The following is a 56,427-nucleotide window of genomic DNA, read 5'->3' as shown; positions in this document are numbered from 1 at the left end:
CAACCAGTCCTTCCCGGAGTTCGATACCGGTCGCCTCGTAGTCGAGCAGGGCGGCCATGCCGGTTGCGATGCCGAATCCGCTGCCCCATTCGATGAATTTTTCACCGGGAGTCAGCCCGCGCTCGGAGACCCACCGCAGCGCTGCATATACCTGCGCCGGCTCACTGGCGATGTAGCGTGGGTAGCGTTTGTTGAGCTTTTGCGCATAGAAGGCTTCAAAGCGTTTTTCCGCCGCATCAACCAGCGCCCGAACCTTTCCGGTCAGCGGCAATTCGGACGGCTCGTAGTCAATCTCCTCGTAAGCCATTTTCAGTAGTCCGGTCCGATTAATTTCTCGATGTCCCGCCGGTCCTTCTTAGTCGGGCGTCCTTGTCCCTTGTGAGAGAATAAGCGCGCATTATCTCGTTTTTCCCGGGCTGCTTCATATTCACTTTCGGGCGTCCGGTCCTCGAGGTATTCAGATACCAGCGCCGCACCGATCCGCTTTTCCGTGAGATCCAGCACATGCAGTGTGCGGGTGAGGGCTTTGGTCCGGGCCACGACCGTATCGCCGGCACGAAGTTTGGCCGAGGGCTTGGCGATGTTTCCATTCACGCGCACGGCCGAGCCCCGGCAGGCATCGGCGGCATCCGTTCGTGTTTTGTAAACACGAACGGCCCAGAGCCACTTGTCCAAACGAACTGCGTCCATGGCCAAACTAGAGCGTATCAACGGCTGATTTCATGCGTTGCAGTCCTTCCTCCAGTCTTGCGCGCGGGCAGCCGAAGTTCAGGCGCAAGTGTTCTTTGCCGTCGAAAGGCACACCATCCGAAAGGCCAACCCCATGCTGCTCGAAAAATTGCGTCGGCTTATCCAGTTTGAGTCCACTCACGTCAAACCAGGCGAGGTAGGTCGACTCCATCGGTCGAAAGGTAATCTGGGGCAGCTCTCGCTTAATGAAATCGTAAACCAGTTCGTAGTTGCCACGAAGATAGCGAAGCAATTCCTGCCTCCAGGGCTCACCATGATTGTATGCAGCCTGACAGGCCGCGTAGCCGAAGCAATTCACTTCGGTGATGATCCCCCGAGTAGTATTGCGGAACTGGGTGCGCAGCTGCGGGTCCTCGATCACGGAAAAAGCACAGGCCAGACCCGGCAGGTTGTAGGTCTTGCTGGGAGCCATCAAAGTAACCGTGCGTTTGGCAATGGATTCATTGAGCGTCGCTGTCACGGTGTGTTTGACGCTCTGGTCGAACACGAGATCACAGTGAATTTCGTCGGAGATCAGGATTAAGTCGTGCCGCTCACAGAAGTCGGCCAGTTCAATGAGTTCCTCTTTGTTGAAGACCCGCCCGACTGGATTGTGCGGGCTGCATAGAACCAAAAGGCGGGTATGCGGTTTTACGGCCGCTTCCATGGCCTCGATATCGAGCGTCCAGCGATCCTGCTTGTCGAGGCAGAGGGGGACTTTTATCAATTCACGTCCGGCATAGTCGGGCGCACTGAGGAAAGGCGGATAGACCGGAGTCGCGGTCATGACCGACTCCTCCGGTTTGGTGAATGCGTGGACGCAGAGGTTGATCGCAGGCACCAGCCCCGGAAGAAAATTCAGCCAGGAGGCTTTTGCACTGTAGTTATGCTGGCGGTCCAGATAGTTGATGACCGCCTCAATGGGTCCTTCGTGGGGGATGGTGTAGCCAAAAACACCGTGGTCCAGGCGCTCCTGAAGCGCCGACACGATCTCCGGTGCCGCCACAAAATCCATATCCGCCACCCAGAGGGGGAGGATATCGCTGCCCTTGTATTTGTCCCATTTCAGGCTCCCGAGGCCGTTCCGGTCCGGGCAGTGGTCAAAATCATAGTTGAACTTGGTCATATCCCGTGACGATCAACGGCAGACTAGATGCGTGCAATCCAATTTCTCGCTTGAACTCGCCGCCCCGCTCGGCATGTTACGTCCCTTTTTCAAATTCCCCGTCTTAATTATGGGCACTCTCTTAATCAGTCTTCTCACTCTTGTTCTTCTGCTGATCTCGGCATTTGTCATTTTGGTCGTGCTTATGCAGCGCACCAGCCAAAGCGGTGGCATGGGCGCAGCCCTTGGTGGTGGCGCAGCCGAGTCCGCTTTCGGTTCCGAGACCAACAGCATCCTGATGAAAGGTACGATCTACGGTATCGTCGCTTTCTTTGTCGTGGCGCTTGGCTTGTATCTGCTCTATCAGGCCGAAGCGGCTGATAAAATTCAGGAAGTCGATGCCGAAACTCTGATCACTGCTGGCGAGACCGAAACGGACGAAGGTGCAGAGACTGTCACCGGAGTAATGAATAATGCTGCTGAAGATGGAACCGAGGCGGGTGTTATCGAGTCAGTTACGGAAGAAGTTGAAGCCGCAGCGGCTGAAGTGACCGAAGCCGTTGATGCCGAAGCAGCCGAGGCTTCGCCCGAAAAGAATTAATGTATCTCAAAAATCTTTATCCGAAATCTTCTTCCTTAAGGCCAACGCACTGCGTTTTCGCAGTGGTTGGCCTTTTCTTTGCCCTCTTGCCGTCGAATGCTCAGCGCCCGTCGAGCAATGTGGTGAAACCGGGAATGGAGCGAATCGACCAGGAAGAAGGGGGGCGGCGCCTTGAAGCCTTTCGTCAGCAGCGACTGCAGGGCGATTATGTTTTTGAATTTCAGCTCGAGCATAAACCGCGTCGGGCGCGTACGGTTCGATACGACGGAATTATGTGGGGCTCCTGGAATGAGCAGGGTGCGGTGACGCGCTTTAAGATTCTACCCGGAGATGCCGAAGAGGGAGCCGCCACCGCGCCGGTAGAAATAATTGTCCAGAACGGCCCGAAACCCAGCGCCTGGATGCGGAACGATGATTCAGAAGAGTTTTCACCCGTTGAGGGGGAGGCACTCTTTGAACCGCTCTTACCCGGTCTGGTCTATTCGGTTTTCGATCTGCAAATGCCTTTCATCTATTGGGAGGAATTCATCTATCAGGGACCTTCGCTGGTCGGGGCCAGCCGGGTTGCCCAGGAATTTCTAATGATTCCTCCGGAAGGGTCCGAAAGTGAACGGCAGGGTATCAAAGGTGTGCGTGTTTCGCTGGACGATACATATAATGCGCTTTGGCGAGTTGAAGTGATTGATGAAGACGAAACGGTGCGCTCCAAGTTTGCGGTCGAAAGCATCAAGAAGGTCCAAGAACAATACATCGTAAAACGGATCACGTTGATCGATTACCCGAGCGAAGACAGAACAACCTTCAACGTTGTGGATGCCAGTGTCGGGCTTCGTTTGGATGAAAAACTTTTTGATTTTCCGGAAGAAGATGTCGAAGCGCCTGCATCCAGTGTCTGTTGCGATAGAAAGTAAGTGAAAACATATCTTATGTTATGCGACATCTACGATATGTTGATGATAATATGTCAGCGACATCGTAGCTGAGTTTTTATGGTCGGCGTTTTCATAAAAAGAACACACGCGTTTGAAGCTTTTGTAAGTTATGATTTTGTATTGACTTAATCATTACCCAATTCAGCTTTGTGACCATCGCGAAGCGACTACTTATGAGTAGTGGAAAAACGAGCCCCTTAACATTTGATCTTCAACAAGACCTCCTCGAGAAGTTGAAGAAGCTTCAGCGCCGAACCGGTGCACGATCATTAAGTGAGGTTATTCGGTATGCGGTTAGCACTTTGAAAGTGTCTGAATTGAACCTTGGCTCGCAGGGACATCAACAGGTGTCGGTTCGATTGTCAGACAAGTCACGTCAGCATCTTGTACGCTTGAGTAAGCAAAAGAAAGTCAGCCTGGGGGAGTTACTCCGGGCTGCATTGGATTCTCTACCGTCCGAACTTCCGGACTTTAACCCTGAAACCACTATGCCTAAGAAAAAAGCAACCAAGAAAAAGGCGGCTCCTAAAAAGGTAGTTCGCAAAGCACCAGCCAAGAAAAAGGCTGTTAAAAAGAAGGTGGCTAAAAAGCCAGTAAAGAAAGTAGCCAATAAACCGGCCAAGAAGAAAGTCGCCAAAAAAGCTGCTAAGAAAAAAGCCGCCAAGAAGAAGGTAGCTAAAAAGCCAGCCAAGAAAAAGGCAGCTAAGAAGGCGGTCAAAAAGAAGGCAGCCAAGAAAACGGCCAAGAAAAAGGTCGCTAAAAAAGCTGCTAAGAAAAAGGTAGCCAAGAAGGCGGCCAAAAAGAAGGTCGCTAAGAAAGCTGCTAAGAAAAAAGCCGTCAAAAAGAAGGTAGCGAAGAAGCCAGCCAAGAAAAAAGCCGCCAAGAAAAAGGTAGCTAAGAAAAAGGCGGCCAAAAAAGCTCCTAAAAAGAAGGCAGCCAAAAAGAAAGTAGCTAAAAAGGCTAAGAAGAAATAGCCCGCCTTTCGAGATTATTAGGCTAGGCTTGCTTTTGCCTAGGCAGAAGTCTTAATTCCTGCGCTCTTGTGGTTCCATCTTCCTAAGGTGGACGCTACAAGAGCGTTTTTTATTACTTATGTCAAAAGAAGCCAAATTATCCACCTGGGCCAGAAACATCACACCTTCACCGACTCTGGCCGTCGATGCGAAAGCCAAAGAACTCAAAGCCGCCGGCGAAGACGTCTGTGGGTTCGGAGCCGGGGAACCGGACTTTGATACGCCTGAGTTCATCAAGGAGGCCTGCGCCAAGGCGCTGGCTGAGGGTAAGACCAAGTATGCGCCGGCGCCCGGCATACCTGATCTACGGGCGGCGATCGCTGAAAAATATGTGAGAGACAATAAAGTCGAGGGTGTTGAGCCGTCTCAGGTGGTTGTCAGCCCCGGAGGCAAGTATTCCTGTAGTCTCGCTATCATGGCAGTGGTCAGCCCCGGTGACGAGGTCATCATTCCCGCACCATTCTGGGTAAGCTATCCTGAAATGGTGAAGCTTGCCGGGGGCACTCCCAAGACGATCTTCGCAGGCAAGGAAAGCGAATTCAAAATCACGCCTGAACAGCTTCGCGAGGCGATTACGCCCAAGACCCGCTTGGTTGTGCTCAACAGCCCGTCCAATCCGACCGGCACGGTTTACACCCGTGACGAACTCGAGGCGCTCACGCAGGTTGCGATCGAAGCTGGAATCTACATCATGTCCGATGAGATTTATGAGTATCTCCTTTATGACGGTGTGGAGCATGTGAGTCCTGCGTCTTTCTCCAAGGAAGCAGCCGATTCGGTGATCACCGTGGCTGGCTTCAGCAAGACATTCTCCATGACCGGCTGGCGTCTGGGCACGCTGATGGCTCCGGCACCGATTGCCAAGGCCGTAGCCAGTATTCAGAGTCAGACCAGCTCGAATGCGACCACCTTTGCCCAATACGGAGCACTGGCGGCGATGCAGCAGTGGGATAAGTCCATGGAAGCGGTCAAGGGCATGCTCGAAGTATTCGATCGTCGTCGCCTCTTCCTGCTCGAGGGTCTGAATGCGATCGACGGCATCGAGTGTGCGCGTGCCCAGGGTGCCTTCTACCTCTTCCCGAAAATGGATGCCTTCGGACTTTCGGCTCACGATTTTGCCAGCAAGATTCTTGAAGAAGAGAAGGTGGCTGTGGTCCCGGGGGAGGGCTTTGGTGCGCCCGGCTACATGCGGCTGAGTTATGCCACTTCGGATGAAGTCATCGAAAAGGGCTTGGAGCGTCTGACACGCTTTTGTTCCAAGCTCGGATAATACACACACATAAATAATTCCAATGAGCGATAAAGAGAAGATTCTCTACACAATTACTGACGAGGCACCGGCGCTGGCGACACACTCCCTGTTGCCGATAATCAGCGCCTACACGGCAGCTGCCGGAGTTTCCGTTGAAACGCGTGATATTTCCCTGGCTGGGCGTATTCTTGCCAACTTTCCGGACTATCTGACGGAAGAGCAGAAGATATCCGATGCCCTTGCCGAACTGGGTGAGCTGGCGAAGACACCGGAAGCCAATATCATCAAACTTCCCAATATTTCCGCCTCCATTCCGCAGATGCGGGCCTGCATCAAGGAGCTTCAGGTGCAGGGCTACAAACTGCCCGACTACCCCGGGGACCCGAAGAATGAAGAGGAGAAAGAAATCAAATTGCGCTATGACAAGGTCAAGGGAAGTGCGGTCAATCCGGTGCTGCGTGAGGGGAACTCCGACCGCCGCGCCGCTTCTGCGGTCAAGCAATACGCCAAGAAGCACCCACACCGCATGGGGGAGTGGTCTGCTGATTCCAAGTCGGTCGTCTCCAGTATGCCGGGCAATGATTTCTTCGGGAATGAAAAGTCGGTCACGATCCCCGAAGCCACCACGGCGAAGATCGAGCTCGTTTCCGAAGCGGGCACGACTGTCCTCAAGGATGGTCTGACTTTGCAGGCGGATGAAGTGCTCGACGGCACTTTCATGAGTGCCAAGGCACTTCGCAAGTTCCTTGCCGAGCAGGTAGGGGCCACCAAGGACGCTGGCACGCTCTTCTCGCTCCATATGAAGGCCACGATGATGAAAGTCTCCGACCCCATCATATTCGGGCACTGCGTCTCGGTATTTTTCAAGGATGTCTTTGAAAAGCATGCGGACCTGATCAAAGAGCTGGATGTTGATGTACAGAACGGGCTCGGTGACCTTTACGCCAAGATTGAGACGCTGCCCGCGGAGAAGAAGGCGGAAATTGAAGCTGATATCGATGCAGTTTACGAAAATGCACCCGATATCGCGATGGTCGACTCGGACCGGGGGATTACCAACCTGCACGTGCCGAGTGATGTGATCATCGACGCTTCCATGCCAGCGGCGATTCGCAGCTCCGGCCAAATGTGGAATAAGGAAGGCAAACAGCAGGACACCAACTTCATCATTCCGGACCGTTGTTATTCCGGCGTTTATGCCGCCACTGTCGATTTCTGTAAGAAAAACGGCGCATTTGATCCCGCAACGATGGGTACGGTGCCGAATGTCGGTCTTATGGCGCAAAAGGCCGAGGAATACGGCTCACACGACAAGACCTTTGAGATACCGAGCGCTGGCACTATCCGTGTCACCGATGCCAATGGTAATGTTCTCCTGGAGCACGAGGTTGAAGAGGGCGATATCTGGCGCGCCTGCCAGGTGAAGGACGCACCGATCCGTGATTGGGTGAAACTCGCGGTCTCTCGTGCCCGTGCCACAGGTGCACCGGCCATCTTTTGGCTCAACAAGGACCGGGCTCACGACGCCCAGCTTATCGCCAAGGTGGAAACTTACCTCAAGGACCACGACACGGAGGGGCTCGATATCCGTATTCTGCCTCCGGTCGAAGCGACTCAGGTCACCCTGCAGCGTGCCAAGGGCGGGGAGGATACGATTTCCGTGACCGGGAACGTGCTTCGTGACTACCTGACCGACCTTTTTCCGATTCTGGAACTCGGGACCAGTGCCAAGATGCTCTCAATCGTTCCGTTGATGAACGGAGGGGGACTGTTCGAAACCGGTGCCGGCGGATCTGCGCCCAAGCACGTGCAGCAGTTTGAGAAAGAAAACCACCTGCGCTGGGATTCCCTGGGCGAGTTTTTGGCTCTCGGGGTTTCTTTGGAGCACCTCTCGACAGTTTTCGGCAACCAGAAGGCAAAAGTTCTCGCTGAGACACTTGATGTCGCGAACAGCAAGTTCCTGGAAGAGAATAAATCGCCTTCGCGCAAGTGTGGTGAACTCGACAACCGTGGGAGCCATTTCTATCTGGCGCTCTACTGGGCTCAGGCGATCGCCGCTCAGGACAAGGATGCCGAGTTGAAAGCACGCTTCGCACCGCTGGCCGAGGTGCTGACCGCCAATGAAGCCAAGATTGTGGAAGAGCTGAACTCCGCGCAAGGTGTAGCTATGGATATCGGCGGTTACTATCGACCGGATTCAGAGCTTGCGACCAAGGCCATGCGTCCGAGCGAAACCTTCAATCAGGCGCTCGCCGCTTTATAATATCAATTTGTGAGAGGTATGGCCCGATTTACAAGCTTGTAGCAAAGTCACGCGAGTGCCGTCGATTGGTCAGCGCGGGAGGAATTTCGACCTTGCTGCCGCAAAATCGCGACGAGGATAGATCATCAGGGCAAACCTTCTACAAAGCGTAGACAGTCTGCTTTAGCTGGCTGCTTGCAAGTGCAGATGGTATCGCTTGCCCGATGCGGGTCGCACGGCTGAAGCGGTGCGACTACGTTAAACGCGCTCAAATTAGCGCCAATCAGGTATTACTTCTTCTTCGGGAGGATGACGCGACGACGTGGCACTACCTTGCGGCTACTGCTGTTGTTACTTGATTTTTTAACGTTTAGTTCGGGAGGAAGATTGCGCGTCGTTTGCGCCTGCGGCGTCGTCTGTGCCACCGGCATCGGCTTTTCGTTGGCAGTCATTAAGGTGAGCCGCTCCGAACGGCCATTCATGAGCACAACAATGGTGGACGAATCGGCTTCATAATTACTCACGGAAATACCGTCTTCCCGCTCGTTTGCCTTAAGCCAGTAGCCCTTTTGGTCTTTCTTATTGTAAAGGCTGAATTGGTAAACGCCATCGATCTGGACAATGCCGCGAAACTCAAGTTCCCGGCTGATCGGCCCCTGGGGTTGCACCACGGGTTCGGCCTCTTCGGGCTTTTCGGTGCCGTAGCCCGGAGGGAGAAAGGGAGATTTCTCCGACAGGCTGGTTTTTGAAAACATCGCGGTCTGCGAGCAAAACAAAAGAGCCAAAGATAACACAGCCAGGAAAGGGACGCTGGTTCCCTGGCCGCCAGTTCTCTTCGGCATGGCTGTCTTCACTATAGGTTTGAGAAGCATCTTAAAAGTTCGGCCATCTCAGGCGGAAGGCTGGTTTATCCTTTTCGAATTTGGTCCCTTCAAGGTAAGAGTCGTCGGTGGTATTGTTCTCAAGGTATTTTTTCAGAACCTCTGTCTCTTCTACGCTCTCTATGTACTCATTCGCGAGTCGTCCAGCTTCGGACGGGTTGGTCAGGATTGTCGGGCGAATAAATATGATGATTTCGGAGCGGTCGTAATCGTTGTTTTTGCCTCCAAGGATTTCTTTAATTACCGGCAGGCGACCGACCAGAGGGAAGTAGCTGTTTCCTTCGGTCTCGCTGTTCTCTTGCAGGCCGCCGAGTACGATGATTTCACCATTTTTCACGCTAATGGTCGAAGTGGCCTCACGCTTGCCGATGACAGGTTGTTGATTATTGTCGATAGTGACCGTTTCGACAACATTCTCCACTGTCTGTTCAATGACCATTTGTACGGTTCCGTCGGCTCCAATCAGGGGTGTTACGGTTAGCTGGATACCGATGTCCCGGAACTCAATACTGCTGCGGGTGTTAAGGCTGTCGCTGATGCCCGAACTGAGTGAAGAGGTGATAATAGGCTGGGAACGGCTGACATTGATAATGCCTTCTTCGTTGTGGCTGACGACGATACGCGGTGCCGATAATACCCGGCTGTCACTGTCGGAATTCGTCGGTGTGATGGCCCCGCTGAGGATGAAATCGCTCGGGTTATCCAGTGGGATTCCTGCCCCTTCTGGACTGGTAAGCGAGATGCCGCCTGCCGTGCCCATAAGGATTTCTTCAAAAGTTCTGGTGCTGCCGTTGTAAGTCAGACTAAGGCTACTGAGCCCGCTGGCCTGCGTTTCATTCAGCGTGACCTGGGTGATCACCGCCTCAATCAGTACCTGCGGCAGCGGAATATCGATCTTTTCGATCAGTTCTTTCAGCGTTTTGAGGTCCTGTTGGGTGCCGTAGGCGACGATGGAATTGGTGCGTTCGTCTGCGGAGAGCCCCACAAAATTTGAGAATTGCAGCGAAGCATTGGTTTCCGAGGCAGCGGAGGCAGCTGAATTCGGGGTTGTCTGTGGTTGTTTTGGGGCATTGCCGGCGTTGTTATTGTTGCCCGTATTGTTCTGGTTGTTCTGAAGTTCATTATTTCGGGCGACTTCGGCGTCTTTTTCTCGGCCTTCACGTTGTCCACTGATGATGCCCTCAATGATCGGTACCACTTCTTCGGCTTTGGCCTGGCGCAGCTGAAAGACTTCGCTGCCGGTTAGCGGAGCCGCATCGACATCCACGTTGGCGATCACGTCCATAATGATCGAGACGTTCCCGGGGTGGGTGATTAAAATGAGCTGGTTGGTCCGCTCGTCCGAACTGACGGAAGTGTTGCCTTCGAGATAGCTCTTGAGCGGCCCCTGGATAAGGTTCTCGATTTGGTTCTGTGCCTCGGCAGCCTGGATGTAGTCGAGCTTGATGAACTTGACGGTCTCACGAAGCGTTTCCGGTTGGTCGGCTTCGGCCAGGATCCCTTCGATACGCTGAAGGTTGATCAGTGCATCCGTAACCAATAATGCGTTGGATTTAGGAAAGGGCACAAAGCTGGAGTTTTGCGAAAGCAGAGGTTGAATCAGGGTGCCGCTGGCTTGCTCGGCATTAAGATAATCGAGTTTAAAAAGCTTGGCGTAGATTTTTTGACTGGAACTCAGGCCGAGGGTACTTCCGACCAGCATCTCGGGCACGTGGCGGTTTACATCGGTGGCGGGTACAGCCTTCATGAAGCGCCCCCCCATATCCGTCAGCATGATGCCGTTGAGTGTGAGCAGGCTTTCCAAGGCTAGGACTGCCTCTCGCTTGGTGATTTCTCCCCGTGAGTTGAAGTTGATCTTCGCAGGAGAGATGTCCTGCCGGCGGAGGATGATCTTGTCGGTAAGTTGTTCAAGCAGATCAAGTACCTGCAGTGCCGATTCATCGCTGAGAATAAGAGTGCCGATGATTTCATCAGGTTGCTCGAGATCAGGTTCAATCGGCGAAGTTTCGGACTCCTGTGCTTGTAGACCGCTTACGGCCGCAAATAAGAGGCTGATCAGAAGAAGGTGAAAGCTGGATTTCATGTAATTTGGCAGAAAATTTAAAGGCTCGGTTCTTTGAGGTCGAAAGAGTTGATTTCGAATCGCACGTCGAGTTCTTCAGGGCTTCTCCTATTTGCGGAGATTCGAACGCTTTGAATGTTGATGTAGGGGGTGTCCTCTTTCAAGAGGGCATTGAAGTTGATAAGTTGGTCGATGGAAATCCGGTCGAGTTGCACGCGGAGGTTGTGGTCGTTGAAGATTTCACCTTCCCGGGTGCGGACGGAGTCGATATCGGCCTGTCCAGAAAGGCCGGCATTACGCAGGAGGCTGTCGATACGGCCAGAAAGTTGGGTGGCCGCATAGGTTTTGGAAGGGTCAACACGCGCAAGGGCGCGTTTGAGGCCCTCGTCGAACTCCGGGCCGCGTTCCAGAGTTTTTTGCTGGAATTCCAATTCGCTGGCGGTGAATTTTCGATTGTCATTCCACTCAGACAGTCGGCTGAGCCAATTATTGCCCCAAAGGAATAGCACCACCAGTATAAAGGCGAGGGTGAGAAGCTTTTCCCTCAGGCTGGTGCGCTTGTATAGCGTCTTCAGGCGTTTCTTCGCTGCGCTCATCCCTCTGCCTCCTGGTTCGTTTCCGCTTCATCCTTCTCCTGGGGTTCCGAAGCTTCCGTATGGATGTAATCGAGCGTTGCAGTAAAGGTTGTCTTGCCGCCGCGTGTTAGGATCTGGGGATCTTCCCGTAATATAAAATTACCAGATGTTTCCAGCGATTCGGTGTAGGCGTTCAACTCGTTAATCGTATTGGCGATACCGTCGACCGTAATGCGGTTTTGGTCCTCGGTGACGGTGTTCGTGAAGTAAATGCCTTCCGGGCGTACCTTGTTCAGTGCATCGAGTATCGCGATCGGGCGCAGTTCGTTTTGAGCAACTTGATCGAGTTTATTCATCAAACTCTGTTTGTCTTCGATACGCCTGACTTTAGGGGCTTGTTCGGCAATTTCGGTGCTTCGTGTTTCCAGCCAAAGGCCACCGGCAAAGAGAATGCCCTCGAGCAGTAGCATGAAGACCGCGAACAGGACGGCATAGCCGGTCGCACGGGTGATCCAGGCAGTTAATTTTCGAGTACTGCGCTCGCTCTTCTTGAAATCCGCATCCCGAACATCAGCCCGCCAGAGCTCATCTTCGGCGGGAGCCAGTTTTGCCAGATGTCCGGGGAGTTCCCCTTCGCCGGAGTCAACCGCTTGAAAATGAAAGGCAGGTAAGCCTTTTTCGCTGACTTTGATGGACTCGAGTTGGAGGTGATAGTCTGGCGTCAGTTCGGGCGCTTTTGCATCCGGGCCGTGCGAGAGAACCCCCTCAGGCAATGTATCTCCCCCTGGGAAAATGATCTCACTGCCTTCATCCCCGCTCTCCAGAAGCACCACAGTACGATCGGTAAAGTGAGCGCCCCAGAGTGTGGCAAAATCGGGGAGAACCCAGAGATATTCTTCCAGCTTGTCGTAACCGAGAGCTTTGATGCGCTCTTTATACGCGGCATAGAGCAGGATACTTCCGGCGGATTCACTGTAGAGAAAGCCCCAGTACAGCTGTTCAATGGGGAAGGGGGCGAGGCCCTCAAGGCTGAGTTCGGCAAAATCGTCGATCTCGGAGGGTTCCAGTGCCGTGGGCAGGTCGATTCGATCGACGAAAAAGAGATACCCCGGCAGGGCTAGAACGGGCGTTGGCGCGCTAACTTCCGGCTCTGGTTCGGTTGTACTTTCTTCGTTCAAGGGCGTTTAAATTTTCAGAATGAAGGTATTTCATCTTCCATGTCTAGTGCAGAGTAACGACCAGACGGTGCCGAAGTTAAATCCCCTGCATCGTATTCACTCAACTGTAATATTTTGAAAGGGTAGCGGATGGCATCCTGTTCCTCTGGCGTTCCGGTGCGCGGGGCGTCGTCATCGCTTCGACGGCCCGGATTATTCCCGCCCGGGCCTCCCGAACCAGTACTGAAATTAGGCTCGACCAGTGCGCTGATCGTGTAGGGCACGTTGCCTCGATACAAGCTGACCGTGACCCGGAGCAGCGAGATTTCGACCCCGCTGGTTGCTGTGTTTGCCGTGCCGGGCGTCTGTGTGAGATAAGGCTGTTCAAGACCGTCAAAAAGATATTCCTCGTCGTAGCCGTCCTGCAAAGCCAGTAGCTCAAGCACTTCGGCAGGTGCTTTATTCAAATTCACTTTACCGGAATGATAAACGGAGACCATGTCGGAAAGTTTGGTGAAAAGCTCATTCGGCTCACCCGTTTCATGGAAAAATTCGTCTTCCCAGACTTCGATCATACGCAACTCCTCAAGGGTCTGAAGCGGGCCGTTGGCTGCGCGGTAGGGCGGATTGCGGCGAAGATAATCTTCCGACTCCGCTCCGTTTAGTCGCTTGGAGTTGTCCTCGTCGATCCAGTCCAGAAGCATACTGCTCAGTTCCCGTGCCGTGCCAAAGTCGAATTCGAAGCTTTCTTCGAGCATTCTATTGAGCAACTCTTCATCCATCGTGTTTATGGCGAGCTTGCCGCCCATGTCGGTAATCTCGACGGAGACCTCCCATCCATTGGGTACCTCGACATTGGCATACTCAAGCGGTTGTCCCCATCCCTGTTCCGGAGCGTAAAGTTTGCCTTCGTCGATCAGTGCCACTTCGTGGATCGTTGCGAGACTCACCTCAAGGACGCTATAGGCATAACTTCTGACGTCTACGGGCTCGTTGAAGATGGATCGGTATTCCAGGTCTTCCAGGGCTTCTTCCATGAAGCGGGTAATGAGAAACGAAAGCAGAAGAATAATCGCCAGGACGGCAATCAGGACCGAGCCTTTACGGCTCTCGCGACAAGAACGGCACCGGCCTGTCTGCTTTAAGGCCGGTTCGTGTCGCCGTCGGTCTGTGTTGAGCGCAAACATTAGAAGATCAAAGCGGTTCGTGAGGGGACGGGGACCGAGACGGTGCGTTCTTTAGTCACGCCCTCATGCTCGAAGATCAGCTTGATGAATCGCGGAAGCAGGAATTCATCCTCTTCACCTTCCTGCGGCTCGTCTTCTTCCTCCCAGCGTTCAAAGCGCTCGTCCCAGTAAACGTAACGAATCGATGTGACATAGGGACTGACGGCCGTGCGCCGGAGATCGTTCTCATCCTCGACCTCTTCCTGGAGGACTGAGTACCAGAGTAGACTGAGCCCCTCATCCCGGTCAAAGTACAGGAAAGCATCGATGCCCATGACGGGTGCATTATCCGTGTTAACGAAGAGCGGGGGATTATCCCTGAGCCTGAAATTGATCAGCGGGTCACGATAGCTGGCAAACCCGGGCGGTTTGGCCCAATCGATGGGGTTCTCCGATTGCCGGAGCAGGCTGCTGCCGGATTTCTCCCCGCTGGAAGGATTCGTCCTTTTTTCATTTTCTGAGTCGATACTGACCGATACCTCAGGCGCTTCTCCCGCACGATCCGGTTCGCCCTCCCGGTTTTCCCCGGACTCGGAGGGGGTATCGGGGGCGGAAAGTGCAATTTCAGTGCCGGCACGGGTGAAACAGGATTGAACGAATTCCGCGACCCCATCGACATGGTTCTCGAAAAAGTTACTCTCCTGTCGGTTCGACCAGATGTTGCTGACGGAGACCAGCATCGCACTGGCTGAAGCCAGAACAAAACCGGTAATGGTGATAGCCAGCAGAACTTCCAGCAGGGTAAAGCCGGAGCGGTTGGAACGTCGAACATCGAACATCGGACATTGAACGTCGAATGTTCTGGAGGTGGGAAGGACCTTTTTGAACCTACACATCATTAAAACCGGTCGAAGTCACGACTGCGCTCAAGCTCCTGGCGCTTGTCTTCAAGAAGGTCGGATCTCTCATCCCCTTCCGACCATGTGGGGCGTAAAAGATACAGCTTTTCCGTGTGCCCCCTCGGCCCGTCTTCGGGCGGTTCGGAAAATTCGATGGAGAGTTCGACCGTAAATAAGTCGATAATTTCGGTCGGTTCGATTTTTGCCCGCCAGGAGGCTTCACCATGATTAAGGGTGGGGTATTCGCCGCCATCCTCCGCATCCTCCAGATTAGGCTCAAGTAGAAGCTGCATGCGTACCGCTCGTATATCCTCGTGAAGCAGGTCGTCACTGACACTGCGTTCTCTCGCGGTCAGTGAGCTGGCAAATGTCGACATCAAATAAGTGCCGGCCATGGCAAAAATCGTCAGTGCGATCAGCACCTCGACCAGCGTGAAGGCGGAGTCAATGCGACTGTGTCCTGGTGTGTTTTTTTTCATTCTTCCGTGCGAATGACACTGGAGAAAGGATCGAATCGGAGCCGGGCGGGCGAGCCGCGCCCGCTGTCGATCTCGGCGAGAAACGGGCTTGAGCTACGATCCGGTGCGAAAGCCACCGCAGCTGTCTCCAGAGTGGAACGATCGGGGTCCGGAAACGGGCTCAAGCCCTGGGCGGAGGGAATCAGAAAAAAGCGAATTTCACCGCGACCGTCCGGCCCGAAATCCGAATTGATCGGGAACTGTTCCGCACCCGGGTCGATACGGAGGCTTCCATTCTCACTGTCGTAGCTCAGCTTGGTGGTGATTCGTTCGGCTGCCGCGATAAAGCGTGCCTTGCGAATCGCTGCGGTCAGTACCTCCTCGGGCGATGTACTCTCGCCACGGTCGGCGAAGGCGGTAAAATTCACCAAAACAACACTGACTGCGACTGCAATCAGAGCTATGACCAGCAGGATTTCGATCAGGGTAAAACCGCTGCGGGCCGTGCCGGGGCGGCTATTTCCAGTTGCCAATGTCATCGGCGCTTTCCACGCCATCCGGCCCAAGTGACCAGATGTCATAACCTCTGGCGCCGTTTATGTTTTTGGAACCGGGGAAGCGGTATTGGTAGGCGTTACCCCAGGGGTCCAGGGGCACTTCTTCAAGGTAGGGGCCTTTCCAGCGGCTGTCTTTTCCGGCAGGCGCTTTGACGAGTGCGGAAATTCCCTCTTCCGTGCTGGGATAATTTCCGACATCCAGTTTGTAAGCTTGAAATCCGATTTTGGCTGTCTGGCTAACAAAGATGCCAGCCACTTTTTCCTGCTGGCCACCGAAAATATTATCCAGATTGCCAATGGTCACCGTCACCAGAATGGCGATGAGCGCGATGACGATAAGGATTTCAATCAAACTGAAACCAGCTTGTTGTTTACGATTTCGTTGAAGTCTTGTCTGCATGATTATGTGCGAAATTTAATATGGATCTGCTGTAAAGACAGATAATTTCCTGAATAGTGCCGTTGACGCCGGCGAATCAAAAAGGCGGGCGTGAACGTTTGGGCCCCTCTTTACGAATACGAACCACCTCGTCGTAAATCTCGGGGCTGAAAAACTGTTCGTCCTTCTCGACGGCGCGGATCGCCTTTTCCAGTTCTTCCAGACCGGAAATCTTGTTGATAAAACCGTCGGCATTTCCATTGACCGCGATCTTAACAGTTTGATGCGAGGTTTTACCGGTGAAAATAAGAATTTTGATCTTGGGATACTTGCGTTTGAGCAGGTGGAGAATCTCCAGGCCATTGACTTCGGGGAGTTGAATATCGACGATGACTAGGTCCGGAGCCAGTTCCAGGCACTGCTCGATACCTTCGCCTCCGTCGCCGGTCATGCCGAGCAGTTCAATATCAGGAAAAGTCGTGGCAAAAAAAGTAGAGAGTAGATTCCGCAGGATTTCCTCGTCTTCGATTATGTAAGCGGTCTTCATGGCAGTGTTTTTACATCCTTGGGGACTGGGGTATTAAGTTTTTGCTCAACTATTCTGTCGAGGGTTTTCCGCAGTAATGTTCAAACACGATTGGACCTGTGAAGCCCTTGTTAAAACTTTGCAAAGCACTGCTTCTGGTTGCGCTTTTAAGCATTACGATTCATTTTTTAAACCATGTCTAATACCAACGTCATTCCCGCCCCCCGGGCGCTTGAGACCGTCGACCGCCTGCGTCAAAACATCGAACGCACGATTCGGGGGAAAACCGATGCGGTGGATAAGACGATTATTTGCCTGCTGGCGGGGGGGCACGTCCTGGTGGAGGATCTGCCGGGTCTGGGCAAAACCACGCTCGCATACTGTCTCGCGAAGTCGATCGACTGCAGCTTTTCGCGGATTCAGTTTACCAGCGATATGCTGCCTTCCGATATAATCGGGGTCTCGATCTACGATGAACGCACGAAGGAGTTCAGCTTCAAAAAGGGGCCGATTTTTGCCAACATCGTACTGGCGGACGAGATCAACCGGACGACGCCGAAGACCCAGTCCAGCTTGTTGGAAGTTATGGGCCGCGCGAAGATTTCGGTGGACGGCCAGACCTACACCATGCCGCCTCCCTTTCTCGTGATAGCCACGCAGAATCCCGTTGATTATGAGGGGACTTTCCCCCTGCCTGAAAGCCAGATGGACCGTTTCCTGATGCGAATGGAAATGGGATATCCTGAGTTTGAATATGAAATGCAGATTCTCAAGGGAGGCCATCTGCACTACGATCAGCAGGAGGCCGAACCGGTTGTCTCGCGCCAGGAGGTGGTTGAGCTTCAGGGTTTTGTACGAGATGTTTACGTGGAAGACACGGTTTATGAGTATATTGTCCGTCTGGCCTCTGCCACCCGTGCCGAAGAAAGCTTCCGCTCGGGGGTGAGCCCCCGGGGCACGCTCTCATTAAAAGCCGCCGCTCAGGCGCGCGCCCTGGCCAACGGGCGTGCTTTTGTGCTGCCGGAAGATGTCAGTGAAATGTTGCTTCCGGTTTTCGGGCACCGCCTTGCGCTGCGTAAGCCCATGTCGGACCCGTTGGAGGAGCGGCGCTCAATTGAAGGGTTGCTGACTCAGTTGCTGGAAAAGACGCCGGACCCCGTTTGAGATTTTGACGACGAGCAAACAAGCCGAATTCCGTAGTTGGAACGATTGGACGGATCCGGATTTTTTTGAGGAGGGGCGTCAAACGGAGCGGCGCTTCATCCCGCTGTTTATTCGTCAGATCATCCCGCTCAGATTTCAGAGGACCAAGCTCACGCTGACCGGGTGGATGCTGATCTTTGTCGCGATGGGGATCGGTTCGGCCGCTTACAACACCGCAAGTAATATTCTTTTCATGACATTATCGCTCATGTTGAGCAGTCTTGTCCTGAGCGGTATACTTTCTCTGATAAATTTCAAAAAACTGAAATGGAACCTGAAGGCACCGGCGCATCTTCAGGTGGGCGAAGTCGGCGCGGCCGAAATCGAATTGGAAAACCTGAAGAGCGTTTTTCCCTCAATGAGTATCTGCTTTCGCGTTGGGAGTTCGGAAAATACCAAAGATACCAGCCTGTACATGCCGAGCGCCTTGCCAGCTGGCGCTACGACCCGTCTGGAATGGACCTTCAAGCCGCTTCGGCGCGGCCCCTGTCAGATTAATCTCCACGGAGTGGGTTCAAAGTTCCCCTTCGGTTTTCTCGATAAATCCTTTGGCGAAACCCAGGAACACAGCGTGCTGGTATGGCCTGCCAGGGTGGATTATCATTTTAGTCCCGAGGCCAAGGGACGAAGGTATCTTTCCGGTGTTTCACGTCGGGCCTCCGGCCTGGGCAGTGACCTCTTAAATATACGGGAATATGTGCCCGGAGATCCGCCGCGGCTGATTCACTGGAAAGCGACGGCGCGGGTCAATAAACTGATGGTCCGGCAAGTTGCCCAGGAAGGTGAGGGCGGCTTTCACCTGGTAGTTGATCCCGATGGCAATTTGTGGTCGGGCGAGCAATTCGAGCGGCTCTGCTCAGTGGTCTGTTCGCTGTCCGACGATCTCTTTCATGCCGGCCGCCTCGACTCGGTTTGTGTGGCCGGGGAGGAGCGGACCTTGGTACGCAGCATGCGGGATTTACATGGTTTTTTTGACCGCTTGGCGGTGCTGAGCCCCATGTCGGCCCCCGGTGCGGGCGGCTATGAAAACGGGCCTAAGAATCGGATCACATTCAGACCGCAGGGGGAGGGCGGAATTGCGATTTATGTCGATGACTTACAGGTCGGCCAAGCTGACGACTGAGGAATTGCACGAGGTTAAACACCTGATGGGAGGCCTGTTGACCATGCTTTCTTTCTGGTCGCTGCTATCTCTTGATGTGCAATCCTCATGGCTCATCGCTGCGGGCCTGCTTGCGGTCTCGTTTTCTTTGATTCGCCCAGCCTGGGTGAGTCACATCCCGCCCTTCACCTGGCGGCTGACGGCGCCGCTCCTGCTCGTCGTGATCATTGCGGATTTTCTCCTAAACATCCCAGAGTTTATTCCATCTCTGGTTCGTATGGTGGTCCTGCTTCTACTTTATCGGAATTTTGCGCCCCGCTATCAGCGCGAGGACCTTCAGCTTATCCTACTGTGCCTGTTCTGTCTTATAATGTCGGGCGTGATGACAGTTTCCCTGTTGTTTGCATTTCAAATTCTACTTTTTACTCCCATGGCGATGGCGCTGCTCTTTGTTGTTTGTCTGCTGGACCGGGGGGAGCAAACTGAGAAATACGAGACATCCTGGACTCACTTCAGCTGGCCCCGGCTTCTACAACGGGTCTGGCAGGTGCTCGATTGGCGGGTTCTCGCACTGGGGTCGGCTATGTTCGGGTTTGTAGTCCTGGTTTCGACCTTGCTTTTCATCCTCACGCCGCGCTTCAATCTCGATCAGGCGATCCCGTTCCTACAGGTCGAGACGCAGGCCATGACAGGGTTCAGTGAGGAGGTTGCGCTGGGTGATGTCAGCGCCGTGCAAAATGATAATGCTGTGGCCATTCGGATCGATCTGCCCTCTGTGGATGCACTCGATACGCAGCCCTACTGGCGGATGCTGGTGCTTGATCGTTATTTGGACGGGCGTTTTCAAATGTCGGGTAGCCTGAACAGCTATAAGTTCCGTGAACCGATGACTAGGCGTGAACTACCAGGCGAAGGCTTGCCCCCCCGCCTGCGGCGGGGCGAGGAGTGGACATTTTACATGGAAGGCGGGATCAGTCGCTATTTGCCGGTGCCCGGGGACTATGCAGTGCTGCGCTTTCAGCTCCCGCAGGAGATTGAGCTTTTGCGGGAACCGCACGTTTACTGCCTCGATTCCGTATCACAGAGTGTCTTTTCCTATCAAATCGAGGATATGCAGTTCAATACACGCTTTCAAACCGGGCGGCGTGAATGGCAGGGTTTGGAGGATGCCCGGCCGAGCACTAGACTGGATTCGGCGCACTATCCGCTCACTACTTTCGAACTGGCTTTGAGGCCGGAAGAAAGGGCCAGCCTTTCGGAGATCAATGGCGGAGTGGTTCAGGGGCGGGACCTCTCGGCCTCGGAATACAGCCAGGAATTAACGGAATTTCTGAGAGGTAATTTCGAATACTCGCTGCGTCCGGATGGTCAGGTACTTTTCCCAAATGCAGATGATGCCACTGACCCGGTCATTAACTGGCTCCGGGAGGGCAGTCGGGGGCATTGTGAGCTTTTTGCCAGTGCCTTCGTACTTTTGGCACGGGACGCCGGTTATCCGGCGCGTTTGGTGATCGGTTTCGTTGGTGGTTCCTGGAACTCGGTCGAGGACTACTTTGTCATACGTAACCGCGATGCTCATGCCTGGGTCGAGATCTACGACCAGGCTGCAAAGGAGTGGCTGCGGGTTGACCCCACGCCCGGTACCGGTTCGAGCGATCCGGAGGCGGTGAACTCCGGGAATATGCAATTTGAAACCGGTTGGAGCGCATGGATCGATAGCCTGCGTATTCAGTGGTATCGGAGGATTGTTAACTTCGAGCAGAAGGACCAGGTTGAGATGGCCATGTCGCTGAAGGACATGTTTAAAGCTTTTGCCGAAGAGTTCAGTGCGCGGGCCAAGGCTGCCGTCGCCGAGTTCAAGGCTTGGATATCGCAACCCTTCAGCGTAGGTAATTTGATGCGAGGACTGGTCGCGGCTTTCTTCGTCCTGTTTCTCGTTTTGGTTTGGCGGGCCCGCTACGCATTTATGGGCCTGATTTTTCGATTGTTAAGGAGGCCCAAAGCACTCGATCCTGTGCGCCGGCAGGCCAGTCGCTACCTTAAGCGCCTGGAGGAAAAACACGGTGAGGATTTTAAGCCTGACGTACTTATCGAACTACAGGAACTGAGGTTCGGTCCGGAAGTCGGACCCGATCAGGCGAAGGCGGTATTCGCCCGGGCGAAAAAAGCCTTACGGTCTGGGGATAGGGCATCCCCGGATCGCTGGTAAGAACTTTATATCGTTTCGGCAAAATTTTGATCTGATCAACGGCAGGGTCCAGCTTACGCCAGCACAAAGCTACGGCGGCGCAGGCCGTCTGGACTGTGCCGGCAGAAGCGATACTGATTGCACTATCGCGGCCCGGACGGAGCCGGGCCCTCCCACATTTTCCTTTTTTTAAAAGATCTAATAAGCTTCGAAATGGTAGTATATCGAATTCAGAAAGGTCTGCCTCGGTAGGCTCGCTTGTCGCGATGGCACAATACATGTCACGCCGTCTTGTCGGCGTAACCCGGTGAAGACGGAAGCCTCGTTGAGCGTAGGCGAAGTGCCGTCGATGATCGCTCGCATCGATTGATCGACCTTGCTCTCGCAAGGACGCTACGCGGATCGTGCATCAGGGATAAAGCTTCGTGCGCTATGACGGCTTGTCAGCTAATTATTTCTCAAGGCGGATTTGATGTTTGCCTGCGTCCGTGATCCCGAGAAACAGGTGCCAGGCATCGTCTGGAACAGCGCCGCTGATGCGTTCGGGCCACTCGATGGCAAAGCACCATGGGCTGTGCATGAAGTCATGGATCATGAGTGCGTCCAAGTCATCGGCCGAACCCAGCCTGTAGGCATCTAGGTGGATGAGTTGGCGGCTTCCTTCATAGATTGTGTAGAGATTAAATGTCGGACTCGTTACCGGTTCGTTAATCTCCCACGCGCGTGCCAGTCCGCGAATGAATGTGGTCTTTCCGGCGCCCAAGTCCCCGTGCAAAGCGAGAACCGTATCCTGTGGTATTACCAGAGCTAGCTCACCGGCCATTGCCTCGGTTTCGTCGGCGGTCTCGGTTTCAACGCCTTGAGATAATTGCTCGGTAATACTCATGTTTGTTTAAAATGCTCAAATCCCGACTGCCAGGGCAGTGCTTCAGAGCTTTCTATGTCGATGTAGCGCCCCGCCGGATGTGCATTCACGATCCGGCCGATGCAGCTGACTTTCAGCTCCGGAAATCTGGTCTGCCATTGCTTTTCGAAGATTTCCGATTGAGTACCACGTGCCACCGTAAACAGCAGTTCGTAGTCTTCACCATCGCAGAAGGCATGCATTTGCGGGGAATGACTATCTTTCCGTGCACATTCACGGGCATCGTGCGACAGGGGAAGGTTCTGCAGGTTGATAGCGGCAGAACTTCCTTCAGGAAGGAGTGCGGCCAGGTCCTTACCCAGGCCATCCGTCAAATCCATCATAGCAGTGCAGGCCTCGTGAGCTGCCAGCCATTGTCCCTCCTTTATTCTGGGTTCAAAATGTAGGTGTTTGTGTAGAATACTGCCACCCAGCGTGCCGGTTACGTAGATGGTATCCCCGATCTCGGCCGTGGACCGCAGCGCGGGAGGGCTGTCCGTGAGTCCGGTAAGGGTGACCGAAGCGGTAAACTGACCGGGTGGGAGTTGGCTGATGTCGCCACCCACTACCGTCACTCCGAATTTTTCGCAGCACTGGCGTATGCCGGCGATGAATTGCTCCAGCCAGAGGAGTGACAGGTCTGGCCCGAAGAGCAGGTTCAAAAGGGCGGGCCCGGGTGTGCCCCCCATGGCGGCAATATCACTGATGTTGCGGTTCATCAGTTTAGCCCCAGCATCGTGTGCATGGGCGCTTGCATCAAAATGTTGGCCAAATGTCAGACTGTCCGTGGTTATAATCTGCTGCCGGGAGGTCGTCACGGCCGGAAGGACCGCACAGTCATCGCCCATGCCGTAAGGGGCGGGGGGAGCGACCGGTCCAAGCCAGGCGCGGATCCTTTCAATCAGTTCGTTTTCGCCCAGTTTTCGGACGCAATCGTCTGGGTTTTGGCTGAACATACCATTAAAGTGACAAACACAAGCTGACCGGGCAATGATCCGATCCATGGACATCGGCATGAATGTCTGCCGATTCGACCTTGGTCTTGAGCGCATCGGAGACGCAGAAGTAGTCGATCCGCCAGCCCACGTTCCGTTTCCGCGCGCCCGCACGGTAGGACCACCATGAGTAGGCTTCCGTTTTGTCGGGGTTGAGGTGGCGGAAGCTGTCGATGAATCCGGCGCCCAGAATATTATCGAATCCGGCCCGCTCCTCGTCAGTGAAGCCGGCGTTCCTGCGATTGTTTTTCGGGTTGGCCAGATCGATTTCCGTATGGGCCACATTCAAATCGCCACAAAAGACGACCGGCTTGGTTTTTTCCAAGTCTTTCACGTAATTCAAAAAGTCGACGTCCCATTCCCGTGTCCTGTAGTCCAGTCGGCGTGGACGCTTATTCTCGTCGTGGTTTTGAGCATTCGGGGTATACACCGTCACGAGATAGTAATCGGTGAACTCGGCTGTAATCACACGGCCCTCGCTGTCATGCTTGTCGATGCCCAGGCCGTTATGGACCGAGATAGGTTCGACTTGGCTCAGGATGGCGGTCCCGGAGTAGCCCTTTTTCTCCGCGCAGTTCCAAAAAACATGCGGATAGCCGTTGAATTGAAAACCGCTGATCAGGTCACCCGATATTTTTGTTTCCTGTAGGCAGACGACATCGGCAGCGCAATTGTCCAGGAAGTTATCAAAGCCTTTCTTGATGGCGGCCCTGAGACCATTGACATTCCATGAAATTAGTTTCTTCGGACTCATACGGCCGAAGGTTTCGTAAGCATGCGGAGGAGCGCAAACTTATTAGATGTCACGCCCGCTAAAAAAGCTGCTCGAAAAGTGACTTGTAGTCGCTGGAGCCGAAAACAATTTCTCCTTTTTCCGAGGCAGCAGAATCACCGTTTGCTTTTAGCTCGTAAGTGCTGAGCGAGTAATCGCCCAGTCCGAGATCCAAATCCTTTAATGCTTCATCAAAATGAAAAGGCCCCGGCGAGCCGTTGAATCGGATGTCGAGCGCAACAACGGAACCGGAGGTTTGGCCCGCATTACCACCACCATTTGTACGATACTCGGCATTGGGTGCATAGACGACGCCGGTCAGTGAACCATTGCCGCTCAGTGTCCAGGAATAGTCCGGACTATCCGTAGCCTGTTTTTCGGGGTGAGTGCCGAGTACCACCAGTTGAGAGGGCACGCCAGTGTTGTTGATGGAACCTCTGCCGGTGGCGTTGATATTCCCGCCGACGTAGAGCTCCAAACTACCCGTCGAGGTAATGGTAATGGTATTATTGCCGATATCCAAATCGCCGTCGATTACCATGACGGTAGGTCCGACAATTTCATAGTCGCCCCGTACGTTCCACTCATCCAGATGATAATTTGTAACAGTATTCCCTGAAGCATCACCGATTTGGCCACCGCCGGAGTTGCCACCGCCAGAGTTCCCGCCGCCGGAGTTTCCATTTCCGTTGCCTTTATCTTTCTTCTTTGCCTCGAGGTTGGAAAAAGTCGAAAGCGTCATTGGCATGGACAGACAAATGGCGGCGATGAGGATTTTCTGTGGTAATTTCATGATTTACCCTGGGTTCATGTAAGAATTGGAGGTTAGGGGGCTGTGTCGTTCCAGCCGGTGGTATCGGGAATTTCCACTTCAGGGAAATCCATTTCAAATTCCCAAATGGTGTCACCCGTGACTGTGGCACCGCCGCTTGGATCGGAACCGTCGTCGATAGCACCTGTTGCCAAGTCGCCACGGATGGTAGCGTTTCCAAGACCGAGTGCAATTTTGTCGGTCGAGGTCGAGCCAACCGTAACCTCTGAGCCGGAGTTAATCAGAAAAGAGTAGACGTAGGGAAACTCCCTCGAGTCATAACTGTCAAAGTAGGGCCGCCCGTTGAAGTTGAGGTTGTCCCGTGCGATCAGGCCATAGGCGGCAGGGTTGGGCTTGCGGAATTCAGTTTCAATGTAACGGGCGACCTCCGTTCCGGCTTGAACGTCCTTTCCGCCTGAGACAATGCCCTGGGTGACGATGGTAATTCTGGACGAATTCGCTTTCTGAACGATCGCGCGATACTTGCCGATACGCCCTTCATCCAGGTCGAGAACCACACCAGCCTCCTGGCTCAGTGCTGACAGTGTCCATTCGCGATACCAGAAATTACCATTGTCGCCTTCGCTCCAGCCGGCGGATGTCCAGTCACTATCTTCGTCCCCATACTCAAGCACGGCCCAGATCGCTTCATCCACCGCGCTCTCTGCCAGTGCAAAGGCCGCTTCCTGTAGGCTGGTGCGCGCAGTTTGCTTCCAATCATTAAGAAGCATAGGCATGATTCCGGCAATCCCGAGAAGTATGATCGTGCTGAATACAACCGACGTTAACAGAGCTGATCCTCCCTGTCCCGTTATGCCGGGGCCTGTATGTTCTCTATTCATGCTATCAATCATTACGCATGCTAAGTGAGAAGTTGGTCGCTTTTAGCCTGGTCATATTCGAGCTACCGCGACCGGCACTGAAACTAAGGGTTTCAATGGATAGTTCGTCCTTGTCGTAGTTCAGAACGTCACCGGTGGGTTCGTCGGCTGCACTGGTCAACACATCAAACTCGTCAACACTGCGAAACACGTCACGGCTTTGCCCGTCTTGCGTCCGGGTAATCACGCCAATGTTGTCATAAGTGTAATTGACCGGCCCTGAGGTTGGAAAAGTAAGTGTAAAGCTTGTGTCAGTACGGTTGGTAATCGCGTCAGCATTGCGCACATCAAAACTGAGCGTTTCCATGCCGTTGCGCATATCTGATGAAAAGTCGGCCCGGTTCTCGTGATCGGCGGCGATTTTGGCAAACATCATCGTCGAGGCTATCGATCCCGCGACGACAAAACCAAATACACTGGTCGAAACCATCAGTTCAACGAGACTCATACCCCGGATGCGGGATGTTCGGCATGTATTCTTATGTGTCCGCACTGAAGCCTCCTTCCGTAATGACCAGAACGCGCGCCTCCGCGTGACTTTTGCCCGACCGGTCTTCCCAGTTGAGCAATACCCGGAATCCCAGTTTCCCTGTCTCGTTGTTTGCGTTCAGTTGGGCCGAGGTCACCTCAGCTTCCAGGCCCATGTCCAATAATGCCTGCTCGGTGAAAGTGAGAAGAGAGGCATAGCTGTCGCCGGGGTTACTGTCGTTGTAAGAACTGACCGTACTGAAATGACTGGAAACAGTCGCCCAGTCCGCCGCACGCAACGCTTCAACTTCGCTGCGTAGTACAAAGTCTGCCAGCACTTGCTCAGAGCTTTTCTCGGACATTAGGGTGGCCTGTCCTATAGCGATCAAGCCTCCCGTAATCACAAGTGCCATCACCCCTACGCCAATAACAGTTTCCACGAGGGAGAAACCAGACTGTTGTTTACGTTTCATAAACCTATCGCATTCAAGATATAAATAACCGTGCCTTGGCAATTTTTTACATGCATATTGTTAAAAAATAACAATTATTTTACACGCCTTCTCCTGCTGAAGAAACCAATCCGTCAGTACTGATTCACCCTGTTTGTCATAGGGCGTTTACCTTGTGAAATACGGGCTCTCTGCAATAAGTTAAATTACTGCTAATGAGTATTTTAACGCCTCTATGGGCTGCTTTTTTAGTTGTCTACCGGGGTCTGCAGGTATCTACTTTTCAGGTGGGGCATTCAAAAGCATCAGCTCGGTCTACAGGCTTTACTTTAGTAGAGCTACTAATTGCCATGGTTATCTTTGCTGCAGTGGTAGCCAGTGGTTTGGCCTGTGTGCGGATGGGGCTGAATCAGATCAATAATGCTCGCAGCGAAACCCGGGCTTCGCAGGTCATGCAGAGTGAGATCGAGCGTTTGCGGTCTCTGGCCTGGAACGACTTTACGGCCTTGGATGGTAGTGACCAGTCTGTTGCCCTGGACTCGGAATTCAGTGACGCGGCGTATGACTCTTTTAACATGAAGCGCAGTATTTCCGGGTCTGGGAATTCACGAAAGATTACACTGGTCATCGAATGGGAAGATCTGAGTGGAGCCAGCCACTCGAAATCCTACGTGACGCAGTATACGAAAGGCGGTCTTTATGACTACATCCAGTAAAGAAGCTTCATCAGTGGGATCGACTCGCGCCGCCTTCACTTTGGCTGAGACGATGGTAGCGGTGTCGATTCTGGCCATCGTGCTGGCATCCATGATTCCCACTTTTGTCTTCTTTACAAAAAGTATCACGGGTTTGGGCAACTACACCATTATGAGTGGCGAAAGCCGCGGGGCTTTGGAGCGCTTTGGCCGGGACTTGCACGCGGCCGAGGATCTGACTCTGGCTTCGGCGAGCGAGTTGACGGTGCTTTTGCCGGAAGACCTGGGCGGGACGACCGTTAATTATAAGTTTGATCCCGCAGACAAAAATTTAATCCGCAAAAAGACCGACAGTTCCGGGGCTTTATTGAGCGAGGATACCCTGTTTGAAGACGTCGATACCTTTAAATTTGTCTATTACAATCGCCTCAGTGTGGATGTCAGTGACTCGGCCTCGATACTGGCGGAGGCCAAGAGCGTACAGATTAACGCCAAGCTTCTCAAAAGAGTGATTACCACCAAAACCACAGACTACATCATTTCCGCACGTTTTCTGATGCGGAACCATAATTAGTCGAAGCCTCCAACCCGGACGACCATGAAAAAAGATACACAACTGGAATCACATCTTCATCGCTCCAGCCGTTGCCGGGGCTCCGCACTGATCACCTCGGTTATTTTCTCTTTTGTCATCGGGGCGCTTGCGGTCACCTTTTTAAAGCTGGCCACATATGAATATTCTTCTGCGGTTCGTGCGACACTCTATTCGTCCAGTTTGAACCTGGCGGAGTCCGGGGTGGAAATTGGAATCGAAGCGCTGACGAACAATTCAGTCAATGCCTCGACCTGGACCACGATCGAAGATGATTTTCTGGTGGACCGCGGATTTACCGGGGACGTGCGTGTGGTCATGCTGGATGCAAAGTCCGCACAACCGACCATTTATTCGGAAGGTATCGTGAACGGCCATGTCGCGGGGGATGTGACCAAGCAGGTCAAAGTGACTGTCAGTACCGGATTTTATCCGTTTGAAAAAGGATTTTCGGCCCGTAACGGGATACGCTTCAGTGGCAATAATGTGACTTTGGACAGTTATAACTCCAAGTACGGCGAGTATGGGGAGTTGATGGATATTCTCGGGCCCCAGCCCAGCGGCTACGGCCATCTCGGATTAAACAAAAACGATGATATCTTTGTGGCCAGTGATCTGATTGACACGGTTGGCGAGACGGCGGTCGACCAAGGTAATGCCGATGTCTATGGCTACGTGACCGTGAGCCCCGGGAACTTTGCTTCTCTGGGACCAAATGGAGTCGTGACGACTTATGGTTCCGACTCGCATGACAGTTCCCGGGTTTTGAGTGACTTTTATGCAGACTTTCCCAGTGAGCCGCATCCATCCGGAAGTTATGATACGACCTATTCGACAATCAATTCGGCAACGACCATCACCGGATCTTCATCCGAATCTTCGCCGACTTATTATGATGTTTCGGATATCAGCCTGTCCGGTAACGGGGACGATCTTGTCATCGACGGACATGTGGTTCTGGTGATGAACGGAGAGAATGCGGATATCAATGTGAGTGGCAACGGGGGGATCACGATCAATTCAGGTGGCTCGCTGACGATTTACACGGCAGACGATGTCAATATCGCAGGGAATGGTGTGGCCAATGTTGACGGCGTTCCATCAGATTTCTACGTTTTCGGGACGGCCCCTGAGACGGTTGCGGACGACGGCACGGTGAGCGCCTCGCAGGAGATCAGCATAAGCGGAAATGGCCAGTTAGCATCAGCGGTCTATGCGCCTTCCGCCAATGTTTCTTTGGATGGCGGTGGCAGCAATGGGTCCGTCATGGGTGGCGTCGTCGGTTTTTATGCGACGATTACCGGGGGCAGCTCTTTTCATTTCGATGAGGCCTTAAGGGACGAAATCCGTAATACTGGCGGCTACACAATCGACAGCTGGCTGGAAATGACGGGGGAAACTGCGGCAACGACCCGAAAAGACTTAAGCTCTTATTTCTGAGAATAGCTCGCCCGGGCCGGTATACCTAAAAATGCACCGACCTTTTGTAAAGATACTGTAAATACTTGTGGGTTAATACGTTAGGTGCATTTTAGGGTTGATACCCCAATTACACCTGGGTAATCTTCTTCTATCATGAGAGCAAACAGTGTTAAGACGAGCGGATACTCACTGGCGGAGGTCATCGTGGCGGCAGGTATATTCGCCATGGTGATCGCAGGCGGTGTTGCCGGTGTGCGGATGGGTTTCCAAATTGTGGACAATTCCCGTCACCATACACGTGTCTCGCAGATTTTGCAGAGCGAGGTCGAGAGCTTACGATCTCTCTCTTGGAAGGAACTGAAACAGCTGCCTATGAATGAGGAGGTCGATATCAATCCGCAGTTCGACACCTCGGCCTATGATGCTTATACGGTGAAACGCGTTATCAACTCGGTGTCGTCTACATTGAAAAAGATTGAGGTCGTCGTTTCTTACAACACTCGCAGCGGTAAAGCAGTCGAATTGAAATACCTCACTTTTTTCACCGAGGGTGGGGTGAACGATTATTACTACCGAACCATATAGTATGATGACAAGTGGCATGAACAGACATCAAGCGAGGGCATCATCCGGTTTCACGATCACAGAGCTCATCGTTGCGACGACCATTTCGGGGATCGTCCTCGCATCTATGGTTGGGACATTTCTCACTTTTGCTGTGGGGGCCAGAAGTGTCGGGGCTTACACCGACATGAGTAAAGACAGCCGTATCGTCTTGGAAAACTTTGCCCGGGACATGCGCGCCGCTGAGGATGTGCTTCAGGCTTCTTCGAGTACGTTGGAAGTCGTTTTTCCGGACACTTCTTTTTATGGGGGTTCCCGCGTAACCTACGATTACGACAAAGATGCTAAAGTGTTTTTCCGAATTGAAGTCGACAGCTCAGGCAGCGAGGTAAGCAATGAGCTGCTGCTCGAAGGGGTGGAGCAGTTTACATTTTCCTACTATGATCCGCTCGGCGACAAACTCAGTGCCAGCACGGAGTCGATCCTGTTATCAGTCAAGAGCGTACAGATTGATGCGGAGATGCAACGCAATATCTCCAGATCGGAAGCCACGGACTACATCATCTCTGCTCGCTTTATGATGCGTAATCGACCGGTCACAGAATAAAAATTTGGAGGACAATATTATGAAAAAAGGAATCATCCAAAGCCGTTACGGACGACCCATGGACAGTCGTCGGGGGTCTGCCATGCTGACTTCGGTTATTTTCTCGTTTCTGGTCATGACCCTGATGGGCAGCTATCTCTATCTGTCTTCAGGTGAGTACAGGATTTCGACGCGATCCTTTCTTTCCAACGCCAGTTTTAACCTTGCTGAAGGGGGGATTGATCTGGCACTTGATGCGATACAGTCGGGCAACAGTACAGGCTGGACGAAAGGTATAGACGGGTCCGGCAGAAGGTATTGGGCCCGTGCATACACGGACTACGATCTGGGGGGAAATATTACTGGCGAGATTAAAATCGTGATACTGGATCCTCAATCCCAGACTCCGGAAATTTACACGGAAGGCCTGGCCAAAGGACATGTGGCTGGCGACGTCAAGAAGCAGCTCTACGCGAACCTGACCTCGGGCTTTCTTCCTTTCAGTAACGGTTTCAACACCAAGCGGGGGATTGTCTTGAAGGGCAACAACGTGACATTCGACAGCTATGATTCACGCAACGGGCCCTACGGAGGCAGCAATATCAACTCTGAGATCACGATTGCGACAACGTCTGTGGACGTGGATTCCGTTGATATCGGTAATGCCGACGTCTATGGCTACGTTGCCACAGGTAAGAATATGCCGGATGTGGGGCCTAAAGGATCCATTACGGATTACGACAACCCCGGAAAGGTGGATAATAGTCGTATCACAACTGACTACTATGCGGAGTTTCCGGATGTCGAGGCGCCGGGCATGTTCCTGCCCTTCACATCGATACCTTCGTCAGGAACTATCCTTGGGGGGAATTATGATGTCTCAAACTGGTCACTTTCCGGTAGTGATACCGTCTACATTACTGGGCCAACCCGTGTTAAAATATCCGGAGATATCGATGTTACGGGTACGGCCTCCATCGTCATCGAGCCAACAGGCAGTCTGGAAATTTACACGGATGACGACATCAACATCGCGGGTAATGGTATCGTGAATGAGACCGAGAAGCCGGAGAAGCTCATGATATTCGGCGTGGACAAAGGTCTGGGTGATGACGAAATCAAAATTTCCGGCAATGGTTCCCTCTACGCCGCGGTCTATGCACCCAACGCAGTGGTTACCTTGAACGGTGGTGGTAGTTCCGGTGCCGGGCAGGTCTATGGAGCCGTTGTGGGCTATGATGCCGATCTGGTGGGTAATGCTCATTTTAGTTACGACGAAGCGCTCGAGGAGTACAATCTCGGTTCGGGAGGCTACGAAATTGATGAGTGGGTCGAACTCGCCGGTGTGTCCATGACCGCAATGAACCTGGATATGGGTAAATACGGGCTATAGTTGGGTATAGTAGGTATTATTTAACTGTATACTACGTTAAATAGCGTATTTTACTTGCCAAGTTTCTAACCGAGGAAGTAAGCACATTCAATTTTTGTTGAATGTTGCCCCAATCGTTTCGCTTAAGACTCTTAATTCTCAAGTCGGTCTGCTTCTGTGTTTTAGTTTTTAACGCAGAGGCAGTGATCAGTCTTGATGCTTCGACCGCCTACTTCACGGCACTTGGTTTGGGAGGGCCATCCGATCCAGTTGCTGATAATCAAGCCAATCGTGTGGATATCGAACTGGTGGGTCGCCCGGAAAATGGCTTGGAGGCCTTTTACGTGGGCTTCAATGATTTTGGAACCGGATCAAATACGGATGGTGATTGGTTTTTCCGCACCCGTCTCTCCGGTGAAAACGGAAGTCCGGATGGTGAAGCAAACGGGTTCTTTTATGTTGGTATTGATATTACGGGTGACGGCAGTCTCGACTACCTGATCGAACATGGAGGCAGTCCGACCCAACAAATCTCGATTCTTCGAGCGGGCGAGGGGTCGAACTCTCCCGGAAGCATCACCCTCGGAGAGACGCTATTTACAGAGGACGTAGTAAAATTTGATGGTTCCAACGCAACAACTGCGAATTCGTACTTTGAAACCGTCCAATCAATCGATGCCGGATTAACGGGTGACGGAACGTTCGACCCCTACGATCTCGACGGTGGTGGTAACAAACAGGGCGATTTGGATCGCTTCCTGACATTCAAGGTAGATTTTCAGGATTTCGTCGATGTGGTACGCGCAGATGCGGAAAACGGCATCATTGACGACCGATACGAGCTCTTTGATGAAACTTTTGCCATGCAGATGCTGATCGTGACCTCACAGAACGGAAATAACATTAATTCGGACTTTGGAGGCATCAACGATAACGAGGTTGATCCCAACACGCCTTTTCACAATCCGGGCGATCCCAATGGCGGCTCGGGTGGTCTAAGCGGAGGCGTTGATGTTCACGGCAATCCTGTTCCGGAAAGCGCATCCTTCGCGTTACTTCTGGGAGTGTTTGCGCTCTTTCGGGTTTCGCGACGAACTTATCGGTAAAAGCCGCCGCCGAGTAGTTTTTCACCGTCGTAGAGAGCCAGCACCTGGCCGGATGACAGGGCGCGCTGAGGTTCGGCGAAGGTCACTTTGGCTGTATTTGATCCGGTCGGGGTGTAATGGATTTCCTGTGAAGGATCCCGATAGCGGGGCTTGGCCAGGAGTTCACAGGCCTCTGTCACCGGACGGTTGGTAAAGCTTAAGCCATACAGCTCCACTTCCGAAGTATAGAGTCCGGGTGAATCCGGCCGGTCGAAGGCGACGACCAGTTCGTTTCGTTCCATGTCCAGCTTGGTCACGACGTAGGCTTCGTTGTCTGTGTTGGAAGGTACGCCTATGCCACGGCGCTGTCCCGTGGTGTAGCGGTGGAGTCCCCGGTGCCGGCCCAGCACCTTGCCCTCGCTGTTCACAATATTGCCCGGTTTGTCCTCGATGTAGTGCTCAAGAAAGCGGTTGATATTCATATCCCCGAGAAAGCAAATGCCCTGGCTATCCTTCTTGCTGGCGTTCGGGAGATTGTGCCTTTTCGCCAGTTCGCGCACTTCGGGTTTCTGTAACTCGCCGACCGGGAAGAGCGCCCGGGCGATTTGAGACTGATGGAGCAGGGCGAGAAAATAGGTTTGGTCCTTGTTCTTATCCAATCCTTCGAGCAGGTCGTAACTGTGATCCGGATTTTTGGTTGAGCGCACGTAGTGGCCAGTGGCGATGGTATCGAAACCGTTTTTCAGCGCGTAGTTCTGAAAGATTCCGAACTTCATTTCCCGGTTGCACATGATGTCAGGGTTCGGGGTAATACCTTCCTTGTAGCCCTCGACGAGATAGTTGACGACGTGTTCGCGATATTCATTGACCAGGTTGACGATTTCGTAGTCGATACCGAGATGCTCCGCGACGGCTCGCGAATCTTCGATGTCCTGCTGTGCTGGACAATCGGCCAGTGGCATTTCCTCGTTCATCCAGGTGCGGATGTAGGCCCCCGAAATATCGTAGCCCTGCTCCTTGAGAAGAAGAGCCGCTACGGCGCTGTCGACGCCGCCGGAGAGTGCTACCAGAATTTTTCGCATGTGGGCAGAGAAGCCGATAGTCCTGCTGCGTCAACAAGGCAAAATAATGATCGGTAAAACAATTTTTTTGCGGGGGCGTGGGCATTTCTGTCCACGTTGCGTGATCGAAGAATGTGTCTATCAGGACAAAAACGTCCTGACTCCTATTTGGGGGAAATTATTCTGCCTGACATTATTTTGTTTAAACCAAACTACGAAAGGTGCCTGTCTGGGGCGAATTGGGGAGTCAATTCACTTAAAGTTTTCCGATTGGCCGCCGTATTGCTCTTGCGCTGTGTCGGAGAACTTTAAGCTGTTTCTTAGACGAGTTAATTACGATTTTCACCATAAACCCGTTCTGAAATTATGACACAAGCCATTGAATCGATCCCCGAATACATTGACGATATCCCCAACATCGCCGGCTCGGAAGAGTTGATCGAATCGACTATCAAAAAGGCCGCCGGCACGTCGCCCTACGCAGGAGACAAGTCCGTGAGTTTCGAGAAGACCAAGGCGGCCTTTGCCATTGCGCTGCACCAGCATCAGCCGCTGATTCCGGCGCGCGGTGATATCACGAAGACTCCGCTGATCAGTAACTTGAAAGACATGATGGACCATCCCGACGAAGGGGATAATCATAATGCTTCGGTCTTTAAGTGGTGCTACGAACGGATGGGCGATTTCATCCCCGACTTGGTCGGGCAGGGGAAAGAGCCCCGCTGCATGCTGGAATACTCCGGCACGCTTCTTCACGGGTTGAGAGATATGGGCTGCGGCGATGTCGTGGACAAGCTGAAGCACATTACGGTCAATCCGGATTACCGCCGTTGTGTGGAGTGGCTGGGTATGCCCTGGGGACACGCGGTTGCGCCCTCGACTCCGGTTCAGGACTACCGCCTGCACGTTAAGGCTTTCCAGCATCACTTTGCCGCGATTTTTGGTCTGGAGGCGCTTGAGCGTTTGCGTGGCTTCTCACCATCGGAAATGGCCCTGCCAAACCATCCGGATATTGCTTACGAATATATTAAGACGCTGGTGGACTGCGGATACCAGTGGCTCCTTGTTCAGGAGCATACTGTTGAGCAACCGGGCAATGGTCACGGTCCCGAGCGGAAACATCTGCCTCATCGTTTGGTGGTGCGCAATTCCGAAGGTAAGGAAGTGAGCATGATCGCCATCATTAAGACGCAGGGCAGCGATACCAAGCTGGTGGCTCAGATGCAGCCCTACCACGAAGCCAGGAGTCTCGATCGCTGGGAACTGGCGGGCAAAAAAGTCCCGCCGCTGGTCACTCAGATTGCCGACGGCGAGAATGGTGGCGTCATGATGAATGAGTTTCCGCCGATGTTTAATCAGGTCATGCAGGAGTGCTCGCACAGCGATACGCCGGCCATGAACGTATCCGAATATCTTGATAAACTCTTCGGAATGGGGATCAAGGTAGAGGACTTCGATGTCATCCAGCCGATTCACCAGAAGAAAATATGGGACCGTATCGAGCCCGGGTGCGGCAGCGAGAAGCTCGGAGCCACCATCGAGGCAATCAAAAAAGAGGACCACGAATTTCACATGGAGGGAGGGAGCTGGACCAACAGTATTTCCTGGGTCGAGGGTTACGACAACGTGCTCGGCCCGATGGAAGAGGCCAGTTATGCCTTCTACGAAAAAGTGCTCAAACCGGGACACCCCACGGATGAAACCCGTTTCCGCAAAGCGCTCTTCAATCTGATGAGCTCGCAAACATCCTGCTATCGTTACTGGGGCCAAGGGGCATGGACCGATTTTGGCGTGGAGATCTGCCGACGGGTCAAAGCGATCGTGGAAAACGATTATTAGTACTACAACCGCTTCGCTTGAGAGGGACAGGCAAGGAGTAGATTACGTAGTCGTATGAAAGTTTGCTTTATAGGCGTATTCCTTAACCTAGGTGACCTGCTTCAGCCGGTCACCCAAGCGTGCAAACGCTTCCATATGGCCGGTCCAAATCGCCCGGCTAAAGCAGAGCGACTACGTTAAATGAGACACAGTTGCTCTTAAGTTCGCCATTCGGGTCAGGGTAATTGTATTCTCCCAATACTCAGCCCGTAGGGCACTCTAGCGCAAGCGGTTGTAAGATTTTATCTTCGATTTGTAGTATCTTCTTTGCATAATCTAGTTCCTATGTCTTCGATTCATCACGCACTGGTCCTGAACCTTCACCAGCCGCCGAACAATCTGGAAAATCTGCTGGCGGAGCAGGAGTGGGAGGCAAAGGAAGTGCTCTTCGCGCTCGACCGTATGCCGCGGGCCTGTTGGGACTATGAGGACTTGGCCCGTGTGCACCTTTCCATGTCCGGTTCGCTGCTGGAAACACTCGGCAGTCAGAGCTTTCAGGAAAAGATGTACGGTACGGTCAAGGTTGGCGATCTGCTCTGGCACCTGCAGAACGAGAAGATTTTTAACATCCTCGGGACAGGCTACTACCACCCTGTGCTCCCTCTTACGCCTCAAGCTGATTGGGACGAGCATATCCGTCGCTGGCAGGGGATAGGGAAGCACCTCTTCTGGCGGGAAAATTTTCAGGGCTTCTGGCCTCCGGAGATGGGCTTCTGCATGGAAATGATCCCCCACCTCGTCAAGCACGGCTATCGCTATGTGCTGGTCGATGACATTTATGTCGAATCACTTGAGGGCGAGATGAGTTGGCAGGAACTGCGCTACCGGCCCCACATTGCCGAATACGGCGGCGAGAAAATCATCGTCGTAGTCCGTGACAGGGAGCTCTCCAACGCGCAGCTTTCCGGAATGGATCCGGGCTGGTTCATACACGAGTTGGAGGAGCGCACAAAATTTTGCGATTTCGAACCACTGGTGACAACCTGCTCTGACGGGGACAATGGCGGGTGGTTTCGTAATCACAACAAATTGGCCAATTTTTGGTACGTCTTCTACCAGTCGCTGCTCGAGAAAGTCCGGGCAGGGGAAACACGGGTGAAGCCGGCTTTCATCCACGACTATCTCGATGTCCATGGCGCGCATGGTCGAGTCAAAGTTCACACGGGAGCCTGGAATACGGAAGACCACTACGGCGACGACTTTACCCAATGGACCGGCACGCAGGAGCAGAAGGATGCGCATGCCCGGGTTACCTCCATCAGCGGGCGATTCCATTTACTGCATGATCAGGTTTCGGCGCTTCCCGACGGACCGACTGCGATGCTGGCCGAGCACCAAATCAACGAAGCGCATTGGCGGCTCTTACGGGCCGAAACGTCCTGTAATTTCTACTGGGCTCAGGCTTGGGTGCCCAAGGTCCACGAGGATCTCGATGCCTGCGAGTGGCACCTATTTGAGATCAAGCGGATACTAGAGGGGTAAGCACGCATGCGCCAATCTGGCTTTGGAGAAGGCAAGGCATACCGCGAAGACTCACTTATAGCCAACTCAGAACGTTCTGTCTCGGTAGGCTCGCTACAACCATTAAGTATCAATTCTTTTTTAAATTGGTATAAGTCCAGAGCGAGAGGCCGACATACTTTTCTAAATACTTTGAGCGCACGTCACTCCCGGACCCAAAGCCCCAATGTCATGTGTCCGAGATAGATGTTGCGTTCACTTTCGTTCAGGCGGGTGTCTTCAATTCCCTTCATATCGAAGTTCCAGATGTCGGCGATGGGGGACCAATCGGATCCATCGACATCGTAGAGGTGGATTTTGTGATCCTCAAAATGCGGGTTCAGTGCGAGCAGGATTTGTTTAGGCCCCAGGGCGCGGTCGGCATTGAAGAGCAGGGCCGTGCAGGAACGTTCGCCGTGGTCACATCGGAAGACCCTAAGATAGCCATCTCCGGGGTTCTTTTCCAGTCGTAGAATTTTGCCCCATTTTGACTTTCGGAAGGCGATCCAACTTTTGAAATAATTGTGTGTTTCCTTGAAGTTGCCGATGTGTAGATAGTTGAGGGCGTTCACCTCTCCCATCTGGTAGGTGTTGTGAATGCCTCCTTTTGAACGCATGAAATCCTGGCCGCAGGAAAGCATCGGCACACCCACTGAGGTATAGAGGAGCGCCGCCATCATATGGCTACGAAGGATATCGTTGTGGGTGGGCTGTTCGCCGTTAAAATTTTCGTTTTCTGTGATATCATCGATCCAGGTGCGGTCGTCATGTGACTCGACGTAGTTGATGCTCTGGGCCGGCCAAGCGGCCATCTGGTCGATGCAGCCTTTGACATAGTAGGTCAGGGCGTTGTGGTTACTGTGCCCCTTGACGAACTCGCGGGTAAATTCGCGGAAGCCGTCGTTCCAGAAGGCAAAGCCGGCCATGCGTGTATCCCACTGGATACTGCCGCGGAAGCTCCAGGGCTCGGCAATCAGAACAACCGATGGTTTTACCTTTCGAAGGGCATCGCCGATTTGCTTGAGCACTTCAATACTGATCAGCTCGGCCAGATCGAAACGGAAGCCGTCGACATCGTATGCGCGTACCAAATGCGTCAGGCTCTCGATGATGAGCCGGAGTGACATGGCAGATTCGGCCCGAAGGACATTGCCGCAGCCGGACCAGTTCATGAGATGGCCTTCGGCGTTGAGGTGAAAGTAATAAGCCTTGTCGATAAAAAGCAGGTTGGGTGGTTCGCCGAGGTGGTTGTAGACCACGTCGATAATCACCGAGAATTTCTCCTGATGGCAGGCGGCCACCATTTCCCGGAATTCGGTATTCTGGGTGCCGCGTTCCGGATCGGTACCATACCACGCACAGGGGGCGAAGAAATTATTCGTCATGTAGCCCCAGTGGTATTCTTCCTGCGTCGTGCTATCGAATTGTTGAATCGGTTGAAACTCCAAGGCGTTCACGCCGAGTGTATGCAAATAGCTGTCTTTCTGCCGCACCAGTTTGGTCACACCGGCAAAACCGAGGCGTTCTTTTTCGCTCAATTTGATCGGCGCGTGGTGCACCAGATCCCGAACATGGCATTCCAGAATACTTAGTTCCTGCCAGTCCGGTGATTGGTGAAGCTTCCTAATCGCGTTTTCACGTGCCGGGTCGAGAATGATACCGGGGCCTTCCGGCCCTGTCGTGGCTCGGGCCCAGGGGTCAAGCAATGCCTTGCCGTAGTCAAAATGGGTCGTGCGTCCATCGTCGGGGCCATCCACAAAAAGACGGTAGTACCAGCCGTGAAAGTTGCCATTTAATCTGACCTCCCAAGTAACTTGGTCGTCGGTGAGTTCGAGGTCGTGACGCTGTAAATTTTTAAAAGTGACATTATCCGCGACTTCAACCGACACGCGTGTCGCGCGGGGGGCAAAAAGACGGAGTACGGTGTCACCCCCAGTGATCGATGGACCGCAGGGCTTGTCGGAAGTCAGGTCGTAAAAGAAGAGGCCGGGCACGATCGTCTTGGGCGATTCATTTTTCCAGGAGACTTCAGCAACTTGTTCCATGCCGCGTCCGCCATCGACCTCGAAAATGAAAGCATGCTTGCCGCTGCGTGAGACATTCAGGCCGTAGTTCAGATTGCCCGCTTTGTCCTCGACTAGGTTGGCGGCGCAGCGCAAGGGGGTGAGCCAGTGCCAGCTTTGGGTGACGAATTTGAAAGTCATTTGCTTTCCGGCAGAGACGACTCGCTCGCGGGGAATGGCGACCTTGTACAGGGGCTTGCCGGATTGGGTTTCCGCCCGGCTCAGGTTGAAGCCGGCCGCATCTTCCGAGCGCCCCCAGTCGTTGAAGGGCCCTGCCGCCCGCACCGGGTCGTGGTCAAAATCAACATGCGGGTAGCGCAGGGGGTTCAGGCAGAAGATGATGTGGTCGCCGTCTTCGTAGTACCCCGTAAAACGCCCGATTTCCTCGGCTTCCATGTGCCGGAGGTTTTTCATCCTCAGGTTTTTGGCATTCAGTTGGATCGGTGGCGTGTCGTTCTTTTTCCAGTTGCGGGCCAGGAGAACGCAGCACTGCCCGGGACGGATCCAGTAGGCGGCTTGAATATGATTTTTTGGAGAGCTCATTTCAGAGTTTGAAGTGTGTCTGGCATGCTTAAAAGGATTGAGGTGTCTTATATATTGATTGAGTCGGTTGATCGGCATGCTTAGTCATGTTGGTCGGGCTTGGCCGTGAATTTGGGAACGAGCGGCTCATTCGACCCTGGGCTTGGAGGCAGCTACTTTTTTCGGATGTGGTTGTAAATATTCAGGTAGTGTTGGCCCGGAACGTTCCACGAGTAATCCGTCTTCATGGCGTTAAGCATGAGGTGGCGGAAGTGGTCGGGATATTGGTAGTAGCAGGCAATGGCTCGTGACAGTGCGGTTTCGACGCCGGTGTAACTGTCTTCATGAAAGACATAGCCGTTGCGTTTGTTCAGTTCGACATGGCTGTAGTCCTTGTCGAAGACGGTGTCGGCCAAACCGCCGACAGCGCGCACAACCGGCACGGTGCCGTAGCGCATGGAAATGAGCTGAGTGAGGCCGCAGGGTTCGAAGCGGCTGGGCACAAGCATCATGTCGGAGCCGGCGTAGATCAGGCGGGCGAGGTCCTCGTCGAAGCCGATTTCCAAATGACAGTCCGGGTTTTCATTAATCTCGTTTTTGAGATGCCAGAAGTAAGCGTTGATCGATGGCTCCGGACTGCTGCCAAGGAGAACGAATTGCGCGCCGTTATTGACGCAGTGAAAGATGGCGTGGCGAACCAGTTCGAGGCCTTTTTGGGGGTCCAGCCTGCCGATGTGGGCGATGATAGGCTTTTCGTTGTCGGCGAGAAGCAGCCGTTCCCGAAGTGCCCGCTTATTGTCGTATTTCTTCCCCACCGTATCGGCGTTGTATTGCGCGGCCAGGTGCTTGTCGCTCTGAGGGTTCCACGCTTCGTAGTCGATCCCGTTCAGGACGCCGCCGTATTTCGGGGCATGGGTTTGCAATGTACTTTCGAGACCGAAGCCCTGGCCCATATCCCTGACTTCTCTGGCATGCGTGGGGGAGACTGTGGTCACGAAGTTGGAGTACACGATGCCGCCTTTCATCAAATTCAGGGCGCCATCGTGATGGTCATCGCCAAGACGGCTCTTGTCGAAATAATGTTCAGGACGGTGGAGCCCTGTGGCCTCAAGTAACTCGCCGCCGCACATGCCCTGGTGCTTGAAGTTGTGAATCGTGTAACAGACCCGGCTGTTGCCGAGTCCCATGTGTTCGTAAATCTCCCAAAGGTAAACTGGGACCAGGCCGGTATGCCAGTCGTGGCAATGAATGATGTCGGGGCGTTTTCCGGATTGGAGCAGGAACTCCATAGCGGCGCGGGAGAAGAAGGCGAAACGCCAAACATCGTCCTGCTCCCCGTAGTATTTTCCTCGGTTGAAAAAATTATCCTGCGAGTGCGGTTCGATGAAAAAGCATTTACGCTCGTGCACAAAACCGAAGTAAACCGTGCAATGGATCGCGCCGTCGTACCACGGCACCCATAGGTCGTGGAAGCTCTCGCAGAGACCATAAATGTGGTCGTACCGCATGTTATCGTATTTCGGCAGAATGATCTCGACGTTGTTGCCGCGGATCGCGAGTTCCTGCGTGAGTCCGTAAACAACATCCGCGAGGCCGCCGACCTTGGAAACGGGTGCCATTTCCGGGCTGATGTGGACCACGTTCAGGCTGGGGACTTCTTCATGGAGAAAAACGTTGTGAAGTGCCTGCTCCGAATTCACGGGTTCAGGTTGAGTCGGCGTTTCAACGGATTCAAGATTCCCATGAAGGTTTCCCGGGGCTTCCTTGGGAGTCTCGGCCCTTGGCGACTTGGCTTTAGCGGGCACTTTTGGGGATGCCCGTTTAACCGCCCGTTTTTTGACGGCTTTCTTTTTCGCCGGTCCTTGGTCCTTGCCGGTCTCTGCTCTATTTACCGGCTTTTTGCGGGCAGGCTTCACCGTTTTCGAATCAGATGCTTTTTTTGGCTTACTCCCGAATGAAGTGGCTGGTTTTTTCGGCATAAAAAACAAGTGTTGGATGTGCGTGTTCGAGTAAAGGGTTTAAGGGCGATTGAAGTAGGGTGCGAGAGAGATCTTCAGGAATGCGGGGTTTCGTTCTTCCAGTAAGGCCAGGTCTCTGGGGTCGAGCCTCTCTTCCCGAATCGAATCGACCAGAAACCGGCACCGCTTGATGTGTTGGTGTAGACGCTCCATGGCATACTCCCCGGTCGCCCCGGCTCGGAGCATGAAGGGCCAGTCGGAAGCACTGGCCAGAAGCAGTTCCCGTCCGGCCTGGCGGATACCCCGGTCTTTTTCCGAATCACCGCCGGCCGGGCCGTTGAGCTCAATCAGACGGCGTAAATCCTCCGAGCAGTGGCATAGGAGGGCATAGATCCAATCGGTATCGCGGTTGACCCAGAAGGAGTAATCACCTCTACGCCCCCAGGTGGATGCCGCCGGCCGGCCCTGCGGCGGGCCTGTGAATGATTTGGCTGCTTGATGGCTGGCTTTTAACGATGTGTTCGCGAGCCGGCTTGTCCGCTTGAGCACGTTCTCAAGCCAAACCGGCCCCTCATACCACCAGTGTCCGAAAAGCTCGGCGTCAAAGGGTAGAAAAACCAGCCCTTCTTCGGTGCTTTCGATCTCTTTTATAAAATCCCCGGCATCGAGCTCCGCTTGCTCTTTGGCCCGCTCGGGTTCGTACCAATCTTTCTCCGGGGTTCCGGTCACGCGCCAGTATTTCAATCCGAATGGCAGCCTGCCGCTATCGGGTAAGGCGAACTGCTTACATATCTCTGTATCCACTTGGTGAATACCATCGTGATGGAATTCCCGGTAGTGCGAATGCCCGGGGTAGCCGCTGCGTGCACTCCACACTTTTTGCGAGAGAGTATTGTCCCGGCCCAGAGCAAGCAGGCCGTTCGGGCAGGATAGAGGCGCGCGGATGGAGGCTTTCGGAGTGGCGCGGGCCAGGCCTTGTTCTTCCAGTCCGAAATACTCGATGCCATAGGAAGCGAGGTCGTTTTCCAAACCGTCGAAGTAAGCGCATTCCGGCAGCCAGAAACCCTTTGGGTGGATGCCGGTATGACGCTTGAAAGTTTCTATCCCGTTGCCGATTTGAAAACGACGAAAGCAGGAGTCGTTCTGAAAGGCGGGAAGAAAGGCATGGGTTGCCGCGGTCGTGATCAGCTCGATTTTTCCCGATTCTGCCAGGTCGGCGAACGCGGAAGGTAATTTCCCGTCAATACTTTCGAACCGCGCTCCGGCTTCTTCCCAGTCGGCCATAATTTCCCGTGCCCGTTGACGTCTTTCCTGTGGATGAGCTGGATGCTCCGTTTCCGACTCAATGATACGCAGGCCCTCTTTTAAGTGCGCCCGGTAGTCGTGGGCAAAATTCCGATGGCTCCAAAGTTCGAGAAGGGTGGGTGAGAGCGAGACTGTCAGCCAAGGGCTGTCTTTGGGTTCCAATCGCTTGAGCATGGAAAGCAGCGGCAGGTAGCAATGCGTTACGGCTTCATAAAGCCAGGCTTGTTCCAGCGAGTTCTGGCTCGCGTGGTTGTAGCCGTAGGGCAGGTGCGCGTGAAGGAGGAAGCTGACAACCCGTCGGGTCTGATTCTGCGCTTCGTGCGACATGTCGATGTCGGCCGTCTGTGCGCTAACCTGCAATCAGGGAGAGGCCGGGCAAGATTACGGCACCGTCGGGAAGCATTCGCCTGAGTTTGAAGGTGCCGTCCGCATCCAGTTGTAAATCGGTAGGCAGTAAACTGGCATATGCAGGGTCGGTTATTTTTCCTTCAATTTCCAAAGCGGCGTGTAGCTCGAGCAAGCGCTCGGAGGGATGCACATCCTTGAAAAATTCCAGTGAGGGGCCTGCCGCGACGGAGGGGCTCGTCAGAGCCGCGTTGAGCAGAGGCCAGATCTGGTTGAAAGATTCCAGCGTTCGCTTCCATACGATGAATCCGCCCGGGGCCGGTTGCAGGATTTCGTTCCCCATCATCAGCTTCATGCCCGATGCGATTTTACCGGTGAGGACGTACTCTGCTCTGACTTGAACGGGTGCATTGCCACTCCAGATATCCTCCCACTGGCTGGCCAGTTGCTCCGATGCGCCGCCTGTCCGTGGTTTTGGTTGTTCCTGCGAAGAAGCCTCGGCTGGAGGAGTGTCCTGCCTACTGTCCGAAAAGTTCGGTTCCGGATTGATCGCCATGTTGTGGCGAACCGTCTTGAGAGTTTCCACTTCATCGAGCCACGTCGTCTCTGGCGGGGTGCTCGCAACTCCGGTGGAGTGGCCCGGGCCGTTCTGTTCGTTGGATTGTCTCGATTTTGTAATTGCCGGGTTCCTGGACTTGAAGCTCTCCGGCAGCCCGGTAATATGCTCCAAGCGCTCGGCAATTTCCCTCTCGTTGAGGACCACGGAATGCAGTGCATTTTGATCCGTGGGGAAATCAGCTGCCGCTTTGTCTTCATGGGCTGCGGAGTCCTCGGCTTTGGCTTCGGGGGCCGCCGGTTTTGGCGGTTCCGGCGATGGTGCGGCCGGGAGTGCCACCGCTTCGCCCCGTACCAGCGGACTGAACCGTCCGGATCTATTGATTAGGCCGAGGGCAGCGTTGATTTTTGGGGCTGGTGCGGGCAGGGTGAAGTAACCGCTGTTATCGGTGCTGTCGATTCGGTAGTCGTGCCAGACACTGGAGAAATGGGAACTGTCCGACGCCGCTGGGAGTGAGTATGCCCGCAGTACCAAATGCGTATCGCCTTCATCGTGCGAGGCGACCTTTAGGCCTGCGTCCAGCATCTCTTTGTTCAGCGACCAGCGGGCCTGGAATTCATTATGGGAGACAGGAAGAAGCTGGATCCCAAAGTCAATTGCCGGAGCTTTCGATTTTTCGATCTTTTCCTGTAGTTTAGCGAAGTTTGCGCGGTTATCCGACATGCGTTTAGGCTCCCATATTAAGCAACACTATCGGGTTTGGAGGATGAAATTGAGCTATTTCGAGTCAAGTGCATAGACACGGACAGCAATAAACGGGCCGCTTTATGAGCCGTTCCTGGATTGGAGCGCAACAGAGACCTACGGGAATCCTATGACACGGACGAAAGAATGCCTCGAGCTGAAATGCTGGCAGACCGCAAAATCCCAATTGCGGTCGCTGCCATACTAGTGTGCAAACTCGTATTGCCGGGCCGCCATACGGGTCACTTGAACCCACTCGTCCCAGGTCTCTTTGAGCGAGGCACGGAGCGCGCTGATTTCACGCTGCAGGAGCTTGCGTTGTTCCGCAGAGGCTTTTTTCAACTCACGTACCTTAATCATAAGTGCGGAGGCCTTTTCTTCAAAGGCAGTTGAAAGCTCCTCCAGTTTTTCACGCAGCTCTGCCGCGAATTCATCTACATCGTCGCTAATATGCTCGAGGATCATCTTTTTGTCCTTTTGTACGAGCGATTTCTGTACCGTCACGTTGTTGATGGAGCGCAGGTTTTTGGCCAAGCCAAGTTTGGAGGCCAGCCAGATGGTCCATTTGGACGGGTCGAAATGGTACCAGCGGATACCGTTGCGGTAATCGGCGGCAAAGGCGTGGTGATAGTTATGATAGCCTTCGCCAAACGTGAGTAGAGCCAGAATAGCGTTATCCACTGCACTGAGTTCGCGGGCGTATGTCTTCGAGCCGATGGTGTGGCAGAGGGAATTGATGAACCAGGTGCTGTGGTGGATCATCGCCATCCGGACAAGAAAACCAAGGTAGAAAGAGGCCAGAGCGCTACCGAGAAGGGCCCAGCCCAACAGGAAAACCGCCAGATTCACCCCGATCACAATGTGCGCGTAGTAACGATCCTGAAGAACGACGCGGGGGTTCTTCATAAGGTCCCCGACCAGAGAGGCATCGAAATTGCGTTTGTAGTCGAACAACCAGAGCACGTGGGCATACCAGAAGCCCTTTTCAATGGAGTAGGGGTCTTTGTCCGTGTCCACATGATTGTGGTGGAGACGGTGGTCGTGCGACCACATGAGCGCCGACATTTCAAAAGAGAGTGCTGAACCCAGCAAAACACACCATTCGAAGAAAGGATTGGCGGCATAGGCGCGGTGGGCGTAGAGCCTGTGGTAGCCTACGGTAATGGAGAGCCCGCCAATAATATAGGTGACGAGGAACAGCGCGACAGCGCCCCATGAAAACACGCTGATAAATGAGGGTAAAAGCGCGAGTATCAGGAGGTGATAGGCGACGACAAAAGAGAAGGTATCCCAGTTTTTAATCTTCATGAAGTAAATTTGGTTGGAAAGCTAAGTTGTTGAAAATCAGGTAAATGTTTGTGCCCGTGCCTCTAAGCGAATGCTGGCTTGGGTAGGGTTGGGGATGAGAGAGTATCCCTATTAACACAATACTGCAAAAGTCCCAGAAGTGAAGCCCGTGTCAAGGTATTACAAGGAAGGGACAACGCTTCTTGGGAGGCCATTGATTAATATAACTAATAGTTTGACAGGCTTTAATAAGTTTAGATTGATAAAACACAGTTTGGTTCCCTGAAACCACAGAATAACGCTTGCCAAGGAAACTTCGCCCTCTACAAGTGCATTTTTCACGTTTTTCATCTCAAATAGAAAACCAAAAATACTAGATAAATGGCTACAAAAATCGGAATTAACGGATTCGGCCGCATCGGTCGCCTTGTCTTTCGCTCCCTTGTTGAAAAGGGTTTGCTGGGCAGCGAAATCGAAGTGGTTGCAATCAACGACCTCGTTCCTGCTGAGAACCTCGCATACTTGCTGAAGTATGACACCACACAGGGCCGCTTTAAGGGCACTGTGGAAGCCAAGGGTGATGACACGCTCGTGGTTAACGGCAACGAAATCAAGACGATGGCTGTTCGCGAAGGTCCGGCTGCTCTTCCCTGGAAGGAGCTCGGCGTCGATATCGTCATCGAGTCCACCGGGCTTTTCGTTCAGGATGAAAAGGCCAAGGGGCACCTTGAAGCCGGTGCCAAGAAGGTTATCATTTCCGCTCCCGGCAAGGGTGACGGCGTGAAGACCGTTGTGCTAGGTGTCAATGACGAGACGCTCACTGCTGATGACGACATTATCTCCAACGCGTCCTGCACCACAAACTGCCTGGCTCCGATCACCAAGGTGGTTCTGGAGAACTTCGGCATCGCAGAAGGTTTGATGACAACCGTCCATTCCTACACTGCAACTCAGAAGACAGTCGATGGTCCTTCTCCCAAGGACATGAAGGGTGGCCGCACGGCTGCGCTCAACATCATACCGTCTTCCACAGGTGCGGCCAAGGCAGTTGGTCTGGTTATCCCGGAAGTTCAAGGCAAGCTCACCGGCATGGCTTTCCGCGTGCCGACACCGACCGTATCGGTTGTCGACCTCACGGTGAAGACCGAGAAGAGCACGTCCTACGAGGAAATTTGCCAGAAGATGAAGGAAGCTTCCGAAGGTTCGCTCAAGGGGATCCTTGGCTACACCGAAGATCAGGTTGCTTCTTCCGACTTCATTCACGATGAGCTCAGCTCTATCTTCGATGCCGGTTCCGGTATCGGACTGAGCGACACCTTCTTCAAGCTCGTGTCCTGGTACGACAACGAATGGGGCTACTCCAACCGTGTCGTTGAGCTGGTTCAGAAGGTTTCCAAGTTCCTCTAATCGGATTTCGGTCATAACCGAATAATTCTTTCTGGCCGTCGCGGCAGTATTCCTTCATGGATTCACTGATCGCGACGGCCTTTATTTTGTTCTCCAGCGTATTTAACGCTGATCAGAACAAAAAACCACGCCGTAGTCCCGCTCGGCGGGCGAAGGCGGGTCAACCGATCTCTTTACCACTCAACGACTCAACAAGCAACTACCGGCGCAGCCGGAACACTTATAAATATGGCTACAAAAACCATCAAAGACGTAAACCTTGCCGGACAGCGTGTGCTGGTCCGCTGTGACTTCAACGTGCCGCTCAAGGATGGCGCAGTTTCCGACGATTCCCGTATCGTTGCCGCGCTGCCTACGATCAAGCATCTGGTCGAGCAGGGGGCCAAGGTCATCCTCTGCAGCCACCTCGGGCGACCGAAGGGTGAGAAGAAGCCCGAGTTCAGCCTCGCTCCGGTGGCAAAGGATCTGTCCGACAAACTGGGCCAGTCTGTTCATTTCCTCAACGATTGCATCGGTGAGGAAGTCGAAGCCGAAGTCGCCAAGTTGAAAGACGGCGAGATCGCGCTGCTTGAGAATGTTCGTTTCTACGAAGGCGAGACGGACAATGATTCCGAATTTGCCGCGGCTCTGGCCAAGTGCGCCGAGGCATATGTCAACGACGCGTTCGGCACCGCGCACCGCGCCCATGCGTCGACGGCAGGTGTCACGAAACATCTTTCGCCCTGTGTCTGTGGTTTTCTAATCGAGAAGGAGCTCGCTTACCTCGGGGACAAAACGGCGAATCCCGAGCGTCCTTTTACTGTTATTCTCGGTGGTGCCAAGGTTTCCGATAAGATCAAGGTGATCGATGCACTTCTGGAAAAGGCCGATACGATCATCATCGGTGGTGCCATGGCCTATACCTTTGCCTTGGCCGAAGGCCGCAAGGTCGGCGAGTCGCTCAGCGAACCCGATCATATCGATACGGCCAAATTCGCATTGGAAAAAGCCAAGGAGAAGGGCGTCAAATTCCTTCTGCCTGCCGATAACCTTGCAGTCAAGGACCTCGATTTCGGTGCGGGCACCGTAGGCGAGTCCAAGTATTTCGAAGGAAATATCGACGACGGATGGGAAGGGGTGGACATCGGCCCCAAGAGCATCGAGCTCTTCAAGGCCGAGGTTGCGGCCGCCAAGACCGTTCTCTGGAACGGACCTATGGGGATCTTCGAGATCGATGCCTGCAATAAGGGCACTTTCGCTATCGCGGAAACCATCGCTGAATCCGACGGCATCTCCATCATCGGGGGTGGCGACTCGGTCAAGGCCATCAACATGTCCGGCTACAGCGACAAGGTCACCTTCATGAGCACCGGTGGTGGCGCGTCCCTTGAATTCCTGGAAGGGAAAGAACTGCCCGGTGTCACCGCCCTCGACCAGGCGTAAACTCTGCAATCATTAATCATAAATTAAAAATCTCACAATGAGCACATCCCGTAAATATCTCATCGCCGGCAACTGGAAGATGAATCTCAACTCCGCTGAAGGCGCTGAACTGGCCTCCCAAGTCGTCAGCATGTTTGGTCAGCAAACCGACGTTTCCGTCTGTGTTTGCCCGACCTTCACTACGCTCGAAGCGGTGTCCAAGGTCGTCAACGAATCCAACGTTCAGCTGGGCGCGCAAAACATGCACTACGAAGCCTCCGGTGCCTACACCGGCGAGATTTCCGCCGAAATGTTGCGCCACCTCTACTGCAACTTCGTCATCCTCGGGCACTCCGAGCGTCGCCAATATTTCGGCGAAACCGACGAAACCGTGAACAAGAAGACCTTGGCCGCTCTTGAGGCGAACCTGAAGCCGATCGTTTGCATCGGTGAAACTTTGGAAGAGCGTGAAGCCGGCAAAGTTTCCGAAGTCATCAAGACGCAAACCGAAGGTGCCCTTTCCGGTGTCACTGCCGCGCAAGCCGAAAATCTCGTCATTGCTTACGAGCCCGTTTGGGCGATCGGCACAGGCAAGACGGCAACGCCGGAGATGGCCGAAGAAGTGCACGCTGAAATCCGCTGCCTGCTCGCTGGTCTCTTCGATGAGGATACTGCTGAGAAGGTGCGTATTCTCTACGGGGGTTCCATGAAGCCGGGCAATGCGGCCGAGCTCCTCGCCCAAAAGAACATCGACGGTGGTCTCATCGGTGGTGCTTCGCTCAAAGCCAACGACTTCGGCGGTATCGTCGAAGCGGCGGTTGAGCTTTCCAAATAAGGGAAGAAGCTGAATTTCACGACAAAGGCCGGGGCATTTGCCCCGGCCTTTTTTATTTTCAAACACCCCGGGCCCCTCAATCAGCCCAGCCTTTGGCACGCTCGACCGCCTTATCCCACCCGGCGCGGAGGGCCTGTATTTCGTCGCCGTTGCGTTGAGGTTCGAAGCTTCGTTCGCTCTGCCAGTTCTGCGCCACAGATTCAGGCGAATCCCAAAAACCGATGGCAAGCCCGGCTAGGTAGGCTGCTCCCATGGCCGTGGTTTCGGTGCAACCCGGGCGCAGGACGCTTTCCTGGAGTAAGTCGGCCTGGAATTGCATGAGTGGGTCACTGTTGGCTGCGCCGCCATCCACCCGCAGTTCCCTCAGGCTGAGACCGCTGTCCTTTTGCATTGCGGTGATCAGGTCGGCACTCTGGAAGGCAATGGATTCAAGCGCGGCCCGGCAGAAATGTGCCCGGTTGGTCCCTCGGGTCATCCCCAGGGCGGCGCCGCGGGCGTAAGGGTCCCAATGCGGGGCACCGAGCCCGGCAAACGCGGGCACCAGAAAAAGCCCGTTGCTATCCTCGACGCTGGCGGCAAGGCGATTGAGCTCATGAACGTCACGAACCAGTTCCAGTTCATCACGCAGCCATTGAATCACCGCTCCGCCGACAAAGACGGAGCCTTCCAGTGCGTATTCGGTGTGATCGCCGATGCGCCAGGCGACGGTTGTGAGAAGATTGTTTTTCGACCGGACCGGCTTGTCTCCCATTTGCATGAGTAGGAAGCAGCCGGTCCCGTAGGTGTTTTTCGCCATGCCCGGCTTGAAGCAGGCCTGACCGAAGAGGGCGGCATGCTGGTCTCCAGCAATACCGGAAATGGGTGCTCCTGCGGGATGAAGCTTAGGGTGCACTTCTCCGTAAATCTCGGAACTTGAACGTACTTCCGGCAACAGACAACGTGGAATCTCGAAAAGCCGCAGCAGTTCTTCATCCCAGTCGTCCTGTTCGATATTGTAGAGGAGGGTGCGGCTGGCATTGGTGATGTCAGTTGCGTGAACGTTGCGCCCCGTCAGTTGCCAGAGGAGCCAGCAATCGACAGTGCCGAAGAGTAGCTCACCCGCTTCGGCTCGCTCGCGTACGCCGTCCACGTTCTCCAGAATCCAACGTAACTTGGTACCGGCAAAGTAGGGGTCGATGCGCAGGCCCGTGCGCTGTGATACCATGTTTTCAATGCCGTCTTGCTTTAGTTCCCGGCAGTAGTCGGCCGTCCGGCGATCCTGCCAGACGATGGCGTTGTAAACCGGCTTGCCGGATTCTTTGTCCCAAACAATCGTAGTCTCTCTCTGGTTTGTCAGGCCGACGGCGGCAATGTCATCCGCGCTCAGGTTTGCCTTGGAGAGGGCGTCGGCAGCCGTTGCATTCTGGCTCGACCAAATCTTCATCGGGTCGTGCTCGACCCAACCGGGTTGCGGGTAAATTTGTTCGAATTCCTGCTGTGCCGTGGCCACAATTTCGCCGGAGCGGTTGAACAGGATGGAACGGGAGCTGGTTGTTCCCTGGTCAAAGGCGAGTATGTATTTGTCCTGGGGCATGCGCGCTGGCGGGGAGAGTTTGAAGTTCGACTTTAGGGCGACCTTGTGCAGAGTGAACACTTTTATCAACTCTTCCATTCAATGGACTCAGACGATATCGATCCAAAATTTCATAAAAACGCCGGTGTTAAACGTGTCGTGAAGGCATTGTTTTACTCGTTTGACGGGCTGGCCTCGACCTTGAAGCATGAAGCCGCTTTTCGCCAGGAAGCGGTGCTGGCAGCGGTGCTTGTGCCCTTGTCTTTTTTGATGCGTGTCAGTCTGGTGGAGCATCTGTTCCTCGTCGCCAGCATCATTCTCGTCTTGATCGTCGAACTGTTGAATTCCGCGATCGAGTCCGTGGTGGATGATATTTCCATGCAAAATCGCCCGTTGGCCAAGCGTGCCAAGGATATGGGTAGCGCAGCCGTTCTTCTCAGCCTTTTGAATTGCTTCATTTGCTGGTTGTCGGTGATCGTTGTGAACTGGAGCAGCTTCTTTTAGGTTCAAGCCAGAAGCCAGAAGCCAGAAGCCAGAAGCCAGAAGCCAGAGGCTTGTCTGTCGGACTTTCCAGAACCCGACCTCGCCACCTTCATACCTTCTCACTTTCATACCTCATTATCCGCATGCTGCATATTGTTCTATTCAACCCGGAGATTCCGCAAAATACCGGTAATATCGGCCGACTTTGTGCCATTAACGGATGCCGACTGCATCTGATCCATCCTCTTGGGTTCACGATTACGGACAAGCATCTCAGGCGCAGCGGTATGGATTACTGGAAGTCGCTGGATGTGCATCACCACGACGACTGGAGCGCCTTTAAATCAAGCAGTGACTCACCTCAAGGGCGTCTTTGGCTGTTCACCACCAAAGCGGAGCGAACCTACTGGGATGCCGAATACCGTGATGGGGACGGGCTGGTTTTCGGCAACGAAGGGCACGGTGCTCCGGATTGGTTACACCAAGAACTCACGGAGACGCGTATCACAATCCCGCAGAAAAATCCGGCGATGCGTTCGCTCAACCTTTCCACAGCTGCCGGCATCGCTACTTATGAAGTGCTGCGTCAGATCGGAGTTTGAATTAAATTAATTTCAGGATTGAAAAGAATCTCTGAGTAGGAGGATTTCATACCATGCCGAGCCCATATGAGCTAATTTACATCGCGAGTGTTCTAGTCGTCGGTTTGGTGCTCTATCGGGTCATTGTCTTCGTCATCGACCAGACGCAGGCCCGGAGCATCGCCCGTTTAAAATACTTCAGCTTTACCGATATTACGGCCGGTCCCGCAGCGCCTGAGGGCGCACCGATCGAGAAGCAGCGCTCCAGCGCTTTGGAGTCGGTGGACAACCAGTTTTCGATTATCCGCCGCACTTTCTTTTCAGTGTTTTTTGTCGTTTGGATGGGGTTCGCCTTCTTCCCCTTTTTGGGAAAGTTTTCCGCAGGTGTCATCTCCGTGTTGGGTGCGGGTGGTGCCGTCCTGATTGGTATCGCAGCCAGACCGTTACTGGAAAATTTAATTGCGGGCTACGTGGTTACTTTTTCCAAGCAATTCCGGCGGGGGCACACCGTGATGCTTGATGGTGAGTACGGGACGATTGAAGATATTACCCCGACACATACCAAGGTGAAGCTTTGGGACTGGCGGCGTTATCTCATCCCGAACAGTCAAATGCTGACCAAGGAGGTGCTCCATTATTCTTCAAAGGACGGTTACATCTGGGCGCGTTTAAAATTCCATGTCGATTACGATACCGACATAGCACAACTGCGCGAGGTGGCTATCTCAGCTGCCAAAGAAAGTGAACATTTGGCTGGTGATGAGGATCCGCAGCTTTGGATTATGAACATGCAGATGCAAACGATAGAATGCTGGCTGGCGATGTGGGTGGACAGTCCTCTCAACGCATGGCTTATCCGCGTTGAGGTTGCGGAAAAACTGATCGGTGCCTTCAAGCGCGAGGGAATCCGCACCCACAGTTTCGACCTGCACTCGGATTCCGGCCAGATGCCTGCTCAGGCAAGTGATTCAAGGATAGACTCTGCAATGCGCTGACAACTTCCGCGGTTTTTTCGATGCCACTCGCGGCCAATTGCACTCATTCGTTCTCTTTTTTTCGCATCGTTGGCCAGAGCTTTTACCCCTTCTGTGAGCGTCGCTGTATCTGCGACAGTTTCGGCAGCCCCGATTTGGACGAGTGATGACGCGACCGCTTTAAAGTTATTCATATTCGGCCCCATAAGTACGGGGACACCGAGTCCGGCGGCTTCGATGGGAGTCTGGCCGCCTTCATTCGGTGGCAGACTCTTACCGACAAAGGCGAAGTCGGCAACCTGGGTGAGACGGCTCAGCTCACCGGTGGTGTCGGCCAGATAGACGATAATCTGCTCTTCCGGCTTTGTGCCGCTTGAGCGTTGGTGCCAGGGAAGGTTACACTCTTGAAGCAGTCGCTTGAGAGAGGGGCCTCGCTCCGCGTGGCGGGGTACCAGGAGTAGTCGCAGGTCCGTGCCTTTTGCTCGGACCGCGTGAAGGGATTCGATGAGTGCGGTTTCTTCGCCGGGCCAGGTGGAGGATCCGAGAAGAACTAGGGAAGAAGCGCTATCGTCCGCCTGAAATCCCAATTCATTGATGAGTTCTTCACGCGTGGCCTCTTCAAGCTCCGTAGGAAGGGGCACGTCGAGCTTGATGCTGCCGGTCATATGGATGCGCTCGGGATCCGCGCCGAGCCTTTCAAGGCGATGTGCATCATGATCGCTGGCCGCGTAGATCATGCGGAATTTGTCGAGTAAACGGCAGGCGAAAGAAGAAAATTTGGCATACCGTTTAAAACTCCTATCCGACATGCGGGCATTGACCAGATAGCACGGGACTTCACGGAGTTTTGCCTGGTGAAGGTGCTCCGGCCAGAGTTCGCCTTCAGTCAGTATGATGGCATCAGGTTGAATTCTTTTCCATGCGAGACGCGAGCAGAGCCAGAAATCCAAAGGGAAAATACCTATGCTCTGGACGCGGTCGGCGTAGCGTTTGAGCGCTTCGGTGTAACCGGTGCTGGTGGTCGTCGTTAAAACAATTTCGACTTTTCCATGCGCCTGAAGTGCATCGATTAATGGGCCCACCGCCAGAACCTCGCCGACACTGACAGCTTGCAGCCAAACCCGCTTAACATTCTCACGCGGTGTATCCAGTCGACGGAAACGCCCCAAACGATGCTGAAAGTCTTTGCCGTAGCCTCCCCGCCGCCACATGCGAAAAAGATAGTAGGGCAAGGCCAGAACAAGCGCTGGCAAAAAAATTATCCGGTAGAGAAGAATCATCTACCGCGATACAATCCGAAATCGACTGGTTGAGAAGTGAAAATGTACCTAAAACTCGTAGGCGAGGCTCAGTGCGTGCAAGTTCATGCCGGGATTCTCATCGTGCAGGCCGGCGTTTGAGATGTGCAGGTAACGATAGCCCAGAGTCCACTCATCGGTAACCTCGAAGTCAAAACCCACGGCACTCATGAATTGAAAGCTTCCCCCAAGGTCCAGATTATCAAATTCATGTTCGGAAAGCAGGGCCGGTCCGCTTGAAACAATCAACTCAAGCGGGAAGTCGCCAAACTCAATTTCCAAAGCAGGGCCCAGGTGTCCGAGAAAAGCGGTCTCTCCCTCGCCGTCGAGTGCGCCCAGGCCGAACTCAAGGCCCAGGTCGACTTCAAAGCGATCACTGATCGTCCAGCTCCAGGGGCTATCGAGGGTGGAGATCAGTTCGTAACTTTTCACATCAACCCGGTTCTCGGCATCGAAGCCTACACGGAGTGCAAGGTCCGACCATTCGAATTCTCCGGCATGTGCTGAAACTGCCAGAAGGGGTAGGGCGCATAACAGGTATAGTTTAGATTTAGTAGACATGCCTAACCATATGCACCTAATCCAGAATTTTGAAGAAAAATTTACAATAGTTGCTTCTTGGGGAATTCATCTCAAGTTCAGCTTATGGATCCTTTAACTCAAATGAGTGTCGGGGCTGCCGCTGCCGTGGCGGTCGCTCGAAAGCCTGCCGATATCAGGCATGCACTTGTGCTCGGGGCGCTTGCTGGTGGCGCGCCGGATCTGGACGTCCTTATCCGTTCCGAGGAGGATCCGCTGCTATCGCTGGAGTATCACCGGCACTTTACTCATGCGCTCTTGCTCGCTCCTGTTATCGGCGGTCTGGTGGCGATGCTCTACAAGATCATCTTCGCCAGAAAAATGCCTCTGCGGCAACTAGTGGTTTTTGGAGTGGTCGCGACACTGACGCACGGCTTGATTGATGCCTGCACCAGCTACGGGACACTCCTTTATTGGCCATTTTTCAACCACAGAGAGTCGTGGGATATCATCTCGATCATCGATCCGATTTTCACACTGCCCCTGGTGGTCTGCCTGATATTCGCCTGGTGTCGGCGAAGCCATCGCTTCGCTCGCGGGGCGCTGCTCTTTTTGTGTCTTTATTTAACTGTGGGAGTCTATCAACGCGAACAGGCCGAGGATTATGCGCGCTCTTTAGCGAATCAACGCGGGCACACGCCGACAGAACTCACGGCACGTCCGTCACTTGGTAACATCCTGCTTTGGCGCCTGGTTTACCGTAACGGAGATAACTACCACGTGGATGGCGTCCGGACCTTTCCGGGACTTGAGGATCGCCACTATCCCGGAGCGACTGTACGGGCCTTTGACGAACTGGACGCTTATGCACTGATGGATCCGGATTCCGTACTCTGGCGTGACATCGAACGTTTTCGGTTCTTTTCGCAGGGCTATCTGTTCCTGCATGAAAACTCACCTCTCGTCGCGGGCGATTTGCGCTACGCCATGTATCCCGACTCAATCGTTCCCCTGTGGGGCGTCACCATCGATCCGTCGAATGCCAATACGCACACGCAACTAAAGTACTTCCGGGAGGTTTCGGGCGGAGCATTCAACCGCCTCTGGCGAATGATTCGCGGCCTGCCGGTGGCTCAGTCCTCTGCCGAGGCGAGTATCCGCTAATTCGCTGGTATTTTCTGTTGACCTCAGATTTTAGCGTATTTTGCTCCACACCTTCCCAAGGAGAGGTGACAGAGTGGCCGATTGTGCGTCCCTGGAAAGGACGTGTACTGGAAACGGTACCGAGGGTTCGAATCCCTCCCTCTCCGCCATTTTGGTGTTGATTATCAATGACTTATGAAATTCGGGGTCTACACCAAAGTTTGGGGACCGGAGCATTTCCTTTCTATTTTCTTGGTTCATATTTAACCGCACTGGGCGATGACTCTGAGTCGGTAGTTATCAAAGTTTTTGAAGCCGTATGCGCGTCTTTGTATAAGTTTCATTTTTCTGTGGAAGCCTTCGGTGACGGCGTTGTTTTTGGAGAATCG

The 56,427-nt window shown here is 53.6% G+C and carries 53 protein-coding genes, 1 tRNA gene and 2 pseudogenes (1 of these 56 only partly in view); 26 read left to right on the top strand and 30 right to left on the bottom strand.

Features of this window, described 5'->3' with window-relative positions:
• The 3 genes in view from DDZ13_RS04970 to DDZ13_RS04960 are tightly spaced (at most 7 nt apart) and all read right to left on the bottom strand, a layout consistent with a single transcriptional unit that may run on beyond the window.
• A protein-coding gene (locus tag DDZ13_RS04970; protein ID WP_110130338.1) for a class I SAM-dependent methyltransferase crosses the window boundary here: on the bottom strand, positions 1-307 show its start. Its footprint begins 329 nt before the window's first position; 307 of the gene's 636 nt are visible here — the first part of the coding sequence; it begins with the start codon at positions 305-307; the stop codon falls past the left edge of the window.
• A 2-nt stretch (positions 308-309) separates the two neighbouring features.
• Complete coding sequence (locus DDZ13_RS04965; RefSeq protein ID WP_110130337.1) at positions 310-690, bottom strand: RNA-binding S4 domain-containing protein; 381 nt, start codon at positions 688-690, stop codon at positions 310-312.
• 7 nt (positions 691-697) lie between these two features.
• Positions 698-1,855, bottom strand: a complete 1,158-nt coding sequence (locus DDZ13_RS04960; protein ID WP_110130336.1) for a MalY/PatB family protein — start codon at positions 1,853-1,855, stop codon at positions 698-700.
• 109 nt (positions 1,856-1,964) lie between these two features.
• Between DDZ13_RS04960 and secG the strand changes: the two genes are divergently transcribed.
• The 6 genes and pseudogenes from secG (at position 1,965) to DDZ13_RS04935 (ending at position 7,895) form a co-directional block, all read left to right on the top strand.
• Positions 1,965-2,435 carry a preprotein translocase subunit SecG gene (gene secG / locus DDZ13_RS04955; protein ID WP_233246080.1) on the top strand — a complete coding sequence of 157 codons (471 nt, stop codon included), beginning with the start codon at positions 1,965-1,967 and terminating at the stop codon, positions 2,433-2,435.
• A 134-nt stretch (positions 2,436-2,569) separates the two neighbouring features.
• Positions 2,570-3,346 (top strand): hypothetical protein, encoded by a 777-nt coding sequence (locus DDZ13_RS04950; protein WP_146209240.1) that lies wholly within the window; start codon positions 2,570-2,572, stop codon positions 3,344-3,346.
• Between the two features lie 194 nt (positions 3,347-3,540).
• Positions 3,541-3,657: pseudogene (locus DDZ13_RS15700) on the top strand (ribbon-helix-helix protein, CopG family); the annotation flags it as partial.
• Between the two features lie 450 nt (positions 3,658-4,107).
• Positions 4,108-4,185 (top strand): annotated as a pseudogene (locus tag DDZ13_RS15910) (histone protein); the annotation flags it as partial.
• 274 nt (positions 4,186-4,459) lie between these two features.
• A complete protein-coding gene (locus DDZ13_RS04940) occupies positions 4,460-5,650 on the top strand; it encodes a pyridoxal phosphate-dependent aminotransferase (protein WP_110130333.1) in 1,191 nt (396 codons plus the stop codon).
• Between the two features lie 22 nt (positions 5,651-5,672).
• Positions 5,673-7,895, top strand: a complete 2,223-nt coding sequence (locus DDZ13_RS04935; protein ID WP_110130332.1) for an NADP-dependent isocitrate dehydrogenase — start codon at positions 5,673-5,675, stop codon at positions 7,893-7,895.
• Positions 7,896-8,164: 269 nt separating this feature from the next.
• Here the strand turns inward: DDZ13_RS04935 and DDZ13_RS04930 are convergent, their stop codons facing one another.
• The 10 genes from DDZ13_RS04930 to DDZ13_RS04885 form a co-directional block, all read right to left on the bottom strand.
• Entirely contained in the window at positions 8,165-8,746 is a 582-nt protein-coding gene (locus DDZ13_RS04930; protein ID WP_146209239.1) for a hypothetical protein, read from the bottom strand.
• A gap of 1 nt (position 8,747) precedes the next feature.
• Positions 8,748-10,838 (bottom strand): secretin N-terminal domain-containing protein, encoded by a 2,091-nt coding sequence (locus tag DDZ13_RS04925; RefSeq protein ID WP_110130330.1) that lies wholly within the window; start codon positions 10,836-10,838, stop codon positions 8,748-8,750.
• A 17-nt stretch (positions 10,839-10,855) separates the two neighbouring features.
• Positions 10,856-11,413, bottom strand: coding sequence for a hypothetical protein (locus tag DDZ13_RS04920; RefSeq protein WP_110130329.1), 558 nt, complete (start codon positions 11,411-11,413; stop codon positions 10,856-10,858).
• Positions 11,410-12,570, bottom strand: coding sequence for a PilN domain-containing protein (locus DDZ13_RS04915; protein WP_110130328.1), 1,161 nt, complete (start codon positions 12,568-12,570; stop codon positions 11,410-11,412). The genes DDZ13_RS04920 and DDZ13_RS04915 overlap by 4 nt, the downstream gene beginning before the upstream one ends.
• A gap of 14 nt (positions 12,571-12,584) precedes the next feature.
• The gene (locus tag DDZ13_RS04910; protein WP_110130327.1) at positions 12,585-13,736 is read right to left on the bottom strand and encodes a type II secretion system minor pseudopilin; all 1,152 of its coding nucleotides are present in this window, start codon (positions 13,734-13,736) and stop codon (positions 12,585-12,587) included.
• Positions 13,736-14,554: a PulJ/GspJ family protein gene (locus DDZ13_RS04905; RefSeq protein WP_158279794.1), complete on the bottom strand. Its 819-nt coding sequence runs from the start codon at positions 14,552-14,554 to the stop codon at positions 13,736-13,738. The genes DDZ13_RS04910 and DDZ13_RS04905 overlap by 1 nt, the downstream gene beginning before the upstream one ends.
• A 59-nt stretch (positions 14,555-14,613) precedes the next feature.
• Entirely contained in the window at positions 14,614-15,093 is a 480-nt protein-coding gene (locus tag DDZ13_RS04900; RefSeq protein WP_110130325.1) for a PulJ/GspJ family protein, read from the bottom strand.
• Positions 15,090-15,611, bottom strand: coding sequence for a pilus assembly FimT family protein (locus DDZ13_RS04895; protein ID WP_158279793.1), 522 nt, complete (start codon positions 15,609-15,611; stop codon positions 15,090-15,092). Before DDZ13_RS04895 ends, DDZ13_RS04900 begins: the two co-directional genes overlap by 4 nt.
• Positions 15,589-16,029, bottom strand: a complete 441-nt coding sequence (gene gspG, locus DDZ13_RS04890; RefSeq protein ID WP_110130323.1) for a type II secretion system major pseudopilin GspG — start codon at positions 16,027-16,029, stop codon at positions 15,589-15,591. The genes DDZ13_RS04895 and gspG overlap by 23 nt, the downstream gene beginning before the upstream one ends.
• Positions 16,030-16,105: 76 nt before the next feature.
• The gene (locus DDZ13_RS04885; protein ID WP_110130322.1) at positions 16,106-16,555 is read right to left on the bottom strand and encodes a response regulator; all 450 of its coding nucleotides are present in this window, start codon (positions 16,553-16,555) and stop codon (positions 16,106-16,108) included.
• A 174-nt stretch (positions 16,556-16,729) separates the two neighbouring features.
• Here DDZ13_RS04885 and DDZ13_RS04880 point away from each other — a divergent pair, with 174 nt between their 5' ends.
• The 3 genes from DDZ13_RS04880 to DDZ13_RS04870 are packed head-to-tail and all read left to right on the top strand — an operon-like array spanning position 16,730 to position 21,048.
• Entirely contained in the window at positions 16,730-17,698 is a 969-nt protein-coding gene (locus tag DDZ13_RS04880; protein WP_110130321.1) for an AAA family ATPase, read from the top strand.
• A gap of 4 nt (positions 17,699-17,702) precedes the next feature.
• Entirely contained in the window at positions 17,703-18,860 is a 1,158-nt protein-coding gene (locus DDZ13_RS04875; protein WP_110130320.1) for a DUF58 domain-containing protein, read from the top strand.
• Complete coding sequence (locus tag DDZ13_RS04870; RefSeq protein WP_158279792.1) at positions 18,829-21,048, top strand: transglutaminase TgpA family protein; 2,220 nt, start codon at positions 18,829-18,831, stop codon at positions 21,046-21,048. Before DDZ13_RS04875 ends, DDZ13_RS04870 begins: the two co-directional genes overlap by 32 nt.
• Positions 21,049-21,478: 430 nt before the next feature.
• On the opposite strand, the gene tsaE is transcribed toward DDZ13_RS04870, so the two are convergent.
• The 7 genes from tsaE to DDZ13_RS04835 all read right to left on the bottom strand — a co-directional run bounded on the left by tsaE (position 21,479) and on the right by DDZ13_RS04835 (position 26,331).
• A complete protein-coding gene (gene tsaE, locus DDZ13_RS04865; RefSeq protein ID WP_110130318.1) occupies positions 21,479-21,913 on the bottom strand; it encodes a tRNA (adenosine(37)-N6)-threonylcarbamoyltransferase complex ATPase subunit type 1 TsaE in 435 nt (144 codons plus the stop codon).
• A complete protein-coding gene (locus DDZ13_RS04860) occupies positions 21,910-22,887 on the bottom strand; it encodes a thiamine-phosphate kinase (protein ID WP_158279791.1) in 978 nt (325 codons plus the stop codon). Before DDZ13_RS04860 ends, tsaE begins: the two co-directional genes overlap by 4 nt.
• A gap of 4 nt (positions 22,888-22,891) precedes the next feature.
• Positions 22,892-23,680 (bottom strand): exodeoxyribonuclease III, encoded by a 789-nt coding sequence (locus DDZ13_RS04855; protein WP_110130316.1) that lies wholly within the window; start codon positions 23,678-23,680, stop codon positions 22,892-22,894.
• A 58-nt stretch (positions 23,681-23,738) separates the two neighbouring features.
• On the bottom strand, positions 23,739-24,491 hold the full coding sequence (locus tag DDZ13_RS04850) for a DUF7305 domain-containing protein (RefSeq protein ID WP_110130315.1): 753 nt from the start codon (positions 24,489-24,491) through the stop codon (positions 23,739-23,741).
• A gap of 32 nt (positions 24,492-24,523) precedes the next feature.
• A complete protein-coding gene (locus DDZ13_RS04845) occupies positions 24,524-25,240 on the bottom strand; it encodes a hypothetical protein (RefSeq protein WP_110130314.1) in 717 nt (238 codons plus the stop codon).
• Between the two features lie 115 nt (positions 25,241-25,355).
• Complete coding sequence (locus DDZ13_RS04840; RefSeq protein ID WP_269845162.1) at positions 25,356-25,883, bottom strand: PilW family protein; 528 nt, start codon at positions 25,881-25,883, stop codon at positions 25,356-25,358.
• Complete coding sequence (locus DDZ13_RS04835) at positions 25,870-26,331, bottom strand: type IV pilus modification PilV family protein (protein WP_110130312.1); 462 nt, start codon at positions 26,329-26,331, stop codon at positions 25,870-25,872. The genes DDZ13_RS04840 and DDZ13_RS04835 overlap by 14 nt, the downstream gene beginning before the upstream one ends.
• Positions 26,332-26,525: 194 nt before the next feature.
• Between DDZ13_RS04835 and DDZ13_RS04830 the strand changes: the two genes are divergently transcribed.
• The 7 genes from DDZ13_RS04830 (at position 26,526) to DDZ13_RS04800 (ending at position 32,647) form a co-directional block, all read left to right on the top strand.
• The gene (locus DDZ13_RS04830; protein ID WP_110130311.1) at positions 26,526-27,026 is read left to right on the top strand and encodes a type IV pilus modification PilV family protein; all 501 of its coding nucleotides are present in this window, start codon (positions 26,526-26,528) and stop codon (positions 27,024-27,026) included.
• Positions 27,010-27,579: a PulJ/GspJ family protein gene (locus tag DDZ13_RS04825; RefSeq protein ID WP_110130310.1), complete on the top strand. Its 570-nt coding sequence runs from the start codon at positions 27,010-27,012 to the stop codon at positions 27,577-27,579. The genes DDZ13_RS04830 and DDZ13_RS04825 overlap by 17 nt, the downstream gene beginning before the upstream one ends.
• Before the next feature lie 24 nt (positions 27,580-27,603).
• Positions 27,604-29,037: a DUF7305 domain-containing protein gene (locus tag DDZ13_RS04820; protein WP_110130309.1), complete on the top strand. Its 1,434-nt coding sequence runs from the start codon at positions 27,604-27,606 to the stop codon at positions 29,035-29,037.
• 135 nt (positions 29,038-29,172) lie between these two features.
• Positions 29,173-29,604 (top strand): type IV pilus modification PilV family protein, encoded by a 432-nt coding sequence (locus DDZ13_RS04815; protein ID WP_110130308.1) that lies wholly within the window; start codon positions 29,173-29,175, stop codon positions 29,602-29,604.
• A 16-nt stretch (positions 29,605-29,620) separates the two neighbouring features.
• Complete coding sequence (locus DDZ13_RS04810; protein WP_158279790.1) at positions 29,621-30,190, top strand: type II secretion system protein; 570 nt, start codon at positions 29,621-29,623, stop codon at positions 30,188-30,190.
• A gap of 19 nt (positions 30,191-30,209) precedes the next feature.
• Positions 30,210-31,562 carry a DUF7305 domain-containing protein gene (locus tag DDZ13_RS04805; RefSeq protein ID WP_146209238.1) on the top strand — a complete coding sequence of 451 codons (1,353 nt, stop codon included), beginning with the start codon at positions 30,210-30,212 and terminating at the stop codon, positions 31,560-31,562.
• 182 nt (positions 31,563-31,744) lie between these two features.
• A complete protein-coding gene (locus DDZ13_RS04800) occupies positions 31,745-32,647 on the top strand; it encodes a hypothetical protein (RefSeq protein WP_110130305.1) in 903 nt (300 codons plus the stop codon).
• Here the strand turns inward: DDZ13_RS04800 and mnmA are convergent.
• Positions 32,638-33,708, bottom strand: coding sequence for a tRNA 2-thiouridine(34) synthase MnmA (gene mnmA / locus DDZ13_RS04795; RefSeq protein ID WP_110130304.1), 1,071 nt, complete (start codon positions 33,706-33,708; stop codon positions 32,638-32,640). The two genes, DDZ13_RS04800 and mnmA, sit on opposite strands and share 10 nt — an antisense overlap.
• 345 nt (positions 33,709-34,053) lie before the next feature.
• Between mnmA and DDZ13_RS04785 the strand changes: the two genes are divergently transcribed.
• Complete coding sequence (locus DDZ13_RS04785; RefSeq protein WP_199221050.1) at positions 34,054-35,526, top strand: hypothetical protein; 1,473 nt, start codon at positions 34,054-34,056, stop codon at positions 35,524-35,526.
• 324 nt (positions 35,527-35,850) lie between these two features.
• Positions 35,851-37,047, top strand: coding sequence for a polysaccharide deacetylase family protein (locus DDZ13_RS04780; protein WP_110130302.1), 1,197 nt, complete (start codon positions 35,851-35,853; stop codon positions 37,045-37,047).
• A 182-nt stretch (positions 37,048-37,229) separates the two neighbouring features.
• On the opposite strand, the gene DDZ13_RS04775 is transcribed toward DDZ13_RS04780, so the two are convergent.
• The 5 genes from DDZ13_RS04775 to DDZ13_RS04755 form a co-directional block, all read right to left on the bottom strand.
• Complete coding sequence (locus tag DDZ13_RS04775; RefSeq protein WP_158279789.1) at positions 37,230-39,671, bottom strand: alpha-amylase family glycosyl hydrolase; 2,442 nt, start codon at positions 39,669-39,671, stop codon at positions 37,230-37,232.
• Positions 39,672-39,823: 152 nt separating this feature from the next.
• The gene (locus DDZ13_RS04770) at positions 39,824-41,629 is read right to left on the bottom strand and encodes a glycogen synthase (RefSeq protein WP_110130300.1); all 1,806 of its coding nucleotides are present in this window, start codon (positions 41,627-41,629) and stop codon (positions 39,824-39,826) included.
• Between the two features lie 39 nt (positions 41,630-41,668).
• Positions 41,669-43,240 carry a 1,4-alpha-glucan branching protein domain-containing protein gene (locus DDZ13_RS04765; protein WP_146209237.1) on the bottom strand — a complete coding sequence of 524 codons (1,572 nt, stop codon included), beginning with the start codon at positions 43,238-43,240 and terminating at the stop codon, positions 41,669-41,671.
• A 22-nt stretch (positions 43,241-43,262) separates the two neighbouring features.
• On the bottom strand, positions 43,263-44,537 hold the full coding sequence (locus tag DDZ13_RS04760; RefSeq protein WP_110130298.1) for a DUF4912 domain-containing protein: 1,275 nt from the start codon (positions 44,535-44,537) through the stop codon (positions 43,263-43,265).
• Between the two features lie 225 nt (positions 44,538-44,762).
• Positions 44,763-45,866 (bottom strand): fatty acid desaturase, encoded by a 1,104-nt coding sequence (locus DDZ13_RS04755; protein WP_110130297.1) that lies wholly within the window; start codon positions 45,864-45,866, stop codon positions 44,763-44,765.
• A 360-nt stretch (positions 45,867-46,226) separates the two neighbouring features.
• Between DDZ13_RS04755 and gap the strand changes: the two genes are divergently transcribed.
• The 3 genes from gap (at position 46,227) to tpiA (ending at position 49,488) form a co-directional block, all read left to right on the top strand.
• The gene (gene gap, locus DDZ13_RS04750; protein WP_110130296.1) at positions 46,227-47,252 is read left to right on the top strand and encodes a type I glyceraldehyde-3-phosphate dehydrogenase; all 1,026 of its coding nucleotides are present in this window, start codon (positions 46,227-46,229) and stop codon (positions 47,250-47,252) included.
• Positions 47,253-47,474: 222 nt separating this feature from the next.
• Positions 47,475-48,674 (top strand): phosphoglycerate kinase, encoded by a 1,200-nt coding sequence (locus DDZ13_RS04745; RefSeq protein ID WP_110130295.1) that lies wholly within the window; start codon positions 47,475-47,477, stop codon positions 48,672-48,674.
• Between the two features lie 37 nt (positions 48,675-48,711).
• Entirely contained in the window at positions 48,712-49,488 is a 777-nt protein-coding gene (tpiA, locus tag DDZ13_RS04740) for a triose-phosphate isomerase (RefSeq protein ID WP_110130294.1), read from the top strand.
• A gap of 76 nt (positions 49,489-49,564) precedes the next feature.
• Here the strand turns inward: tpiA and glpK are convergent, their stop codons facing one another.
• Complete coding sequence (glpK, locus tag DDZ13_RS04735; RefSeq protein WP_110130639.1) at positions 49,565-51,061, bottom strand: glycerol kinase GlpK; 1,497 nt, start codon at positions 51,059-51,061, stop codon at positions 49,565-49,567.
• 81 nt (positions 51,062-51,142) lie between these two features.
• On the opposite strand from glpK, the gene DDZ13_RS04730 reads away from it, so the two are divergent.
• The 3 genes from DDZ13_RS04730 to DDZ13_RS04720 all read left to right on the top strand — a co-directional run bounded on the left by DDZ13_RS04730 (position 51,143) and on the right by DDZ13_RS04720 (position 53,099).
• Positions 51,143-51,544, top strand: coding sequence for a diacylglycerol kinase (locus tag DDZ13_RS04730; protein ID WP_110130293.1), 402 nt, complete (start codon positions 51,143-51,145; stop codon positions 51,542-51,544).
• A 122-nt stretch (positions 51,545-51,666) separates the two neighbouring features.
• On the top strand, positions 51,667-52,125 hold the full coding sequence (locus DDZ13_RS04725) for a tRNA (cytidine(34)-2'-O)-methyltransferase (RefSeq protein ID WP_110130292.1): 459 nt from the start codon (positions 51,667-51,669) through the stop codon (positions 52,123-52,125).
• Positions 52,126-52,178: 53 nt separating this feature from the next.
• Positions 52,179-53,099: a mechanosensitive ion channel family protein gene (locus tag DDZ13_RS04720; protein ID WP_110130291.1), complete on the top strand. Its 921-nt coding sequence runs from the start codon at positions 52,179-52,181 to the stop codon at positions 53,097-53,099.
• Here DDZ13_RS04720 and DDZ13_RS04715 read toward each other — a convergent pair.
• Both DDZ13_RS04715 and DDZ13_RS04710 read right to left on the bottom strand, forming a co-directional pair.
• Positions 53,060-54,358, bottom strand: coding sequence for a 3-deoxy-D-manno-octulosonic acid transferase (locus DDZ13_RS04715; protein ID WP_110130290.1), 1,299 nt, complete (start codon positions 54,356-54,358; stop codon positions 53,060-53,062). The two genes, DDZ13_RS04720 and DDZ13_RS04715, sit on opposite strands and share 40 nt — an antisense overlap.
• Before the next feature lie 48 nt (positions 54,359-54,406).
• Positions 54,407-54,937 carry an acyloxyacyl hydrolase gene (locus DDZ13_RS04710; protein ID WP_110130289.1) on the bottom strand — a complete coding sequence of 177 codons (531 nt, stop codon included), beginning with the start codon at positions 54,935-54,937 and terminating at the stop codon, positions 54,407-54,409.
• An 84-nt stretch (positions 54,938-55,021) separates the two neighbouring features.
• Between DDZ13_RS04710 and DDZ13_RS04705 the strand changes: the two genes are divergently transcribed.
• Together DDZ13_RS04705 and DDZ13_RS04700 are read left to right on the top strand one after the other, a co-directional pair.
• Complete coding sequence (locus DDZ13_RS04705; RefSeq protein WP_110130288.1) at positions 55,022-56,059, top strand: metal-dependent hydrolase; 1,038 nt, start codon at positions 55,022-55,024, stop codon at positions 56,057-56,059.
• A gap of 59 nt (positions 56,060-56,118) precedes the next feature.
• Positions 56,119-56,208 (top strand) — tRNA-Ser (locus tag DDZ13_RS04700).
• Positions 56,209-56,301: 93 nt separating this feature from the next.
• Here the strand turns inward: DDZ13_RS04700 and DDZ13_RS04695 are convergent.
• Positions 56,302-56,427 (bottom strand): transposase (locus DDZ13_RS04695; RefSeq protein WP_146209236.1); only part of this gene is annotated, 126 nt, incomplete at its 5' end.

Origin of the sequence: Coraliomargarita sinensis (assembly GCF_003185655.1) — a bacterium.
GTDB classification, from domain to species: domain Bacteria; phylum Verrucomicrobiota; class Verrucomicrobiia; order Opitutales; family Coraliomargaritaceae; genus Coraliomargarita_B; species Coraliomargarita_B sinensis.
This window is presented reverse-complemented; position numbering and strand designations above follow the sequence as displayed.

Excerpts from the sequence above, each read along its gene's own strand:
- DDZ13_RS04965 (WP_110130337.1), bottom strand. The coding sequence starts at position 690 with ATGGACGCAGTTCGTTTGGACAAGTGGCTCTGGGCCGTTCGTGTTTAC.
- DDZ13_RS04960 (WP_110130336.1), bottom strand. The coding sequence starts at position 1,855 with ATGACCAAGTTCAACTATGATTTTGACCACTGCCCGGACCGGAACGGC.
- secG (WP_233246080.1), top strand. The coding sequence starts at position 1,965 with ATGGGCACTCTCTTAATCAGTCTTCTCACTCTTGTTCTTCTGCTGATC.
- DDZ13_RS04950 (WP_146209240.1), top strand. The coding sequence starts at position 2,570 with ATGGAGCGAATCGACCAGGAAGAAGGGGGGCGGCGCCTTGAAGCCTTT.
- DDZ13_RS04940 (WP_110130333.1), top strand. The coding sequence starts at position 4,460 with ATGTCAAAAGAAGCCAAATTATCCACCTGGGCCAGAAACATCACACCT.
- DDZ13_RS04935 (WP_110130332.1), top strand. The coding sequence starts at position 5,673 with ATGAGCGATAAAGAGAAGATTCTCTACACAATTACTGACGAGGCACCG.
- DDZ13_RS04930 (WP_146209239.1), bottom strand. The coding sequence starts at position 8,746 with ATGCTTCTCAAACCTATAGTGAAGACAGCCATGCCGAAGAGAACTGGC.
- DDZ13_RS04925 (WP_110130330.1), bottom strand. The coding sequence starts at position 10,838 with ATGAAATCCAGCTTTCACCTTCTTCTGATCAGCCTCTTATTTGCGGCC.
- DDZ13_RS04920 (WP_110130329.1), bottom strand. The coding sequence starts at position 11,413 with ATGAGCGCAGCGAAGAAACGCCTGAAGACGCTATACAAGCGCACCAGC.
- DDZ13_RS04910 (WP_110130327.1), bottom strand. The coding sequence starts at position 13,736 with ATGTTTGCGCTCAACACAGACCGACGGCGACACGAACCGGCCTTAAAG.
- DDZ13_RS04905 (WP_158279794.1), bottom strand. The coding sequence starts at position 14,554 with ATGTTCGATGTTCGACGTTCCAACCGCTCCGGCTTTACCCTGCTGGAA.
- DDZ13_RS04900 (WP_110130325.1), bottom strand. The coding sequence starts at position 15,093 with ATGAAAAAAAACACACCAGGACACAGTCGCATTGACTCCGCCTTCACG.
- DDZ13_RS04895 (WP_158279793.1), bottom strand. The coding sequence starts at position 15,611 with ATGACATTGGCAACTGGAAATAGCCGCCCCGGCACGGCCCGCAGCGGT.
- gspG (WP_110130323.1), bottom strand. The coding sequence starts at position 16,029 with ATGCAGACAAGACTTCAACGAAATCGTAAACAACAAGCTGGTTTCAGT.
- DDZ13_RS04885 (WP_110130322.1), bottom strand. The coding sequence starts at position 16,555 with ATGAAGACCGCTTACATAATCGAAGACGAGGAAATCCTGCGGAATCTA.
- DDZ13_RS04880 (WP_110130321.1), top strand. The coding sequence starts at position 16,730 with ATGTCTAATACCAACGTCATTCCCGCCCCCCGGGCGCTTGAGACCGTC.
- DDZ13_RS04870 (WP_158279792.1), top strand. The coding sequence starts at position 18,829 with ATGACTTACAGGTCGGCCAAGCTGACGACTGAGGAATTGCACGAGGTT.
- tsaE (WP_110130318.1), bottom strand. The coding sequence starts at position 21,913 with ATGAGTATTACCGAGCAATTATCTCAAGGCGTTGAAACCGAGACCGCC.
- DDZ13_RS04860 (WP_158279791.1), bottom strand. The coding sequence starts at position 22,887 with ATGTTCAGCCAAAACCCAGACGATTGCGTCCGAAAACTGGGCGAAAAC.
- DDZ13_RS04855 (WP_110130316.1), bottom strand. The coding sequence starts at position 23,680 with ATGAGTCCGAAGAAACTAATTTCATGGAATGTCAATGGTCTCAGGGCC.
- DDZ13_RS04850 (WP_110130315.1), bottom strand. The coding sequence starts at position 24,491 with ATGAAATTACCACAGAAAATCCTCATCGCCGCCATTTGTCTGTCCATG.
- DDZ13_RS04845 (WP_110130314.1), bottom strand. The coding sequence starts at position 25,240 with ATGCTTCTTAATGATTGGAAGCAAACTGCGCGCACCAGCCTACAGGAA.
- DDZ13_RS04835 (WP_110130312.1), bottom strand. The coding sequence starts at position 26,331 with ATGAAACGTAAACAACAGTCTGGTTTCTCCCTCGTGGAAACTGTTATT.
- DDZ13_RS04830 (WP_110130311.1), top strand. The coding sequence starts at position 26,526 with ATGAGTATTTTAACGCCTCTATGGGCTGCTTTTTTAGTTGTCTACCGG.
- DDZ13_RS04825 (WP_110130310.1), top strand. The coding sequence starts at position 27,010 with ATGACTACATCCAGTAAAGAAGCTTCATCAGTGGGATCGACTCGCGCC.
- DDZ13_RS04820 (WP_110130309.1), top strand. The coding sequence starts at position 27,604 with ATGAAAAAAGATACACAACTGGAATCACATCTTCATCGCTCCAGCCGT.
- DDZ13_RS04815 (WP_110130308.1), top strand. The coding sequence starts at position 29,173 with ATGAGAGCAAACAGTGTTAAGACGAGCGGATACTCACTGGCGGAGGTC.
- DDZ13_RS04810 (WP_158279790.1), top strand. The coding sequence starts at position 29,621 with ATGAACAGACATCAAGCGAGGGCATCATCCGGTTTCACGATCACAGAG.
- DDZ13_RS04805 (WP_146209238.1), top strand. The coding sequence starts at position 30,210 with ATGAAAAAAGGAATCATCCAAAGCCGTTACGGACGACCCATGGACAGT.
- mnmA (WP_110130304.1), bottom strand. The coding sequence starts at position 33,708 with ATGCGAAAAATTCTGGTAGCACTCTCCGGCGGCGTCGACAGCGCCGTA.
- DDZ13_RS04785 (WP_199221050.1), top strand. The coding sequence starts at position 34,054 with ATGACACAAGCCATTGAATCGATCCCCGAATACATTGACGATATCCCC.
- DDZ13_RS04780 (WP_110130302.1), top strand. The coding sequence starts at position 35,851 with ATGTCTTCGATTCATCACGCACTGGTCCTGAACCTTCACCAGCCGCCG.
- DDZ13_RS04775 (WP_158279789.1), bottom strand. The coding sequence starts at position 39,671 with ATGAGCTCTCCAAAAAATCATATTCAAGCCGCCTACTGGATCCGTCCC.
- DDZ13_RS04770 (WP_110130300.1), bottom strand. The coding sequence starts at position 41,629 with ATGCCGAAAAAACCAGCCACTTCATTCGGGAGTAAGCCAAAAAAAGCA.
- DDZ13_RS04765 (WP_146209237.1), bottom strand. The coding sequence starts at position 43,240 with ATGTCGCACGAAGCGCAGAATCAGACCCGACGGGTTGTCAGCTTCCTC.
- DDZ13_RS04760 (WP_110130298.1), bottom strand. The coding sequence starts at position 44,537 with ATGTCGGATAACCGCGCAAACTTCGCTAAACTACAGGAAAAGATCGAA.
- DDZ13_RS04755 (WP_110130297.1), bottom strand. The coding sequence starts at position 45,866 with ATGAAGATTAAAAACTGGGATACCTTCTCTTTTGTCGTCGCCTATCAC.
- gap (WP_110130296.1), top strand. The coding sequence starts at position 46,227 with ATGGCTACAAAAATCGGAATTAACGGATTCGGCCGCATCGGTCGCCTT.
- tpiA (WP_110130294.1), top strand. The coding sequence starts at position 48,712 with ATGAGCACATCCCGTAAATATCTCATCGCCGGCAACTGGAAGATGAAT.
- glpK (WP_110130639.1), bottom strand. The coding sequence starts at position 51,061 with ATGCCCCAGGACAAATACATACTCGCCTTTGACCAGGGAACAACCAGC.
- DDZ13_RS04730 (WP_110130293.1), top strand. The coding sequence starts at position 51,143 with ATGGACTCAGACGATATCGATCCAAAATTTCATAAAAACGCCGGTGTT.
- DDZ13_RS04725 (WP_110130292.1), top strand. The coding sequence starts at position 51,667 with ATGCTGCATATTGTTCTATTCAACCCGGAGATTCCGCAAAATACCGGT.
- DDZ13_RS04720 (WP_110130291.1), top strand. The coding sequence starts at position 52,179 with ATGCCGAGCCCATATGAGCTAATTTACATCGCGAGTGTTCTAGTCGTC.
- DDZ13_RS04715 (WP_110130290.1), bottom strand. The coding sequence starts at position 54,358 with ATGATTCTTCTCTACCGGATAATTTTTTTGCCAGCGCTTGTTCTGGCC.
- DDZ13_RS04710 (WP_110130289.1), bottom strand. The coding sequence starts at position 54,937 with ATGTCTACTAAATCTAAACTATACCTGTTATGCGCCCTACCCCTTCTG.
- DDZ13_RS04705 (WP_110130288.1), top strand. The coding sequence starts at position 55,022 with ATGGATCCTTTAACTCAAATGAGTGTCGGGGCTGCCGCTGCCGTGGCG.